This is a genomic window from Pseudonocardia alaniniphila (genome assembly GCF_022524485.1).
Taxonomy (GTDB): Bacteria; Actinomycetota; Actinomycetes; order Mycobacteriales; family Pseudonocardiaceae; genus Pseudonocardia; species Pseudonocardia alaniniphila.
Genome location: NZ_JAKXMK010000038.1, coordinates 57,672 through 113,941, shown reverse-complemented (window position 1 = coordinate 113,941; position 56,270 = coordinate 57,672). Strand labels below are relative to the sequence as shown.

51 protein-coding genes (1 of these 51 only partly in view) are annotated in these 56,270 nt (G+C 68.8%); 27 read left to right on the top strand and 24 right to left on the bottom strand.

Features of this window, described 5'->3' with window-relative positions; translation table 11 throughout:
• Positions 1 to 552: 552 nt before the first annotated feature.
• From MMF94_RS35440 to MMF94_RS35430, 3 genes are all read right to left on the bottom strand, one after another.
• Entirely contained in the window at positions 553 to 1,167 is a 615-nt protein-coding gene (locus tag MMF94_RS35440; protein WP_241041833.1) for a GNAT family N-acetyltransferase, read from the bottom strand.
• A gap of 95 nt (positions 1,168 to 1,262) precedes the next feature.
• Positions 1,263 to 2,072, bottom strand: a complete 810-nt coding sequence (locus MMF94_RS35435) for a mycofactocin-coupled SDR family oxidoreductase (protein ID WP_241041832.1) — start codon at positions 2,070 to 2,072, stop codon at positions 1,263 to 1,265.
• A 227-nt stretch (positions 2,073 to 2,299) separates the two neighbouring features.
• Entirely contained in the window at positions 2,300 to 3,271 is a 972-nt protein-coding gene (locus MMF94_RS35430; RefSeq protein WP_241041831.1) for a helix-turn-helix domain-containing protein, read from the bottom strand.
• A 598-nt stretch (positions 3,272 to 3,869) separates the two neighbouring features.
• On the opposite strand from MMF94_RS35430, the gene MMF94_RS35425 reads away from it, so the two are divergent.
• The 3 genes from MMF94_RS35425 to MMF94_RS35415 are packed head-to-tail and all read left to right on the top strand — an operon-like array spanning position 3,870 to position 7,108.
• A complete protein-coding gene (locus MMF94_RS35425; protein WP_241041830.1) occupies positions 3,870 to 4,844 on the top strand; it encodes an LLM class flavin-dependent oxidoreductase in 975 nt (324 codons plus the stop codon).
• A gap of 17 nt (positions 4,845 to 4,861) precedes the next feature.
• Positions 4,862 to 5,878: an SLAC1 family transporter gene (locus MMF94_RS35420; protein WP_241041836.1), complete on the top strand. Its 1,017-nt coding sequence runs from the start codon at positions 4,862 to 4,864 to the stop codon at positions 5,876 to 5,878.
• Positions 5,879 to 5,923: 45 nt separating this feature from the next.
• On the top strand, positions 5,924 to 7,108 hold the full coding sequence (locus MMF94_RS35415) for an alpha/beta hydrolase family protein (protein WP_241041829.1): 1,185 nt from the start codon (positions 5,924 to 5,926) through the stop codon (positions 7,106 to 7,108).
• Positions 7,109 to 7,458: 350 nt separating this feature from the next.
• On the opposite strand, the gene MMF94_RS35410 is transcribed toward MMF94_RS35415, so the two are convergent.
• Both MMF94_RS35410 and MMF94_RS35405 read right to left on the bottom strand, forming a co-directional pair.
• Entirely contained in the window at positions 7,459 to 7,929 is a 471-nt protein-coding gene (locus tag MMF94_RS35410; RefSeq protein ID WP_241041828.1) for a MarR family winged helix-turn-helix transcriptional regulator, read from the bottom strand.
• A gap of 188 nt (positions 7,930 to 8,117) precedes the next feature.
• Entirely contained in the window at positions 8,118 to 9,017 is a 900-nt protein-coding gene (locus tag MMF94_RS35405; RefSeq protein ID WP_241041827.1) for a cupin domain-containing protein, read from the bottom strand.
• Positions 9,018 to 9,087: 70 nt separating this feature from the next.
• Between MMF94_RS35405 and MMF94_RS35400 the strand changes: the two genes are divergently transcribed.
• From MMF94_RS35400 to MMF94_RS35365, 8 genes are all read left to right on the top strand, one after another.
• Positions 9,088 to 10,467 (top strand): FAD-dependent oxidoreductase, encoded by a 1,380-nt coding sequence (locus MMF94_RS35400; protein WP_241041826.1) that lies wholly within the window; start codon positions 9,088 to 9,090, stop codon positions 10,465 to 10,467.
• A gap of 242 nt (positions 10,468 to 10,709) precedes the next feature.
• Entirely contained in the window at positions 10,710 to 11,153 is a 444-nt protein-coding gene (locus MMF94_RS35395) for a DoxX family protein (RefSeq protein WP_241041825.1), read from the top strand.
• A 296-nt stretch (positions 11,154 to 11,449) separates the two neighbouring features.
• Positions 11,450 to 12,589 carry an acyl-CoA dehydrogenase family protein gene (locus tag MMF94_RS35390; protein ID WP_241041824.1) on the top strand — a complete coding sequence of 380 codons (1,140 nt, stop codon included), beginning with the start codon at positions 11,450 to 11,452 and terminating at the stop codon, positions 12,587 to 12,589.
• Positions 12,589 to 13,431, top strand: coding sequence for a phosphate/phosphite/phosphonate ABC transporter substrate-binding protein (locus tag MMF94_RS35385; RefSeq protein WP_241041823.1), 843 nt, complete (start codon positions 12,589 to 12,591; stop codon positions 13,429 to 13,431). Before MMF94_RS35390 ends, MMF94_RS35385 begins: the two co-directional genes overlap by 1 nt.
• On the top strand, positions 13,428 to 14,636 hold the full coding sequence (locus MMF94_RS35380; protein WP_241041822.1) for a ferritin-like domain-containing protein: 1,209 nt from the start codon (positions 13,428 to 13,430) through the stop codon (positions 14,634 to 14,636). Before MMF94_RS35385 ends, MMF94_RS35380 begins: the two co-directional genes overlap by 4 nt.
• Positions 14,637 to 14,720: 84 nt before the next feature.
• The gene (locus MMF94_RS35375) at positions 14,721 to 15,314 is read left to right on the top strand and encodes a TetR/AcrR family transcriptional regulator (RefSeq protein ID WP_241041821.1); all 594 of its coding nucleotides are present in this window, start codon (positions 14,721 to 14,723) and stop codon (positions 15,312 to 15,314) included.
• Between the two features lie 348 nt (positions 15,315 to 15,662).
• A complete protein-coding gene (locus MMF94_RS35370) occupies positions 15,663 to 16,415 on the top strand; it encodes an SDR family NAD(P)-dependent oxidoreductase (protein ID WP_241041820.1) in 753 nt (250 codons plus the stop codon).
• Positions 16,416 to 16,495: 80 nt separating this feature from the next.
• Entirely contained in the window at positions 16,496 to 17,089 is a 594-nt protein-coding gene (locus MMF94_RS35365; RefSeq protein ID WP_241041819.1) for an NADPH-dependent F420 reductase, read from the top strand.
• A gap of 41 nt (positions 17,090 to 17,130) precedes the next feature.
• On the opposite strand, the gene MMF94_RS35360 is transcribed toward MMF94_RS35365, so the two are convergent.
• From MMF94_RS35360 to MMF94_RS35340, 5 genes are all read right to left on the bottom strand, one after another.
• The gene (locus MMF94_RS35360) at positions 17,131 to 17,589 is read right to left on the bottom strand and encodes an acyl-CoA thioesterase (protein ID WP_241041818.1); all 459 of its coding nucleotides are present in this window, start codon (positions 17,587 to 17,589) and stop codon (positions 17,131 to 17,133) included.
• Positions 17,589 to 19,133, bottom strand: coding sequence for an AMP-binding protein (locus MMF94_RS35355; protein WP_241041817.1), 1,545 nt, complete (start codon positions 19,131 to 19,133; stop codon positions 17,589 to 17,591). Before MMF94_RS35355 ends, MMF94_RS35360 begins: the two co-directional genes overlap by 1 nt.
• Before the next feature lie 47 nt (positions 19,134 to 19,180).
• Positions 19,181 to 20,242, bottom strand: coding sequence for an LLM class flavin-dependent oxidoreductase (locus MMF94_RS35350; RefSeq protein ID WP_241041816.1), 1,062 nt, complete (start codon positions 20,240 to 20,242; stop codon positions 19,181 to 19,183).
• A gap of 224 nt (positions 20,243 to 20,466) precedes the next feature.
• Positions 20,467 to 21,303 carry an LLM class F420-dependent oxidoreductase gene (locus MMF94_RS35345; protein WP_241041815.1) on the bottom strand — a complete coding sequence of 279 codons (837 nt, stop codon included), beginning with the start codon at positions 21,301 to 21,303 and terminating at the stop codon, positions 20,467 to 20,469.
• Positions 21,304 to 21,803: 500 nt separating this feature from the next.
• Positions 21,804 to 23,015 carry an MFS transporter gene (locus MMF94_RS35340; protein WP_241041814.1) on the bottom strand — a complete coding sequence of 404 codons (1,212 nt, stop codon included), beginning with the start codon at positions 23,013 to 23,015 and terminating at the stop codon, positions 21,804 to 21,806.
• A 423-nt stretch (positions 23,016 to 23,438) separates the two neighbouring features.
• Between MMF94_RS35340 and MMF94_RS35335 the strand changes: the two genes are divergently transcribed.
• A complete protein-coding gene (locus MMF94_RS35335) occupies positions 23,439 to 24,146 on the top strand; it encodes a thiamine phosphate synthase (protein ID WP_241041813.1) in 708 nt (235 codons plus the stop codon).
• A gap of 15 nt (positions 24,147 to 24,161) precedes the next feature.
• Here MMF94_RS35335 and MMF94_RS35330 read toward each other — a convergent pair whose 3' ends face one another.
• The 3 genes from MMF94_RS35330 to MMF94_RS35320 all read right to left on the bottom strand — a co-directional run bounded on the left by MMF94_RS35330 (position 24,162) and on the right by MMF94_RS35320 (position 27,522).
• Positions 24,162 to 24,596: an alpha/beta fold hydrolase gene (locus tag MMF94_RS35330; RefSeq protein WP_241041812.1), complete on the bottom strand. Its 435-nt coding sequence runs from the start codon at positions 24,594 to 24,596 to the stop codon at positions 24,162 to 24,164.
• Between the two features lie 177 nt (positions 24,597 to 24,773).
• On the bottom strand, positions 24,774 to 25,808 hold the full coding sequence (locus MMF94_RS35325; RefSeq protein ID WP_241041811.1) for an alpha/beta fold hydrolase: 1,035 nt from the start codon (positions 25,806 to 25,808) through the stop codon (positions 24,774 to 24,776).
• Positions 25,809 to 26,115: 307 nt separating this feature from the next.
• On the bottom strand, positions 26,116 to 27,522 hold the full coding sequence (locus MMF94_RS35320) for an LLM class flavin-dependent oxidoreductase (RefSeq protein WP_241041810.1): 1,407 nt from the start codon (positions 27,520 to 27,522) through the stop codon (positions 26,116 to 26,118).
• Between the two features lie 210 nt (positions 27,523 to 27,732).
• On the opposite strand from MMF94_RS35320, the gene MMF94_RS35315 reads away from it, so the two are divergent.
• Positions 27,733 to 29,103, top strand: coding sequence for an APC family permease (locus MMF94_RS35315; RefSeq protein ID WP_241041809.1), 1,371 nt, complete (start codon positions 27,733 to 27,735; stop codon positions 29,101 to 29,103).
• 97 nt (positions 29,104 to 29,200) lie between these two features.
• Here MMF94_RS35315 and MMF94_RS35310 read toward each other — a convergent pair whose 3' ends face one another.
• From MMF94_RS35310 to MMF94_RS35295, 4 genes are all read right to left on the bottom strand, one after another.
• Positions 29,201 to 30,307 carry an LLM class flavin-dependent oxidoreductase gene (locus tag MMF94_RS35310; RefSeq protein WP_241041808.1) on the bottom strand — a complete coding sequence of 369 codons (1,107 nt, stop codon included), beginning with the start codon at positions 30,305 to 30,307 and terminating at the stop codon, positions 29,201 to 29,203.
• 195 nt (positions 30,308 to 30,502) lie between these two features.
• The gene (locus MMF94_RS35305; protein WP_241041807.1) at positions 30,503 to 30,940 is read right to left on the bottom strand and encodes a helix-turn-helix domain-containing protein; all 438 of its coding nucleotides are present in this window, start codon (positions 30,938 to 30,940) and stop codon (positions 30,503 to 30,505) included.
• 160 nt (positions 30,941 to 31,100) lie between these two features.
• Positions 31,101 to 31,298: a hypothetical protein gene (locus MMF94_RS35300; protein ID WP_241041806.1), complete on the bottom strand. Its 198-nt coding sequence runs from the start codon at positions 31,296 to 31,298 to the stop codon at positions 31,101 to 31,103.
• A gap of 95 nt (positions 31,299 to 31,393) precedes the next feature.
• Positions 31,394 to 32,035: a TetR/AcrR family transcriptional regulator gene (locus MMF94_RS35295; protein WP_241041805.1), complete on the bottom strand. Its 642-nt coding sequence runs from the start codon at positions 32,033 to 32,035 to the stop codon at positions 31,394 to 31,396.
• A 70-nt stretch (positions 32,036 to 32,105) separates the two neighbouring features.
• On the opposite strand from MMF94_RS35295, the gene MMF94_RS35290 reads away from it, so the two are divergent.
• From MMF94_RS35290 to MMF94_RS35280, 3 genes are all read left to right on the top strand, one after another.
• Complete coding sequence (locus MMF94_RS35290; protein ID WP_241041804.1) at positions 32,106 to 32,720, top strand: hemerythrin domain-containing protein; 615 nt, start codon at positions 32,106 to 32,108, stop codon at positions 32,718 to 32,720.
• Positions 32,721 to 32,784: 64 nt separating this feature from the next.
• Positions 32,785 to 33,687 (top strand): TIGR03619 family F420-dependent LLM class oxidoreductase, encoded by a 903-nt coding sequence (locus tag MMF94_RS35285; protein ID WP_241041803.1) that lies wholly within the window; start codon positions 32,785 to 32,787, stop codon positions 33,685 to 33,687.
• A gap of 16 nt (positions 33,688 to 33,703) precedes the next feature.
• Positions 33,704 to 34,480 carry an SDR family oxidoreductase gene (locus tag MMF94_RS35280; protein WP_241041802.1) on the top strand — a complete coding sequence of 259 codons (777 nt, stop codon included), beginning with the start codon at positions 33,704 to 33,706 and terminating at the stop codon, positions 34,478 to 34,480.
• A 21-nt stretch (positions 34,481 to 34,501) separates the two neighbouring features.
• Here MMF94_RS35280 and MMF94_RS35275 read toward each other — a convergent pair whose 3' ends face one another.
• Complete coding sequence (locus MMF94_RS35275) at positions 34,502 to 35,119, bottom strand: nitroreductase family protein (RefSeq protein WP_241041801.1); 618 nt, start codon at positions 35,117 to 35,119, stop codon at positions 34,502 to 34,504.
• A 180-nt stretch (positions 35,120 to 35,299) separates the two neighbouring features.
• On the opposite strand from MMF94_RS35275, the gene MMF94_RS35270 reads away from it, so the two are divergent.
• The 6 genes from MMF94_RS35270 (at position 35,300) to MMF94_RS35245 (ending at position 43,086) form a co-directional block, all read left to right on the top strand.
• Positions 35,300 to 36,898 carry an acyl-CoA carboxylase subunit beta gene (locus MMF94_RS35270; RefSeq protein WP_241041800.1) on the top strand — a complete coding sequence of 533 codons (1,599 nt, stop codon included), beginning with the start codon at positions 35,300 to 35,302 and terminating at the stop codon, positions 36,896 to 36,898.
• A gap of 4 nt (positions 36,899 to 36,902) precedes the next feature.
• Complete coding sequence (locus MMF94_RS35265; protein WP_241041799.1) at positions 36,903 to 38,876, top strand: ATP-binding protein; 1,974 nt, start codon at positions 36,903 to 36,905, stop codon at positions 38,874 to 38,876.
• 150 nt (positions 38,877 to 39,026) lie between these two features.
• The gene (locus MMF94_RS35260) at positions 39,027 to 39,785 is read left to right on the top strand and encodes an enoyl-CoA hydratase/isomerase family protein (RefSeq protein WP_241041798.1); all 759 of its coding nucleotides are present in this window, start codon (positions 39,027 to 39,029) and stop codon (positions 39,783 to 39,785) included.
• A gap of 2 nt (positions 39,786 to 39,787) precedes the next feature.
• Entirely contained in the window at positions 39,788 to 40,621 is an 834-nt protein-coding gene (locus tag MMF94_RS35255; RefSeq protein WP_241041797.1) for a TIGR03084 family metal-binding protein, read from the top strand.
• Entirely contained in the window at positions 40,618 to 42,333 is a 1,716-nt protein-coding gene (locus tag MMF94_RS35250; RefSeq protein ID WP_241041796.1) for an acyclic terpene utilization AtuA family protein, read from the top strand. The genes MMF94_RS35255 and MMF94_RS35250 overlap by 4 nt, the downstream gene beginning before the upstream one ends.
• Positions 42,334 to 42,549: 216 nt before the next feature.
• Complete coding sequence (locus MMF94_RS35245; RefSeq protein WP_241041795.1) at positions 42,550 to 43,086, top strand: YkgB family protein; 537 nt, start codon at positions 42,550 to 42,552, stop codon at positions 43,084 to 43,086.
• A gap of 59 nt (positions 43,087 to 43,145) precedes the next feature.
• Here the strand turns inward: MMF94_RS35245 and MMF94_RS35240 are convergent, their stop codons facing one another.
• Complete coding sequence (locus MMF94_RS35240) at positions 43,146 to 43,526, bottom strand: hypothetical protein (RefSeq protein WP_241041794.1); 381 nt, start codon at positions 43,524 to 43,526, stop codon at positions 43,146 to 43,148.
• 44 nt (positions 43,527 to 43,570) lie between these two features.
• Positions 43,571 to 44,488: an RNA polymerase sigma factor SigJ gene (gene sigJ, locus MMF94_RS35235; protein ID WP_241041793.1), complete on the bottom strand. Its 918-nt coding sequence runs from the start codon at positions 44,486 to 44,488 to the stop codon at positions 43,571 to 43,573.
• A gap of 184 nt (positions 44,489 to 44,672) precedes the next feature.
• Between sigJ and MMF94_RS35230 the strand changes: the two genes are divergently transcribed.
• A complete protein-coding gene (locus MMF94_RS35230) occupies positions 44,673 to 45,752 on the top strand; it encodes an NAD(P)/FAD-dependent oxidoreductase (RefSeq protein WP_241041792.1) in 1,080 nt (359 codons plus the stop codon).
• Between the two features lie 722 nt (positions 45,753 to 46,474).
• Here MMF94_RS35230 and MMF94_RS35225 read toward each other — a convergent pair.
• Together MMF94_RS35225 and MMF94_RS35220 are read right to left on the bottom strand one after the other, a co-directional pair.
• The gene (locus MMF94_RS35225; protein WP_241041791.1) at positions 46,475 to 47,152 is read right to left on the bottom strand and encodes an alpha/beta hydrolase; all 678 of its coding nucleotides are present in this window, start codon (positions 47,150 to 47,152) and stop codon (positions 46,475 to 46,477) included.
• A gap of 93 nt (positions 47,153 to 47,245) precedes the next feature.
• Positions 47,246 to 48,223 (bottom strand): DUF5937 family protein, encoded by a 978-nt coding sequence (locus tag MMF94_RS35220; protein ID WP_241041790.1) that lies wholly within the window; start codon positions 48,221 to 48,223, stop codon positions 47,246 to 47,248.
• A gap of 131 nt (positions 48,224 to 48,354) precedes the next feature.
• Between MMF94_RS35220 and MMF94_RS35215 the strand changes: the two genes are divergently transcribed.
• A complete protein-coding gene (locus MMF94_RS35215; protein WP_241041789.1) occupies positions 48,355 to 48,927 on the top strand; it encodes a dihydrofolate reductase family protein in 573 nt (190 codons plus the stop codon).
• 246 nt (positions 48,928 to 49,173) lie between these two features.
• Here the strand turns inward: MMF94_RS35215 and asnB are convergent, their stop codons facing one another.
• Positions 49,174 to 51,021 (bottom strand): asparagine synthase (glutamine-hydrolyzing), encoded by a 1,848-nt coding sequence (asnB, locus tag MMF94_RS35210; RefSeq protein ID WP_241041788.1) that lies wholly within the window; start codon positions 51,019 to 51,021, stop codon positions 49,174 to 49,176.
• Between the two features lie 364 nt (positions 51,022 to 51,385).
• Positions 51,386 to 52,126: a sensor histidine kinase gene (locus MMF94_RS35205; protein WP_241041787.1), complete on the bottom strand. Its 741-nt coding sequence runs from the start codon at positions 52,124 to 52,126 to the stop codon at positions 51,386 to 51,388.
• Between the two features lie 311 nt (positions 52,127 to 52,437).
• On the opposite strand from MMF94_RS35205, the gene MMF94_RS35200 reads away from it, so the two are divergent.
• From MMF94_RS35200 to MMF94_RS35190, 3 genes are all read left to right on the top strand, one after another.
• Positions 52,438 to 53,643, top strand: coding sequence for an NAD(P)/FAD-dependent oxidoreductase (locus MMF94_RS35200; protein WP_277398887.1), 1,206 nt, complete (start codon positions 52,438 to 52,440; stop codon positions 53,641 to 53,643).
• Positions 53,644 to 53,701: 58 nt separating this feature from the next.
• The gene (locus tag MMF94_RS35195) at positions 53,702 to 54,871 is read left to right on the top strand and encodes an acyl-CoA dehydrogenase family protein (RefSeq protein ID WP_241041786.1); all 1,170 of its coding nucleotides are present in this window, start codon (positions 53,702 to 53,704) and stop codon (positions 54,869 to 54,871) included.
• Positions 54,872 to 54,995: 124 nt separating this feature from the next.
• Positions 54,996 to 56,270, top strand: the 5' portion of a protein-coding gene (locus MMF94_RS35190) for a hypothetical protein (protein WP_241041785.1). Its footprint extends 84 nt past the window's final position; the window shows 1,275 of its 1,359 coding nt (coding positions 1-1,275); the start codon lies at positions 54,996 to 54,998; its stop codon lies beyond the right edge, outside the window.

The following is a 56,270-nucleotide window of genomic DNA, read 5'->3' as shown; positions in this document are numbered from 1 at the left end:
ACTCCGGCTCCATCAGACCAGCAACGAGCTCATGACAGGCCGAGGTGAAGACATGGGCGTGAATGTCCACGGTGCGGGCCGCGGGAGCGGGTCATACGTATGTCCTCTCTACGAACAGATCCCCGTGGGGACGGCTTTCAGTCGTGTTCCCCGTCGCCGACCAGTGCCCGACGTGCGACCGCCGTCGCCGGGATTCGGAGCCGGCCCAGGAATGTGCCGAAGTGGAATGGGGTCACATGAGCTTTCCATTCGTCGCCCGACGGTCATGCCGACCGTAAGGACTGCACACGTGCCCGCGACATACCTCTTGCGGGTCATATCCGCGGGGCCGGTGTGCGACGAGGAATGTTTCTGCGTATCCCGTCGAATGGTCGAGAGCGCCGGTTACGAACGGTGCGCATGAGATTGGGCCGGTGCGAGGAAGATGCCGACCGCCACCGAGAATCCCGCTTTGCCATGGCGTGCGATCGTCCGGTGATGATTATTACCACGGTCGGAAGGCCGCGGTCGACCTCGTCGACGAGCGCTGCGGCCGCCACCGCGTCCGCAATGTCAGCAACGTCGGGCCGTCCCCGACCCCGACCCCGAACCGCCGGAGGCGTCGTGCACCCTCGCTTCGAGATCAGGCGAGACGGGATTTCTCCACATGGGATACAGGCTGGGACCACCGGGAACGTCGATGGTGACGGCAAGGCGACGGTAGCCGAAGCGCTCGTAGAACTTCGCGCTCCGCTGGTTGCTGGCGGTCAGGTAGGCGGCCCTGCCGCGCTGGTCCAGCGCGGCGTGCCGATGATCGAGTAATGCCGCCCCGTGCCCGGTACCCTGCCATTCAGGGCGAACCGCGATCAATGGCAGATAGTCGTGGTTGATCGACATGGGATGAATTTCCGCGGATCGTGCTCCGAGAGCCCCGATTCGAGCAGCACTGCTCCGCCCCACGGAACCCTCGAACATCCTGGCGATGTCCGGGGTCCGGGTGCGGCAGGCCGATACGTCGACAGGGAGCCACAGTGCCGCCCCCGTTCGATCGTCGGTCAGGTAGACCTCTCCATGGGCGTAGGCCACCTCGACAAGTGGCCAGAAGAAAGGAGGATGCTGCGTCTCCCGCTGTGCTTCGTCGGGGAAGAACCAGCGGCATACCGGATCATCGAAGAAGGCGGTCGACATGATGTCGACGACCTCACCGACGTCCGACCTGTCCGATGGCACGACGCGGACCCTCGACAACGTGTCCGGTCTCCTGGCCGGGGTGGCCGGGCTGGTCACCGCTGGAGGAGCCCGGCGTCCACCGGCAGCGACACGCCCGTGACGTAGCGAGCTTCCTCGGAGGCGAGCCACACGATGGCATTCGAGACGTCCAGCGGCTCGATCATCTCCACCGGCAGCGCGTTCTGCAGGTTGACCGAGCCGTCCGCGCGGGACAGCACCTGCGCCATGAAGTCGTTGACGATCATCGGCGTGTTGACGCCCGTGGGGTGCACGGTGTTGACCCGGATGAAATGCGGGGCCAACTCGTTGGCCAGAGTGCGCATCAGACCGACCAGACCGTGCTTGGCGGCGACGTAGTGCGCCGCACCCGTCATCCCCTTGAGGCCCGCGGCCGAACTGGTGATCACGATCGAGCCGCCGTTGCCGGCCTGGATCATCGCCGGCACCGCCGCCTTCACGGTCTTCCACGCCCCCGTGAGGTCGACCGCGATCATCTCCTCCCACTCCTGATCGCTTATCGACCAGGTGTTCTCCGCAACACCGCCGATTCCCGCGTTCGCACACACCACGTCCAGGCGGCCGAACTCGGCCACGCCCTCATCGACCAGAGCCCGCACAGCCGCCGAGTCACGCACGTCCGCCTCACGCGCCATGATCCGGCAGTCGAGGTCTTCCACGAGCTTGACCGTCTGCTCGAGATCCTCCGGTGTCGCCATCGGGTAGGGCACCGTGTCGAGCCGGCGGCAGATGTCGAACGCGATGATGTCCGCACCCTCCTGCGCCAGCGACACCGCGTGCGACCGTCCCTGCCCTCGTGCCGCGCCGGAGATGAGAGCGACTTTGCCTTCGAGACGGCCTGCCATGCTGATCTCCTCCTCGTCCGTTGCCAGGGCGCCGAACAATCGCGGCCCCTGTCCTTTGCGGGTGCTCGCTCCGGAATCGGACGTGTCCGGAGGAGCACGTCCGATCTCACGATCGCTGGTCATGAACCGGCGACGGCTTGCAGGCGGTCGGCATGAACGTCTTTGGAGCCCACCAGGGTGACCCCAGTTGACCGCACCGGGCCATCTCGGGGGCGGGCGTTTTCTCGTCAGCGGGGAGGCATTTCCTCGTTGGGGATTGCGGGAACCGGCCCGGAGTGGCAATGCTCACTGCGCCAGTTGCCGGGCGTCATCCCGTACTGCCGCCGGAACGCCCGTTCGAACGTCCTGCGGTCGAGGAACCCTGCCGCAGCCGCGATGTCCGACGTCGCGAGGCGGGCGTGCCTCGGGTCCGACAGCATCATCTGTGCCGCGAGTAGCCGTTGCTCGCGGAGATAGGCAGCCGGCGTGGTCCCGATCCGTTCGAACAGGGTGTACACGTGACTGACCGACACGTGGTGCCGCCGCGCCAGCTCGTCCACCTGCAGGTGCGGGTCAGCCATGTGTTCGCGGACATGCGTGCGCATCATCTCCAGGAGCACCCTCGCGGAGCCGTCGCTGCCCGGTACCGAGGGGATGACGTCCCGCAGCGCCATCACGAGCAGGTCGAGCGCGGCTTGCCCCGCGTCCATCCGTTGCGGCGCGGTGAAGCTGTCGGCGATCTCGAACAACCGGCCGAGGTAGGTGGCGAGCATCTGCATGGCGGGGGATGTGAGGTTCATGCTGCGCGCACATCCCTCGTTGACCTCGGCGGCACGCAGCGGCAGCAGTTCGCGGGAGAAAGACAGGACCAGCTGCCGGATCTCGGTCTGGGAGACCCACGTGAAGGGAGTGCGCGCCTCGGTCACGACCCCCGTGCCGGCCGCCAGATCGGCCAGACGGTCGCGCTGGAGCATGTGGGCCCGGCCGGCGACCTGTACGGACAAGAGCATCCGGCTGCCTTCCGACGCCCCCGCTGCCATCCGGTCGGTCCGGACCGCCGACCTCGGCCCCCAGCGCGTCCGACAGAGCGCCAAGCCCTCGCCGAGGTCATGTAATGCCACCCGCCCGCGAAAGTCAGGTCCCTTCTGAGAGATCGCCGCGATGAAGAACTCATCGACGATGTCGTCGAACTCCTCGCCGGAGTACTCGAGGATCCGCACGGCCGCGAGGCTAGCTCCCAGAGTTGCCTGCCGCCAATATCCACATTCCGATTGGTGTAGATAGTGACGTGTCAAGACGCCGGCCGCCGACTATTGCGATCACGTGACCGGGCCGGTGAGGCAGGGATCGGGAAGGCAACCCCCCTTCGGCGAGATGTCCGGCGGTTCGTGCGTTCCGCCTGCGAGACGCGTCGACCACCCTTGACGTCGCCGCCGCGAGGACCCGGCCCGGCACCGTCCTGCTCGACGTCCTGCAGGACCGCCCGGACCTCGCTGGTGATGGCGGGAGAATCGTCCTGAATGTTCCTTTCAGGCCGCTGCTCGCGGCCGGTATCTGCCGGGACGTGCGGCGCCACGTACCGAAGCACCCGCTGCAGCTCCTCCGGTCCCCACGTCTCGAATCGGGACCGAGCGCCGAACTTCCGGTAAATATATGTCCCATACGTTGTTTGACCGAATTGATCACAATACTCGACTCGCTGGCGATCTCCATGTTCGCCAGCCCGCCCACGACGAGATCCAGTACCTCGATCTCGCAGGCAGCGCGAACGTCGTCGATACCGGGCGACGAACCGGGCAAGCCGAGAAGGAGAACCCCATGACAGAGCTGAGGTTCGGCGTCGCCGTGACCCCGACGCTCGATCTCGACACCACCCGTCGGCTGGCCGCGGTGGCCGAGCAGGCAGGACTGGAGTACATCGGCGTCCAGGACCATCCCTACGCCCCGCAGTACCTCGACGCGTTCGTCGTCATGGGCGATCTCCTCGCCCGCACCGAGCGGATCCAGCTGTTCCCCGACGTAGCGAATCTGCCGCTGCGCCCACCTGCCGTACTGGCTCGCACGGCGAGCGCGCTGAGCCAGGTGTCCAGGGGCCGCTTCCAGCTCGGGCTCGGGGCAGGCGGCTACCAGGATGCGATCGAGTCCATGGGAGCGCCCCGGCGGACCCCGCAAGAGGCGCTGCGGGCGCTCGATGAGGCAATCGCGATCATGCGCGGGCTGTGGCGTGCCGATGCCTCCGTCGACCACGACGGTGAGTTCTATCGAGTCCGCGGGATCGGCGGGCAACAACCGGGCCCTGGGGGCGTGGAGGTCTGGGTCGGCGCGCAGGGCCCGCGCAGTCTCGAGCTCACCGGACGCGTCGCCGACGGCTGGGCGGCGCCGATCCCCTCGTACCTGCCCTACGAGCGCTGGGCGGAGAGCAACGAGGTCCTGAGCCGGGCAGCGCGCGACGCCGGCCGTGATCCCGCCGGCATCCGGCGCGTCGCGCAGCTCGTCGGGACCGTCGAGGCGGGGGCCCCCGCGTCGAGGCCGCTCGCGCAGTCCGGCGCCGATCCGGTCCGCGCCGATGTCGCCGGCTGGGTCGAGCTGTTGACCCGGCTGGCCACCGAGCAGCCGTTCACGGCGTTCGTGCTCTGGCCGGAACAGGCCGACGAGCAGCAGATCCGGCTCTTCGCCGAGGAGGTCGCGCCCGGGGTCCGGGAGCGCATGGGTGAGCGGTCCGCGGCAAGCCGTTCTCCTGCGGAGCGTCTCTCGGCCGGTGATCGTCCGCGACCGCGGGCCGGTTCGGGATGAGCGCCCGAGCGGTGACGATGCCCCGCATTCCGCCGAACATCTTCGGCGCCGCGTTCGGGTGGGCCGGGCTGGCGGGCACCTGGTCGGCGGCGGGCGGCGCCGGGTTGGCCCCGCAGTGGATCGCGCAGGCGCTCCTGGCCATCGCCGCGGTCATCTGGGTGGCAGCGCTCGTCGCGTACCTCGCGTGTGCGCTCGGGCATGGTGTGCTTCGTGACGACGCGACCCATCCGGTCCTCGGGCCGTTCCTGTCGCTCGCCCTGATCTCGCCGATGATTCTGGCCTCTACCGGCATAGCCCCGCTCGCTCCGGCGACCGGTGCCGTGCTGACGGACCTGTTCATCGTCCTCACCGTGATTCACGGGTCGTGGTTCACCGGGCAGCTGATCTATGGCGACTATGCGCTCGACCAGCTTCACCCGGGCTACTTCCTGCCCACCGTGGCCGGCGGGCTGGTCGCGGCGATGACCGCCGGCGCGGTCGGCCAGCCCGTGCTCGGCCACGTGATGTTCGGCTACGGCGTGGTGTGCTGGTTCGTCCTCGGCTCGATCATCCTGGCCCGGCTCTTCTTCCGCCCGGCGCTCCCGGCCGCGCTCACGCCCACACTCGCGATCGAGGTCGCTCCCGCCGCCGTCGCCAGCCTGGCCTGGTTCGGCCTCAACGGCGGGAAAATCGACGGTGTCGCGCAGTTCCTGGCCGGTTACGGGATGCTGATCGTCCTCTCTCAGGTTCGGCTGCTGCCCATGTTCCTTCGGCTGAAATTCACGATCAGCTTCTGGGCCTTCACCTTCTCGTGGGCTGCCGTGGCCTCCGTAGCGCTGCACTGGCTCGTCATCACGAGGCCGTCCGGTTACATCGCGTTGGCGTGGATCGTCGTGGTAGCCATCACGGTCCTGATCGGTGCGATCACCGTGCGCTCGATCGTGGCGCTCGCGGCCGGCACGCTGTTCCCGCCGAGGCCTGCCGCAGCGCCCTCCGCTGCCGCACCTGCCCTACAACCTCAGGAGTCCGTCACTGGCGCCCGCGAGGCCCACTGACCGCGGCTCCGCAGCCCTCGGAACTCGGAGAATTGGAGCTGAGTAGTGTCCGTCATCGAACTCACGACGTTCGTCGTCGGAAACGATCGCGTTTCCGAAATGCTGAAGGCCCGCCACGCCATGATCGAGGCGTTTCGCGTGGACCGTCGCGGCTTCATCGCTGCCAAGCTGATCCGTCTGGACGAGCGGACGTGGCTCGACGCCGTCGAGTGGGCCGACGACGCCGCGTACGACGAGTCGTCGACCAAGGGGGGCAACCTGCCCGAGATCGCGGCGTTCTTCGCGACGATCGACTCGCTGGTCGAGGGACGCCGCGGGACGCGCTACGACGACGCCGAGGACGGGCCGCGCGCGGTGCGGACCGTCGCGTACGGGCCGCATCCGTCCCAGGTGGGTGAGCTGTACCTGCCCGAGGGCGCCGGGCCCTTCCCAGGAGTGGTGCTGGTCCACGGCGGGTACTGGACCGCGATGTGGGACCGCAGGCAGATCCTGCCGGTGGTCGAGGACCTGCTGTCCCTCGGGATCGCCGTCTACAACGTCGACTACCGACGGGTGGGCGAGGAAGGCGGAGGATGGCCGGGCACGTTCGCCGACGTCGCCGCTGCGGTCGACACGATGGTCGGCATCGATCCGGCTGTCGACGCGGAGCGGATCGTGCTCGTCGGGCACTCGGCCGGGGGTCATCTCGCGACGTGGGCCGGCTTGCGCGGGGCGCTGCCGGCGGGCGCGGTCGGTGCTGACCCGGTCGCGCGCCCGATTGGTGTCGTGTCGTTGTCCGGGGTGCTCGATCTGGTTGCTGCCGACGGCGAGAAGTTCGGCACCGCCCTCGAGGACATGGACGCCGAGCCCATCTGGGGCGCCCCGCCGCCCGCCCGGCCGGAGGCGTGGCCTGCGGTCGCCGCGGCGGTGACGGGCGGCATCATCCCGTTGCTCGTGGGAGTGCACGCCGACGAGGACTCCGAGCGCTTCGCCGTCACCTCGCCCGCGCAGATGCGCGCGAGCGGGGTGCCGGTGCTGGCCTTGCACGGCGACGCGGACGAGGCGGTCCCTGCCGCCTACAGCCGCGCCTTCGCCGAGTCGATCACGGCGCAGGGTGGCCAGGTGGAGTTCGTCGAATGCCCCGGGGGACGCCACTTCGACACCGTCGACCCGGCCAACCCCGAGATCTGGCCTGCGGTCCGTGCGTGGATCGCCGAGCGTCTCGGGATCACGCTGCCGAAGAACGGCTGACCCGGTGCGGACGGGGCCGGGCGCGTGAGGATCGCTCCCGGCCCCGAGGTGGACCCATGATCCGTCATCTCGCCGGTGGACACGGCGGATCTGCTCCCGTGATTCTCGAGGAGGAAATGCCTCCCGGCCGACGATGAAACGCCCGCCCCCGAGCCGGCCTCTGTGGTCGACTGGGGGTGACCGAGTTGGGCCCGAGAAAGATGCTCATGTCAGCCGCCTGCAAGCCGTCGCGACCGTTTCATGATCGGTGACCGTGAAACGGACGTGCCGGGACGGATGTACTCTGCCCACGTCGAACAGGAGAATTCATCCCGTGCTCGGGAGCGGTATTGCAGCATCCCGGGAACTGATCATTCGTCGGGTAGATGGCGAATGTAACCGCGCTGGTTCTCGGTGACCTGGAAAAAGACACGCTTGAACCGCTGGTACTCCTCGCGCCCCACGATCTGCGCGTGTCGCCGCTGCATGGCGGCCAGAATGAGATCGGCAGCGCGCATCTGGGCCAGCCCACGCTCGGTCGGAAAAACAAGCTTGGCCCGACCGTCGCTCGGGTCCGGCCGCCGCTCCACGTACCCCAGAGCTTCCAGCTCGTCGATAAGTGTGCCGATGTTCTGTTTGTACTGATGCGATAGACGGGACAGCTCGGATGGGCGCACTCCGTCGGCGTCGAGGTACGCCAAGACAGCTCCGTGTCTGTGCTTCAAATCGTCGAAACCCAGCTCCGCCAGTGCCGTGAACAGCTCGCGCTGCACCCCGAACAACAGCCGGCCCGCGAGCACCCCTAGATCTGGATCGGTTGAGTTCCGCTCCGCGCGGGTCACCACTGGCCGTGCTCCTATCGCTTGTCGGACACCACCCGTCACTCATTTAACAACCGTCGCGGCTGGTTACGATAGGCGGCCCTCACTCCGGGGGCCCCGAGATCACGTACCTCCTTGTCGAGATCGCCTCATCACAGCGATCCCCTCGGGCTCGTCGCCTCGCCGTGAGCAGGTGGTTGGCGGCTCGGTCATCGGCCCAGCGCGGCGTCCTTCCGGTAGCGCGATGGTGACGTTCCCAGCGCGGCGCGGAACGCCTGCGTGAAGGCGGACTCCGAGCGGTACCCCACCTCACCCGCCACCCGGCCCACCGAGTGGTCCGAATGCGCCAGCAGGTCAGCGGCCACCATCATCCGGATGGCCGTCACCAGCGTCGCAACGGTCGTACCGGTGCGGGCGGTGAAGCGGCGCAGGAACGTGGCCCGCGACATCGCCGCTCCGTCGGCCAGGCGCTCGATCGTCCACGCTTCGCCGGGGCGGGCGACGACCTCCGCGATCACCCGGCCCAGCGCGTCGTCGCCCATGGCGGTCCAGAGGCTGGGCGTGCCGAGGCGCTGATCGGGACGGCTACGCAGGGCCATCGCGAGCAGCGCGTCGCACAACGCGGCGACGACGGCCCCGGTGCCGGGGCCGTCGGCGCGGGCCTCGCCACGCAGGACCTCCGCCAAGGTGAACGCGGGGGCGTCGAGCGTGACGTGCACCAGTTGCGGCAGCAAGCGGAACAGCAGCGCGCCCGCACCGGACCCGGCGCGATAGTGGCCGCAGAACAGGTCCAGCTCGGGTTCGGCGCCGACGGTCCGCCGGGTCGGGAACGCCGCACCCGGCTCCTCCACGAACCGGCGCTGCGGCCCCGTGGTCGCCGCCACGCGGTGCGCGTCGCCGTGCGGAAGGAGCAGCAGGTCCCCGGGGCCCATCTCGACAGCCGACGCGCCCGAGATCACGCTGCAGCGGCCGTCGAGCAGCAGATGGAACGGGACCTCTCCTGGCCCGGCCGGCGCGTTGTCGATCGTGATGCGCCCGGCCAGCAGGCAGCGCACGTCGACCCTGCCCTCGAGCCGCGCCAGTCGGACGATGCGGCTCACGCCGTCCATGAGCCGATCCCGACGAAAAGTGAGGCGTCAGCGCGTGGTCGTCTCGCTTCTGGAGGTGGACCGTTCACACATGGAGACTACGCACTTCGATGTCCTGGTCATCGGGTTCGGCAAGGGCGGCAAGACGCTCGCCGCGACGATGGGGCGGCTCGGCAAGCGCGTCGCGATGGTCGAGCAGTCGTCCAAGATGTACGGCGGCACCTGCATCAACATCGGTTGCGTCCCGACGAAGTCACTCGTCCACCACGCCGAGCGCCGCGGCGCAAGCAGCCCTGGGGAATGGCACCGGACGGCTGTCGAACAGACGCGTGCGCTCACATCCGCCATGCGAGGCAAGAACTACGCCATGCTCGACATGCTCGACTCGGTCACCGTGATCACCGGCCGGGCGACGTTCCTCGACTCCAAGACCGTGCGCGTCACCGCCGGCCAGGTGGACATGCTCGACCTCAGCGCCGACATCATCGTGATCAACACCGGGGCCGTGCCGGTGCTCCCGCCCATCCCGGGCCTGCGGGAGAGTTCGCGCCTGCTCACCAGCACCGACCTGATCGATATCGACCACCTGCCGAAGCGCCTGGCGATCCTGGGGGCCGGCTACGTGGGTGTGGAGTTCGCGTCGATGTACGCCCAGTTCGGCAGCGCTGTCACGATGCTCGACCCGGCCGCGCGGATCATGGCGCGCGAGGACGAGGACATCACCGATGCGGCCACCGACATCCTGCGCGGAGCCGGTGTCGGGTTCATCCCCGGAGCTCACGTCACGCAAGTGCGCGATATCGACAACGGCGTCGAGATCACCTACGAAGCAGGGGGAGCGACGCACACGCTGGCAGCCGACGAGATTCTCGCGGCGACCGGTCGCAAGCCCGCAACCGAGGGCCTCGGCCTCGACCGCGCCGGCGTGCGCACCACTCCGTCGGGCGCCATCGAGGTGGACGAGGTGTTGCGCACGAGCCAGCCGCACATCTACGCGATCGGCGACGTCAACGGAGGCCCGCAGTTCACCTACATCTCCCTCGATGACAACCGCATCGTCGCCGACCAGCTCATCGGTCGCGGTGAACGATCCACCGCGGACCGGAAGTTCGTGCTGTACACGGTGTTCATGACCCCGGCCTTCGCCCGCGTCGGCCTCACCGAGCGCGAAGCGCGCGAACGCGGGCTGCGGGTGAAGGTGGTCGAGAAGGCGGTCGCGGACATCGCCACGATGCCGCGAGCCAAGATCGTCGGAGAGACGCGCGGGCTGATGAAGTTCGTGGTCGACAGCGAGACGGACCTCGTGCTGGGCGCCGCGCTGCTCAGCGTGGACGCGCAGGAGATGATCAACGTCGTCGCGCTCGCGATGCGCCACGGCGTGACCGCGAGCGAGCTGCGCGACACGATCTACACGCACCCGTCGTCCACCGAGGCGTTCAACGAGGTTCTCGGTAGTCCGTCCGTCCGCTGACCGTCGGCGGCCGGGCGACGGCGCGGTAGGGATTTCGGGTCGGTCGGCTCTCGAGACTCCGCACGGGTGAGTCGAGTGGGGCAATCGCGGCGACCGGCTGGTGCGAAACGCGGTTGGCGGCGTTGCGGCGTGCGTATCGGTGTGGCCTCTGGTGAATCTGCGGGTATCCCAGGAGCTGAAGTTCGCGCGTTTTATGACCTTGCCCGGAATGGTCAAGGTCATACAGCTGGGAGGTTCTGCTGATGATCCGCGCTCTACCCGGCCCGGCCCGAGATGTTGCGCTCCTGCTGGCTCGGCTGGCCCTCGGCATCGTCCTCATCGCTCATGGGTGGCAGAAGCTCATGACCAAGGGCATCGACGCCACCACCGAGGGCTTCATCGAAAACGGAATTCCCGCCGCTCCTGTCGCGGCGGTGTTCGTCATGGCGGTCGAACTTCTCGGCGGTCTCCTGATCCTCGCCGGCGCAGCGACAGCGGTGGTCGGTGTCCTCGTCGCACTGGTGATGCTCGGTGCGGTGGTGTTCGTGCACATCGGGTCGGGGGTGTTCGTCTCCAACGGTGGCTGGGAGTTGGCCGGGCTGGTGGGCGCGACCGCACTCGCGCTCGCCGCGGCCGGTTCCGGGCGGTTGAGCGTCGACCACGTGGTGTCGAGGCGGCGGCGACCGGCCATGGCCGCGGCCGACTAGGTCTTCGTCGTCGAGTGACGTAGTCCGAGCGAGCGCGGTCCGGTACGGGGTCCTTGCCCTTTCTCTCGGGGACACTCGATCATCTCTCGGGGACACTCGATCATGAGTGCGACCCGCTGCGCTCGCGCGGGTCGCACTCCCGGCGCCGGGGAGGTGGGGCTGTGTTCCGTCGACTTTGAGCCGTCGCTGTCAGCCGTCCGGTCGGGCGGTGCCCCTACGGTCGCGGCGGCGTACCTGGATCGAGCTGAGCTCTCCGCTCCGTCGTGACCGCCCTGCGGTCCATCGAGGAGCTTGTGTTGCCTACCGCTGTCATTTCACCCGCATCCGCGCTGGTCGAGGTGGTCGAACGGACGATCGCGCCGTCGGCCGCCGAGGTCGACCGCACCGGCACGTTCCCCCGCGCCGACATAGACGCGTTGGCCGGCGCCGGTGTCCTGGGCCTGCTGAGCGCCTCCGAGGTCGGCGGCGCCGGTGGCTCGCTCGCCGACGTGGCCGTGACCCTGGAGAAGATCGCCCGTGCGGACGCCTCGGTCGCGATGGTGGTGCTGATGCACTACGCCGCCGTGTCGGTGATCGAGAACCATGGCCCGGACGACGTCCGGCGGGCGATCGCCGCCGGTGAACACCTGAGCACGCTGGCGTTCTCCGAGCGTGGCTCACGCAGCCATTTCTGGGCGCCGGTGAGCACCGCGACCGCCACGGACGGCCAGGTGCGCCTCGACGCCGCGAAGAGTTGGGTGACCTCGGCCGGTGAGGCCGACAGTTACGTCTGGTCGAGCCGCCCGGTGAGCGCGGCGGGCCCGATGACGCTGTGGCTGGTGCCCGCGAGCACGCCGGGCGTCGGGGTCGCGGGCGAGTTCGACGGGTTCGGGCTCCGCGGCAACTCCTCACGCCCCATGGCCGCCGACGGTGCCCTCGTCGACACCTCGGCGCGGCTCGGCGACGACGGCGCCGGGCTGGACGTGGCGCTGGGTGCCGCGCTGCCCACCTTCCTGGTGGGCAACGCCGCGGTCTCGCTGGGGCTGATGCAGGCCCTCGTCGACGAGGCCGCCGCACACCTGAGGACTGCCCGGCTCGAGCACCTCGACCAGAGCCTGGCCGAGCAGCCTGCCAGCCGCCTCGCGTTCGCGGCCCTGCGTACCCGGGTCGACCTGACCCGCGCGTTCCTGACCGACACCCTCTCCGCTCTGGGCAGCGGCCGAGACGACGCGACCCTGCGGGTACTTCAGGTCAAGGCTGTCGCTGCCGAGGCCGCGGCCGAGGTCGGCGACGGGGTGATGCGGCTGTGCGGCGGCGCAGCGTTCCGCAAGGAGCTGGGCATCGAGCGCCGCTACCGGGACGCCCTCGCCGCGCGGGTGATGGCCCCGACCACCGAGGCGCTGCACGACTTCGTCGGTCGCGCCACGCTCGGGCTGCCGTTGTTCGGGGGTGCCTGATGACGCTGATCATGGGCGGGGTCGCCTACGACCCCAAGGTCGTCACCATCTGGGACGGGTTCCGGCAGTGGCTGCGCGGGCAGGGCCTGGATTTCGACTACGTCCTGTACTCCCACTACGAGCGGCAGGTCGAGGACCTCGCCGAGGGCCGGATCCACGCCGCGTGGAACTCGCCACTGGCGTGGCTGCGCTCCGAGCGGTTGGCCGCCGCGAAGGGACGTGCGGTCCGCTCGGCGGTCATGCGTGACACCGACCAGGACCTCACCTCGGTGGTCGTCGTCCGCGCAGACTCTCCCGCGTCCTCACTCGCCGATCTCGCGGGCCGCACCGTCGGCGTGGGAGCGGTCGACTCGCCGCAGTCGACCCTGATCCCGCTGTCGTTCCTGCGCCACGCCGGTGTCGCCGACCTGCGCGTCCGCCGCTTCGACGTCGGTGTGGGCCTGCACGGCGACCACATCGGCGGCGAACGCGACGCCGCCCGCGCGCTGGTCGCCGGTGAGGTCGACGCCGCATGCATGATCGACGGCAACCACCTGCTGTTCGGGCAGGAGGGCACGCTCCCGGGCGGGTCGACCCGAATTCTCGGTCAGACCGACGTCTACGACCACTGCACGATGGCGATCGTCGACACCGCACCCGCTGCCGAGGCCGACGAGTTCGTGCGCCTGCTGGAGTCGATGTCCTACGCCGACCCACAGGTCCGCCCGCTGCTCGACCTCGAAGGGCTCAGGCAGTGGGTGCCGGGCCGCACGAGCGGCTTCGGCCAGCTCGCCCGTGCCGTCGACGAGACCGGGTTCTACGACGTGACCGGCACGGTCACCGCCCGGGAGTACGACCCGTGACCCACGGGCATCGCCCGGGTGCCCCGCTCGATCTCGGCTTCCTGGGTTTCGAGCGGGGCGCCCATCTCCTCGTCCGCAGGTCGCTGCGCGAGGTGCCGATCGGCGGCCGGGTCACCGTCACCGGAGGCGATCCGGCCCTCGGGGTGCACCTGCGCGCCTGGGCCCGCCGCGAGGGCCACGGTTTCGCCATGGTCCCCGACCGCTCGGCCAGGTGGGAGCTCGTGCGCGGCTCCGCGGAGGCCGACCGGTGGGCGGGCGCGGAACGCGCCGGTGGCCCCGGACCGGACGGGATCGTCGCCCGCCCACCGGCCCGCTGGAGTCTCGCCGCCCGTGGCGCGCTGGTCGAGGCCGGCGGGCCCGAGGGGCGATTCGACCTCGACGACCGTGACGTCGTCTGGGCAGACCTCGCGCCACGGCTCTACGCGCACGCCGCCGCCGCGCAATGGGATCCGGCCACCGCCGTCGACTGGGACGCGAGCGCCGACGTGCCCGCTGACGTGGAGTCGGCCGTCGTGCAGGTCATGACCTACCTCGTGGAGAACGAGCAGGCCGCACTCGTCGTCCCGGCCGGGCTGCTCGCTCGCGTGCACCCACACTTCCGGGAGGTCCAGCAACTGCTCGCCGTGCAGGCAGCGGACGAGGCTCGCCACATGGACGTCTTCACCCGCCGGGCCCTGCTGCACGGCGGAGAGATGGGTACCTCGTCGGCCGGCGGCCGCTCGTCACTGGCCACATTGCTCGCCGAGCCGGACTTCTCGCTGGCGTCCTTCCTGCTCTCGGTGCTCGGGGAGGGCAGCTTCCTTGCGTTGCTGGCTTTCCTGGAGCGGCACGCACCGGACCCGGTCACCGCGCAGATCACTCGCCTCGCTCGGGTCGACGAAGCACGTCACGTCGCGTTCGGCGTCGCACACCTCGAACACCAGGGCAGACGCGACCCGTCACTGCGCGGCAAGCTGCGCACGGCGATCGAACGCCGACACGACGCCCTGGTCGACACCGCCGGTCTCAACGCCGATGTGTTCGACGCGCTCGTCGTGCTGGCCGCAGGCTCCTGGACCCCGGCTGCCATCGCCGGCGGCCATGACGCGGTACAGGAACTCCACCGTGTGATGGACGACGGTCGCCGGCAACGGCTGGCCCGGCTCGGCTTCCCACCCGACGAGGCCGCCGAACTCTCGGCCCTCCACACGCGCAATTTCATGTGAGCCATTGACGATCACGCGTCGCCCGATACCGGACCGGCGTCACGTCTTATATTGAACGCACACTTTGCAATTCGGAGGCGGGTCATGGCGAGGGGGCGTCCCCGCGAGTTCGACGTAGACGAGGTCCTGCAGGCGGCGCTGACCGTCTTCTGGGGCAAGGGCTACGAAGGCGCGACCATGGCCGACCTCCGCGAAGCGACCGGCCTCCAGCCGGGCAGTATCTACGCCGCCTTCGGCTCGAAGGCCGGACTCTTCAAGCAGGTCGTCGACCGATACGTCGCCACCTCTTTCTCCTACGGCGCGCACAGCCTCGAGGCCGACAGCGTCCGGGAGGTGGTTCGCCGCTGGCTCACCGGGGCCACGGAGAGCTCCACGGGAGAGGCCACTCCTGCCGGCTGCCTCCTGGTGCAGGGTGCGCTCGTCACCGGCGACGCGGCCCGCGAGGTCGGGCAGGACCTGTGTGATCGCCGCAAGGCCGCCCAGGTGATGCTCACCGAGCGCTTCGCCCAGGCCCAGGAGAGCGGCGACCTCCCCTCGGACGTCGAACCGCGGGATGCCGCACGGTACGTGGTCGCCCTCGCGGAAGGCATCGTCGTCGAGGCGGCGTCCGGCGCCGGCCGCGACACGCTGCTGAGCCTCGTCGATCTGACCATGCGACGCCTGCCCTGGGAGGCCTGAACCTCAGGGTGGCGATCCCGCACCCTCAACTGCCTGTTTGACAGGACCGGTCGTCGGCCCTATATATTGATCGCACGATCAAGAAATAGTGGGGAAGCCCGCGAACGGTTGCCGCAACCTGCGACTTCTCCCACGCCGTGCCGACCGTCGAGGACGACGGTGGGGAGGATCCGCGCTATCGGCCGCGCTGTCATCGGCCGGAGACCGCGGTGCTCCACGCGCGGGCCCTCCGTCTCGTCGGGACAGGCCTTTCTCTCCCTCCGGGTAGGCGTGCGGCATTGCCGCAAAGAGGACCACGAACATTCATTCCAATAACTGGCCGGATGCGCGGCCGGAACCGGAGGACTCATGGCCGAGAAGGCGCTGGCCGGCAAGGCCGCCCTCGTCACGGGTGGATCCCGTGGCATAGGCGCGGCGACGGCAGTTCGGCTCGCCCGCGATGGCGCTGACGTCGCCATCGGCTGTCGGTCGTCGGCCGAGCAGGCCGAGGATGTGGTGAAGGCGATCGAGAAGTTCGGGGTACGCGGCGCAGCTTTCGTCGCGGACCAGTCCGATTCGGAACAGGCCGCGGGCCTCGTCGACTCGGTGATGGATGCGTTCGGCCGGCTCGACATCCTCATCAACAACGCCGCCGTGTTCGTGACCGGAACGATCGACGCGGAGGACGCCGATATCGCCTCGTTCGACCGTCAACTCGCCGCCAATATCCGCGGTGTCGCCGCCACCACCCGTGCCGCGGTACGGGTGATGGGCGAAGGCGGTCGGATCGTCTCGATGAGCTCGACGGCTGCCGACCGGACGCCGTTCCGCGGACTCGGCGACTACGCGGCGACGAAGGCCGCGGTGGACGCATACACCCGCGGCTGGGCCCGGGACCTCGGACCTCGCGGCATCCTCGTCAACTCCGTGCAGGTCAGCTCCATCAGTACCGACATGAACCCCGACCTCGGGGCGTTCGCAGACACCCAACGCTCGATGAACACGTTGAGTCGTTTCGGTCGGCCCGAGGAGGTCGCGGGGGCGATCTCCTTTCTCGTCGGCCCGGACGCGACTTTCGTGACGGGAGCGACCCTCCTCGTCGACGGAGGCTTCATGGCGTGACGGCCGGCCGGCAATCATTCGTACGGCGAAGGTGCCACTGCGCGGCGTCTGACCCCTACTGCAACGGAGAGAACCCACGCATGAACTACGGCTTCATCGGAGCGGGTGCGATCGCGCAGGCACTCGTACGACGACTGACCGCTGTCGGCGAGTCGGACATCGTTCTCAGTAACAGCCGCGAGCCGGCGACCCTTGCCCCACTGGCTCGGCATTTCGGGGTGCGGGCGGGCACGACAGCGGACGCCGCGGCGGCCGAGGTCGTTGTGCTGGCGGTGCAGTGGAGCCGGATTCCGGCCGCTCTGAACGGGCTGGACCTCGAGGGCCGGGTCCTGATCGATACCACCAACCCTCTCGAGGCCCCGACGTTCCAGCCGTTCGACCTCGGCGGACTCACCTCGAGCGAAGTGGTCGCCGGTCACGCGCACGGGGCCAGGGTGGTCAAGGCGTTCAACACGCACAGCCCCGAGAAACTCGGATCGTATCCGGAGGTCGACGGCGGTAAGCGGGTCATCTTCTACTCCGGCGACGAGGCCGGCGCACTGACGACCGTCGGCCTCATGATCCAGCGTCTGGGTTTCGCCGGCGTGCCACTGGGTGACCTGGCGACAGGTGGGCGGCTCCACCAATTCCCCGGCGGTCCGATGCCTGCGCGTGACTTCATCGAGCACCGTTGAGGCAGCCGTTTCACGTCAGGGAGTCAAGGCCCCGGCTCCCGTCAGTCGATGGTCTCCGGTCGCTGACGGCCACCGGTGGTGAGCGCACGCCGTATCTCCGGGGGCAGCGGGATGGCGCCGGGACTGTCACGAGCTGCCATGGCCATCACCAGGTTGCCGGTGGCAGCCACTGTGCCCCCGCCGCGCACCACGAAGGCGTAGCGCACCGACTTCGTGCCGACCCGCTGCACGGCCAGTTCGATCTCCACGACCTGGCCGTAGTACAGCCGGTGGAGGTAGTCGACCTCGTAGTGCACCCGTGGGATGCGGCCGTACAACGCCGTCGCGTCGCGCCGGTGCAACAGCACCGACTCCGCCGACTCGACCCACCGCAGCACCGCCCCGTGATGGTGGTGGCCCGCCGCATCCGTGTCGTGCCACTCCACCCTGCGCTGCACGACCACGCTCGGCAGCTCATCGTGATCCCGGTCGGTGCGCTCCACCTGCTCGGCGGTGGCCATCAGCCTGCCGCCGTCATCCGGGCTCGCACGTCGGTCTTGAGCACCTTGTTCATCAGGGAACGGGGCAGGTCCGACCACACCACGATCTCCTTGGGTGCCTTCACACTTCCGATCCGCCGCTTCATGTACTCGATCATCTCCGCGGTGGTCGCCTCGGTGCCGGGCTGCAGCACCACCACCGCGGTGACGCGCTCGCCCCACTTGTCGTCGGGCATCCCCACGACCGCGCAGTCGCGGACGGCCGGGTGCGTCATCAGGGCCTGCTCGACCTCGACCGAGTACACGTTGAAACCGCCCGTGATGATCATGTCCTTGGCGCGGTCCACGATGAACAGGAAGCCCTCCTCGTCGAGGTAGCCGATGTCACCGGTGTGGTGCCAGCCGAACCGTGACGCCTCTGCCGTGGCCTCCGGGCTCTTGTAGTAGCCGGGCGACACGCCCGGGCCGCGCACGACGATCTCGCCCCGCTCACCTCGGTCCAGAAGCCGACCCTGGCCGTCCATGATCGCCAGCGTGGTCAGCGGACCGGGCCTGCCGGCCGACGTCAGGCGCGACCGGGCCACGGTGCCGTCGGTGTCGAAGTGATCGCGCGGCGACAGCATCGTCATGTTCGGTGACTCGGATTGCCCGTAGACCTGCCCCATCACGGGGCCGATGGTGGTCAGCGCCTCCTCGAGCCGGGTGGTGGAGATCGGAGCAGAGCCGTAGATGATGCACTGCAACGAGGACAGGTCCGCGGCCGCGAGGCCCTCGTGCTGCAGCAGCATGTAGATCAACGTCGGGGGCAGGAAGGAATGCGTCACGCGGTGACGCTCGATCAGCCTCAGGAACACGGTCAGGTCCGCTTTCGGCATCACGACGATCTGCGCCCCGAGCGACAGCATCGGCAGGCAGAACATGCCCGTCGCGTGTGTGAGCGGGGAAATCGCCAGGAACACCGGGCGCCCCTCGAACGGATAGCCCCACAGCGTCATCGCTGAGCGCACCTCGAAGTTGCGCGCCGTCAGCATGACGCCCTTGGGCCGCCCGGTCGTGCCGCTGGTGCCCATGATCACCGCGATGTCGTCGGGTGGCGCGGCGAGTGCCGGACCGATCGGGTCCGCCGCGGCGGCGGCCAGCCAGTTCTCGAACGACACCGCTATGTCGAGTTCGGCGTCCAGGCACACCAGCAACGTCAGTGTGGGCAGCGCGGCAACGATGCGCTCCACCAAGGGCGCGAACCTGCTCTGGAAGATCAGGCAGGAACAGTCCATCAGGTCGAGCAGATCCCGGTTCTCGTCCGCCTCGTTGCGCGGGTTGATCGGGCACCACACCGCGCCGCGGCGGGCGATCCCGAACACGCATACGTAGGCGACCGCGTCGTTGGCCGAGAGGATCCCGACCTTGTCACCCGGCTGCACACCCGAGCGGTGCAGGGCTCGGGCCACTGCACAGCTCAGATCCAGCGCCTCGCCATAGGTGAGGCTCGTGTCGTCGAGCGTCAGGCAGGGCTCGTCACGACCGAGCGACGCGCCTTTGTCCAGATGGTCCGCCAGTGAAGTCATCACGCGGCAGATCCCTTTCATGAAGTTGTGAAATGGGCGGGAGATGGTCAACGCAGCAACGGAATCACGTGTTCGCCGATGCGCCGCATCTGTTCGCGCTGGTCCGGTGAGGCGCACATGAGCTGGAAGATGTTGACGCCGCGGTGCTGGTAGTCCGCCAGCTTCTCGGCGACCTCCTCCGCGGGGCCGGTCACGATCCACCGGTCCGCGACCTCGTCGGTGATCATCGTGTGCCACTGGTTCAAATAGCCGATGGCCGCGTCGCGTGCCTTTTCCCGGTTGTCGTCCACGTGGACGAAACAGTTGTAGGCCGCCGCGAGGGCCTTGCCGGGGTGCTTCTCCGCGGCGTAGGCCGCGATCTTCGCCCAGCCCTCGTCGAACTCCTCCGGCGTGGTGTGGTTCGCGATCCACCCGTCGCTGTGGTTCACCACGCGCTTGTACCTGCCGAGCATGAACTTCCCGGCATTCTCCTTCTTCCACATGTGCGAGGCCGGGCCACCCCATTCCTTCGGTACGTAGATGCCCGACCCCATCAATGTCGGCGGCGGGGTCTGTGGCCGTGCCTCGCCGAGGGTCACCTCGTCGAAGTGGTAGAACTCGCCGTGATACGAGAACTTGTCCTCGCGCCACAGCCGGTTCATCACGTCCATGCACTCGGTGAAGAGCCTGCCGCGTTCGGCGTAGAGCGCCTCGGGATCGAGATCGGTCTTGTGACGGAGAGCCGCGAGCGCCGAGTACTCGCGCTTGACGAGCGTGCCCTTGCCCGCCCCCGTGCCGACCCCCATCACCAGCCGTCCCTCGGAGATCCCGTGGATGGTGGCCCAGGTGAGCGCCAGTGCCACGGGGTTGCGCAGATGGGGCTGCAGGATGCCCGTGCAGAGCTTCAAGGTCCGTGTCCTGGCTGCGACCGCTGCGAGGATCGACGGACTGTCGAAGGACGCCATGGTCCGGCGGCCCAACGGCGCGTCGTGCACCCAGACGCCGTCGAAACCGAGGGCTTCGGCCTCTGATGCCGCGTCCAGCATGTCGCCGAGTCCATAACGGTGGCCGGTGATCCCGGTCAGATTGTTGATCGACACCCCGATCATGCGATCGTCGGAAAACGCCACTTCAGATCCTCCACGGTCCGGGTAGTGCGATCGGCCGCCTTCCGTGGCCGGTGACGAGCCTTCGGGTATCGGGGCGGCTCAGACAGCTTGGACCACACCACGCGATGAACCAAGGATCGCTTTCGTTCAACGAAAGACCAGAGCGTTATGGAGCCGTAGAGCTGTGAGACCGCGCTCCTGACACCACTATGGCTCCATAGTGTCTCTACCGGTCGCGAGTGTCTCTACCGGTCGCGGATCGCTTCGGCGAGCGGCTCTAGCACCGTGGCGTTTAGTGGTGGTCGCAGGTAGATGATCGCCAGGTCCAGACCTTCTTCGCCGAAGGCAGCCGCCTCATCCATCACCCTTCGACAGTCGCGCTCGGAGTTGAGCCAGATGTGTGCCGACAGCGTGATCTCTTTGGGGTCACGGCCGATGTCCGCGCAGTGGCCGGCGAGTACGTCGCGTTTTCGTGCGAACTCTTCCGGGGTGCCGATGACGAAGTTCCAGTGGTCGGCGTACTTCGCGGTGATCCGCAGCGTGCGCTTCTCACCGCTGCCGCCCATACATATCGGCGGGTGCGGTCGCTGTGGCCCCTTTGGTTCGTTGCGCGCCGATTGCAGTCGGTAGAACCGACCGTCGAAATCGGTGGTCTCCTGGCTCAGGAGCCCGATCAGAACCTGGCACGCCTCCTCGAGGCGATCCATGCGTTCCGTCACGGTGCCGAGCTCGATTCCGTACGCGCGGGATTCCGGTTCGTTCCAGCCGGCGCCGATGCCCAACTCGAGGCGACCGTTGGAGATGATGTCGAGGGCCGACGCCATGTTGGCGAGCACGGCGGGGTGGCGGTAGTGGATCCCGGTGACCAGGGTGCCCAGCCGCAGTCGATTCGTGGCCTGGGCCAGTGCGGTCAGCGTGGTCCAGCCTTCCATGCACGGCCCTGACGGATCACCTTCGATGGGATAGAAATGGTCGAAGGTCCATCCCGATTCGTACACGTCGATGTCGTCGGCTGCCCGCCACATCGACAGCATGTCGGGCCACGTCCTGTGCTGCGGTGAGGTCTTGAAAGCGAATCGCATGGTCTTCCTTGTGTCTCGCTGTGAATCAGCTCTTCAGGTCGGCGGTGGGAGTCGGTGGGCCGACCCCGTGCCGAGAGCGCGTCAGCCGTTGAGTTGCGGCTCCATGTTTACGAGCGTAGACCGCGCTGGCAGAGGAAGTCTACGGCTGTATATGTGAGTCGCGACGTCATCGACGCGGGGTCGGCCCCGCGGCTTTCACCGGCGCGATGCCGCCGCCCGCGCGCCAACCTGCGGCTCACCGTGAGTGAGACCGGGCTGGTCTGCGGTAGGGGTGAAGCCGAAAGGCGCGTGGATGGGTCCGGTGGCTCTGCGGCTGCACTGCGGTGTGATCCCGGCGGGTTCAGGGCCGTCCTGCGCAGACGCCCTCCGCGAGCGCGCGAGCGTGCCGGCCGCGCCCTTGGATCACCAAGACGTACGCGGGCGGCAACCCGGTCAGGCCGGTGGCGCGCGCCGGTGCTGCGTACGCGGGACCTCGGTGCGCCGTCGCCGGCCCGATCGCTTCAGGGGGTGCAGTTCTCCGACTGTGCCGGAGTCGCGGCTGCCGGTGCGGTCTCGGCTCGCGCGCCCACCTCGGTGGCGGGCCACATCCTGACCATCGCGGCGACGAGGACGAGGCTGATCACCGCGAGCCCGGCCGCGAGGAACCCGACCCCCGGGAGCCCGGCGCCGTCGAGCGCGATGCCGCCGAGCCCGGCTCCCACGACGATCCCGATGTTGAAGCCGGACACCACGAACGAGACCACGAGGTCCCCGGCCTGTCCGCCGGCGCTGTAGAGGGCGGCCTGTGCCCCGGGAACGAACGACCACGCCGCGAGCTGCCAGACCGCGACCAGCACGATGGCACCTACGGGCGTTCTGAAGGCGGGCAGCAGGGCGAACAGGGATGCCGTCGTGATCGCGGCGGTGACGAGCACTGTCGCCCGCGGCCATCGGTCGGCGCCCCGTCCGCCGAGCACGTTGCCACACACGGCGCCGAGTCCGGCGATGAACAGCACCACGGTGACCAGGCTTCCGTGGACATCAGCGCGGTTCTCCAGCATCGGGACGAGGTACGTGTAGGCGGTGAACGACGCCGCCCAGAACAGCGCGACCGCCGCGAGCCCCACCAGGACGGGGCGGGCGAGCAGTGCGGTCGAGCGCTCGCGGAGCGGCGGGCCGTTGTCTGCTCCCAGGGTGGGCACCGTGAACAGGACGAGTACCAGTCCGACAACGGCCAGCGCCGCGATCGCGGCCAACGGCACGCGCCATCCGGCGTGTTGACCGAGCAGGGTGCTCGCGGGCACGCCGAGGGCGGTCGCAGTGGTCACTCCCGAGACGACGGTGGCCATCGCCGCGGCCCGGTTGGCGGGTCCGGCCAGGCGCGCGGCGACTGCCAGTGCGGTGGCGATGTAGAGCCCGAACGATGCGCCCGTGAGGACCCGTGACGCCAGGAGGACCGTGAAGTCGGGCGCGGTCGCGGCCATGAGGTGAGCGGCCACGAAGACGGCGAGCGAACCGATCAGGACGCGCCGCCGATCAACGCGCGCGAAGGCGGCGGCCAGGATCGGGGCGCCGATGGCGAACGCCACCGCGTTGACGCTCACAAGCTGCCCGGCGGCGGCCTCCGTGACCCCGGTGTCGGCCGCGATCTGGGGCAGCAGGCCCACCACGATGAACTCGGTGCTCCCCACCGCGAACGCACCGACGAATAGGGCGAGCTTCCACCATCTCACGCGCGGCTCCAAGTCGACTCGGGAGTTCGGTGCAGAAACGTACGAATGCGGCATTCTCGATCGCGTGAGGCCGAGACAGCTCGAGGTGATCGTAGGGCGATCGTTCCGCCGTCGATTTCCGACACTTTGTCGGCACGCGGCAGTGCGTTGTCGGACTGGACGGATTGTCTGATTTCGCTTCGTTCACGGCGCTGCGACGCGGCGCTGAGTTCGCGAATGCCTTATACGTGTAAGGACTGACCTCACGCTACGCTCGGCGCTCTCACGGGACAAAGACATGTGTAGTGGTTCATAGATCGGGGTCCACGCCGCCCGTGGCCGGTCTCCCTGCCGCCAGCCGCCGAATCCGGGAGACGGGTCGTCGGCGAGCCGGGATCGATGTCCGAGATCACCGCAGGTGGGCCGATATGAGTGCGTGCGTGCGTGCGCCTGCTCACCTCGACATGTGACGGGGCTGGCCACCGCGGCCGTCGCGGCGCAGCGTGGGCGGCGGAGGTGCCGGAAGTGGTGGATCAGCGATCGGACAGCCTCGACGCTCTCTGCGGAACGGCGGCGCGACTTCGCCCATGGGCCGGGACGAGCGACCCGCTACCTCGCCTGCTGTTCTTCACCGATCCTGTGCGCACGCCCCAGCCGGAGGCCGTCGCCGAGCGCCTGCCGACGGGGGCGGGGATCGTCTATCGGCCGTTCGGCACATCCGACGCCGTTGCGCGCGGTCTCCGTCTCGCCGAGATCGCCCGCCGCCGCGGGCTCCTCCTGCTGGCAGGCGCCGATCCTGCCCTCGCCGAAACGATCGAGGCCGATGGACTGCACCTGCCCCAACGCCTGGTCGAGACCGGCCCGACCCTCCGCGCGGCCCATCCGGCCTGGCGTCTCACCGCCGCCGCACACGACGCGACGGCCGTCCACGTGGCAGAGCGCTGCGGTGTCGAGGCGGTGGTGGTCTCGCCGGTGTTTCCCAGCAACAGCCCCTCGGCCGCAAACCCGCTGGGTGTTGCCGCTGCGGGCGAAATCGCGAAGGGAAGCGTTCTGCCCGTCTACGCCCTCGGTGGCGTCAACGCGGAAACCGCCGACGCCTTGATCGGCGCGGGCGTCTATGGCCTGGCGGCGATCGAAGCCTTCGTCGCCTGAGCGACGCCGGAAAGCTCAGCCCTGGCCGTGCAGGTCGATGAGTCGGGCGAACTGCGCTGGTGCCTCGAGAGGGGTGAAGTGGCCGATGCCGTCAACGGGGTGCATGTGGACGTCGGCGAAGAACCCGTCGAGCCGCTCGGACCAGGCACGAGGAAACAGTGCGTCGAACTCCGGCCACACCACATGGGTGGGCGGGCTGATGCGATTGGCGTGCTCGGGCGGTGTCTCGGCCAGACTGCGCGCCACGTGGCCCGGCCCGACGCGGTACCAGATCGTCGACGCCTCGAAGGCGCCGGGGCGCGCGTAGTCGTCGACGAGTCGCTCGAACTCGGGCCCGTCGACGACGAGGCCAGGCGCCGACCAGTGCCCCCAGCAGTAGTGCAGGTAGGCGTGCGCCTTGTCGCGCAGGCGGCCGAGATCCTCGGCGCCCCGGCGGTGATCCCGATCCATCTGGAGGCTTGGCAGCACCTCACGCAGGAGTCGAGTGCGATCCCTCCGGCTTTCGCGCGGCGCGGGCTGAGCGACCGGCTGCTCATGCTCGAGGCAGGCGAAACCGTCACGGTGGCCGGCAAGCCGCGACCGCCCGCTGACGTGTGACGGCCCGGACCGGAAGGCCGTTCTCCTCCGTCAGGACGACCGCGCGGCACGTTCTGCCTCTGTCGGAGGCTCGCAACCGGTAGGGCTCGATGACTGCAAGCGGCGGCGCAGCGACTGCAGGTCCGAGTGCGCTGCATGTGTGGTGATGAGGAAGTGGGCGAGCAGATCGGCGAATCGGCGCGGTTGCTCGGTATGCGGAAAATGCCCCGCTCCGTCGAAGATCTCCAGACGGCTGCCGGGCAGCAAATCGTGAGCGCTCACCGTGTGCTGGAACGGAATGACCGAGTCTCTGTTGCCGCCGATCAGTAGCACCGGAACGTCGGCCAGGAGGTAGAGCCGTTCGAGGCCTCCCAGGCGCTGGCCCGACCAATCCAATGCGCCGCGCACGGTTTGGGCGAAGGCGCCGCGTGCTCCGTCGTCGGTGAAGGAGGCGAATGCGCTGGCCAGGCCGTCGAGATCCGGTCCGTTGAGCGTCGGCAGGGCGTGCATGGCCCAGTGGACGGCCTTGGCGAGCCAGGGTGGGGTGATGGCGGAGAGCGCGCGCAGGAGCAGCGGGGTGCCGGGGAGCGTTGCGGCGCGCAGGGCGATCGTGACGCCTTGGCCGAGGCCACCGCTCGCCTCGAGGACCAGGCGTTCGGTCATCTCGGGGAACTGGTGGGCGAACTGCATCGCGACGCCGCCGCCGAACGAGTGCCCGACGATGGTGGCCTGGTCCAGGCCCAGCGTGAGCAGCAGGTCACGCAGTTCGGTCGCGTAGGCGCCCAGCGAGTAGTCCCCGGTGCGGGGTTTCGCGGACTGGCCGTGACCGAGCAGATCCGGGGCGATGACGTGGGCGTGACGGCCCAGGAGCGGCAGAACGGATGACCAGGTCCGAGAGCTGCTGGCCAGTCCGTGCAGCAACACGACTACCGGCCCGTCGCAGTCGGCGCCCGCCTCCAGGAACGTCACCCGCTGGCCGTGCAGCACGATCTCCCGCTGCGTCACGGGAACGGCGAACGCCCGCCGGCCTGGGGCGCCCCGTTGTCGACGTGGGTACAGCGCGCAGGGTGCCGAGATCGTCGACATGGTGGCTCCCGTTCGGGGTTCGGCAGCGGCTGCCGGGGTCGCCCTCGCAAGGGAGCCCTCGAATCTGCTGCGGCGGGTTTCCGCAACCGGCCGGCGTGGTGACTACGGGCCTGGTTCGCGGGTTCAGCTCGTTCTCGGTGCCCGCCGCGACCGGTCGGTGGTGGCTGGCTTCATTGCCGATCACGAATACCCGGTCGCGACGCACAGGAGTCGCGATCTCGGAGTGATCCCACCGACATTGCTTCGATCAGGCCCAAACGCGGGGCGATTCCGTCGGCACATTCGCATTTGTTCGTTCCGGCCACCGTCATCGAGCGGCGTCGCGGAACGCTCCGCGGTGGGCAGCGGCCGGGTGGCGCGCGTCGAGCCTGCCGTCGCCGGGCGGTCTGCCGGGTGCGTCGGCGAACAGCTTCTCGCGGAAGGTTCCGGCGCGGTACTCGGTCTGTGCCAGCCCGCGCTTCTGCAGCTCGGGGAGCAGCCCTTCGATCACCTCGGTATAGCTGCCCGGGATGACGTGGTTGATGACGTTGATGCCGTCGATTCCCGCGTCCTGCCAGCGTTCGAGCTCGTCGGCGATCTGCTCCGGCGTGCCGACCAGCCGCATCCGCTCGGCGCGATAACGCACCATGTCCTCGATCGTCGGGTTGCCGCCCGGCACCGAGTCGATGATGGCCTGCAGCACTCCCCGGGCGCCCTCGACCTCCAAATCCTTCAACGGCGTGTCGAGCGGGGCATCCCCGAGATCGACGCCCATGCCGCCGAGCATGTGCGCGGCGAGCCCGTCGGGCGACATGTAGGAGTCGTAGTCGGCCTTCCGCCTGCGGGCCTCGTCCTCCGTGCTGCCGACCACGAACGACAGCCCGGCGAAGAACCGCAGGTCGGATGCCGCGCGGCCGTGCTGCACCGCGAGCCTGCGCACCGTCGTGGCCACCTTCTCCGCGTTGCCGAGCGAGCCGGCGAACATGAAGACGGCCTCGGCATTGCGGGCGGCGAAGGCCATCCCGGCCGGCGAGGTGCCGGCCTGGAACAGCACCGGCGTTCGCTGAGGTGATGGGGCCACCAGGTGCGGCCCCTCGACGGAGTACCGCTCGCCCTGATAGTGGATCTTGTGAATCCGCCTGGGGTCGGCGTGGCGGCTTCCCGCCTTGTCGCGCAGCAGTGCGCCGTCGTCCCAGCTGCCTTCCCACAGCCGGTAGACGACATCCACGTACTCGTCCGCCCACTTGTACCTGTCGTCGTGCGGAGTGAGCCCTGGCATCCCGAAGTTGCGGTGGGAGTTCTCCAGTGCCGACGTGACGATGTTCCAGCCGATGCGGCCCTTCGTCAGGTGGTCGAGGGTGCTCGCCCTGCGTGCGAACGTGAACGGGTGCTCCTGGATCACGGAGCTCGTCCACGCCAGGCCGAGGTGCTCGGTCACCGCCCCGAGAGCCGAGATCATCACCGACGGATCGTGGGACGGAATCTGCAGGCCCTCGGTGACGAAGGTGTCCCAGCTACCGCGGTAGTTGCCGTACAGCCCCACGACGTCGGCGAAGAACATCGCGTCGAACCGGGCTTCTTCCAGCTGCTGTGCGAGGTCGGTCCACAGTGACAGCTCGTCGAAGCGGTGCTGCTGGGCGTCGGGATGGCGCCACTGGCCTTCGAGGATGTGTGACGTGGTGGCCATGACGAACGCGCTGAGCAGCAGCCGGGGCCGACCCGTTGCCGCGCTCACAGCCGCTCGTCCAGCCGTCGGACGGTGAGTGTGCCCGCGAGCTGCACCAGAGCGATCATCACCGGCACGATCATGACAGCTGTCTCGTAGCGGTGACAGCGACCGAGCTGGCGGCGCTCGTGCTCTCCTCATCGGTCTCGATCACAGCTATGCTGCCTCGATTGACCGGATTGGGGGATTGGTCCGGTTGTGGCGGTGGGGGGAATCCGCATGGAGCACGCCGATGTCACGGGTGCCACGGTCGAGGAGCAGCCTAACGGCCGGCTGCGCCGATCACTGAGCCAGCGCCAGCTCGTCCTCATCTGTCTGGGCAACGTGGTGGGCGCAGGCATCTACGGGCTGGTCGGCCAGATGTCGGCGCACGTCGGCGGCGCGATCTGGATCCCCTTCCTGGTGGCGTTGGCGCTCGCGATCCTCACCGTGTTCAGCTACGCGGAACTGTCCAGCAAGTACCCCAGGGCAGGCGGCGCCGCCACGTACGTGCACCAGGCGTTCCGCGCGCCGTTCGTGACGTTCATGGTGATGTTCGCGATGGTCGCCTCCGCGGTGAACTCCGCATCGACGCTGTCGTTGGCCGCCGGTGGGTACATCGAAGAGGTGCTCTCCGTCCCGACGCTGGTCACCGCGGTCTTCGTGATCATCGTGCTCGGGACGATCATCGTGCTGGGGGTGTCACTCTCGGCGCGCTTCAACAGCGTGCTCACCGTCATCGAGCTCGGCGGGCTCGCACTCGTCATTCTGGCTGCGATCGCGGCGATCATGGTCGGCACCGGCGCAGTGGGCAACCTCACCGACTTCGCCGCCACCGGCGGCGGAGCCGAGGCCGGCGCGGCCGACGCCTCAGTGATTGCGGCCGTCGTGGCGGCCACGAGCCTCGCCTTCTTCGCGTTCGTCGGGTTCGAGGACGCCGCCAACATGGCGGAGGAAACCAGAAACCCCGCCAGGGCGTGCGCCCGCGCGCTGGTGATCGCCCTGCTGACGGCTGCGGCGCTGTACCTGACCATCGCGGTGCTGGCGTCGGTCGTCGTCGGCGGCGACCAGCTCGCCACGTCATCCGCGCCGCTGCTCGAGGTCCTGCGGCAGAGCCCGCTGGCCGTGCCGGCGGCGCTGTTCACCGTGATCGCCGCACTCGCCGTCGGCAATGGCGTATTGATCAACCTTCTCTCGGCATCGCGGATGCTCTACGGCATGGCGGACCAGAAGGTCCTGCACGGAAGCCTGGCTACGGTGCACCCCACCCGGCACACGCCGTGGATCGCCGCGGTCGCGGTCACCGCGGTCGCCATGATCTTCGTGTTCACCGGCAGGCTGGCCGTGCTCGCGACGACGACTGTTGCGCTGCTGCTGATCGTGTTCGCGATGGTGAACGTCTCGGTGCTGGTGCTGCGCCGGGAGCAGGTGGACCACAAGCATTTCCGCGCCCCGACCGCACTGCCTGTTCTGGGAGCAGTGGTCTGCGTCGCTCTGCTGACCCAGCAGGAGGCCGAGGTCCTGCTGCGAGTCGTCGTGGTGCTGCTCGTGGGCGTCGCGCTGTGGGCGGTCAACCGCGTGGCGATTCGCCGCACAGCGGCGCTGCGCTAGCCGTCGACGGCACACACCTCCTGGCCACCGCACACATGGCAGAACGCTCCTGCGGTGGCCATCAGTCGTGTGCGGTGGATGTTCCCCTTGCTCGGGGTCATCCGGGTGCAGGTTCTGGGAACTTCTGTACGACCGGCAGAACTTTCTCTGCGAACAGCCGCATGTTTCGTTCCGCGCTCTCGTAGGACATGCTGCCGTACCGGAAGAACGAGGCGATCTCGCCGGCGGACGCCGCCTGTTGGAGTGCCTCGATCTTCTCGATCACCTGATCGGGGGTGCCCCATAAAACCTTCGCCACTTCGTCGCGCCGCGTCTGTTCGGCGCCGAGCGCTTCGCCCTTTGCGACGTAGAAGTCGTAGCCGCCGATCTTCTTGTACCGTGCGGCGTCTATCCAGTTGTAATGCAGGGCGACGCTTTCCAGGTACTCCGCGTAGTGGAGTGCTCGCTCGTAGGCCTCCTGTTCGCTGTCGGCGCAAGCGACGGCGTTGATGACGATCGGAGCTGACGGACCGAGGCCCACTCCAGCGCGCGCCGCATTGAAGGCGGCGGTCTCCTTCGGATAGTCCGCCAGCTCCCGGGAGACGGCGAACATCGCACCCAGTCCCTGCATCGCCGCGATCTCGAGCGTCTCCGGGCTCATCCATGCGCAGTACATTCGCTCGGTGAGATCCCTGCGGGGACTGGGCCGAATCTCTATTTCTGGAATGTGGTAGTACTCGCCCTCGAAGGAGAACCTGGTCTCACTGAGACCCCGGCGGACGATCTCCAAACATTCGGCGAATCGTGCTCGTGACTCGCTCATGGGAACCCGTAGCCCGTCGAACTCGTCCGCCGAGGCGCCCCGGCCGAAGCCGAGGAAACACGTGCGGTCACCCAGCATGATGTCCATCATCGCGATCTCTTCGGCCAACCGCACCGGATCGTGCCACGGGGGGACGATCACAGCGGACCCGACGTCGGCGTTCTTGGTGCGGCCGGCCAGGTAGCTCAGCAGCTGGATCGGCGACGGCGTCATGAGGTACGGACTGAAGTGATGCTCCGTGCTCCACAGCGTGTCGAAGCCGAGGTCATCGGCGAGCACTGCGAGCTCCACCGCTTCGGACGTCAATCGGTGGTCGGGGTAGTCAAGGGGTTCGTCGACGCCCGAGTTGAAGCGCTTCCAGTCCCAGTAGTTCTGGGTGCAAATGGCGTGGCCGATCCGCACGTGAAATCCTCCGGCATCTCATGTGGAGCTGAATGTGGTGTTGCTTCAGGCGCATGGGCTGATCGATCGATGATGTCGGCGATCTCGATGGCGAGCGCTTTCTCGTCGCCGGGGGTACTTTTCCTCGTCAACGGCTGCGGCAGCAGATCTGGAATGGAAATGCTCACGTCGCCAGCAGTCGGGAGTCATCCCGTACTACCGCCGGAACGCCCGCAGGAACGTCCCGCGTTCGACGAAGCCCAAGGCTGCCGCGATGTCCGCCATCGCGAGGCAGGCGTACCGCGGGTCGGCCAGGTGTTGGCGGACGTGCATGAGCATCATCTCCAGCAGCACCTTCGGAGCCGTCGCTTCCGGGTACCGCGGGACGGCGCTCCGCAGCGCCACGGCGAGCAGGTCGATCGCGGCGTGTCCGGCGTCGAGTCGCTGCGGTGCGGTGAGGCAGTCGCCGCCATTCGATCGGTCCGGACCGCCGATCTCGGCCCCCCAGCGCGTCAGCGAGAGAGTCAGGTCCTTGTCCAGCTCGTGCAACGCCACCCGCCCGCGAAAATCTGGACCGCTGTGAACGATCACCGGTATGAAGAAGTCACTGACGGCGTCTTCGAACTCCTTGCTGGAGAACTCGTGAATCTGCACGACCGTGAGGCTGACCTGCAGAATCGTATGCAGCAATTGCCTAATTCCGATTTGTGTCGATAATGACATCTCGAGGCGCTATTTGCGCTCCGTCTTGGACTGCATTGTGCGCACTTTGCCTGTGTTCGGACTCGGCGGGCAGACGTCGAAGTCGGCGCGATCAGGTGACGTACCGGATATTGCCGTCTTCGATCACTGCACGTCCGCAAAGTGCACGTCCTGCTGTGCCCCGGCTCCACGACACGTCATTCATGGTTTCGAGCATCGCCACTCCGTATCTGCTGTGGCAATGCTCGAGGAGGAAATGTCTTCCGGTGCCGAGAAAATGCCACGCCCCGATATCGCCCTGTGTGGTCATGGGACCACGCCGTGCAGGTCATGGGTGTCGACGGTGATGATGTTGTCAGGCGCAATCCCATCGACCGGAACATCGTCTTCCTCGATGGGTGGGGGTCACGACAATCCTTGTCCTGGTGATGTGGGGAGCGTGTGCAGCAGGGCGTGCTGGGCCGCGTCGGCCAGCCATGTCTCGGCCCGGTCGAAGTCCCAGCCCCGCTCGCCGACGAGGGTGTACCAGGCCGGCCGGCCGAGGTAGAACCACAGCAGGTCGACCACGGCGGTGCGGTCCAGTTCCGGCTTCAGCGCGTTCAGGGCGGCGAGCCGGTCGGCCACGGCCGTGAGGGCGCTGAGGTAGGCCGCCTTGTTCGCGTCCAGGACGGGCGCCGCGGACGGCTCGGTCAGATTGCGGTAGAGCAGGTTCCAGACGAGTTCCCAGTGCCGCTCGTGTGTCTGCCGGGTGCCCGCCGCGGTGATCGCGATGACCGTACGCGGGTCATCGGTCGCCGCGATCCCGGTGAGGGTTTGCTCGACCGCGGGGTCTGCGGCCGCCGGTGCCAGCAGGGCTTCGAGAATCGCTGCCTTGCCGCCGGTGCTGCCGTACACCGTCGGGACGGCCACTCGCGCGTCCTTGGCGATGTCCGCGACCGTCACCTGCGCGAAGCCGTTGGCGAGGAACAGCCTCCGTCCGCTCTCGAGGATCGCCTCGCGCGTGGCGAGCGCGGCGTCCCGTCGTCGCGGTGAGTTGTACGAGCGCATCGCCGGATAGTACTGGCGGCAACAGTGTCGAATATTGACCATAGGGGCCTATGCTCATACGGTGGCGGGGGTGAAGGCCTCCACGATGACCGCGGTCGTCCATACCCGCCTCGTGCACGACACCCATCGCAGGGCCAGCACCGTCCTGGCAGAAGCCGCAGCGAACCCGGCGGCCTCCGGGACCGCCCTGGCCGAGCTGCGCGACTTCCTCGTCGCGCATCTGGACAGCCACCACAAATCGGAAGACGACGTTCTCTGGCCGATGATCGAAGAGCTGGCGCCTGGGATCGCTGAGCCGCTGACCCGCCTCAGCGCTGAGCACGACCAACTGGAGGCGGCCCTGGAGGCGCTCGCCGCGGCCTCGGTCGATGCACCCGGTCGCACTGCACTCGTCGACGCGGCAGTCGCCGTCCGCGACCTGGTCCATGCCCATCTGGAAAACGAGGAGCCCGTCCTGCTCCCGGCGCTGAGCCAGCACGTCTCCGACGAGGCGTGGGACGACTTCGCCCGGCAGGTCCGGGCGACGACGCCCGGCGTGGGGGCACACCTTCTGGTCGGCTTCCTCGAACAGGTGGGCACCCCGGAAGACGTGGAGATCATTCTCCGGGACATGCCCGCGCCGCTGCGGGCGGAACTGCGCGATCAGGCACAGGAAACGCTCGGCCGGCTCACGGCGGCTGGCTGACCCCCCAGGTGCCGCGAATCCCGAGTGTCGTCGTGGCCCGATGAGATGGACGAGGAGTCCGAGTATGCAGATCGGCTTCAACCTGCCGCAGTTCGGCAGCCATGCCCACCGCCCGGAAGGCGTCGCGATGTTCGCCCGCCAGGCCGAAGAGATGGGGGCGGACAGCCTCTGGGTGGGGGACCGGCTGTTGGCCCCACTCGAGCCGGAGATCAACTATCCGGGCACCACGGCGTTTCCGACGGAGTTCCGGGCAGGGCTGGACCCGTTCGCGACGCTCACCGTCGCCGCCGTCGTGACCACTCGGCCGCTCCTCGGCAGCAGCGTGCTCATCACACCCTGGTACGCCCCGGCGCTGCTCGCCCGTTCGCTCGCCACAATCGACCAGCTCAGCGGTGGCCGGGTGATCGCCGGTCTCGGTGCCGGATGGGCTCCCGAGGAATTCCGATCCGTCGGCATTCCGATCGCGGAACGAGGGCGTCGCCTCGATGAGTGCCTCGACGCGCTCGCAGCGTTCTGGAGCACGAACCCCGTTGACCACAAGGGCGCGTTCTGGACCACTGCCGCAAGCTACGTCGACATCAAGCCCGTGCAGCGCCCAGGCCCGCCCGTCTACATGCCCGCGTCCACATCGACCAGCATCAACCGAGTGGCACGGCGCGCCAACGGTTTCCTCCCAGCGGTGGCTCCTGGCCCCTTCGAGCCGACCACCATCACGACCCCCATGGCCCGCATCCGGGATGCGGCTGCCCGCGCGGGCCGGGATCCGGACGAGCTGGACGTCATCCTCCGCGTCAACACGAAAGCCGGTGACTCGGTGGACAGCATCGCCGAGACCATCCTGCGGGCTCGCGACGAAGCCGCGGTGAACCACGCCTTCGTCGACCTCACCTTCCGTGACCGAGCCACGAGCGTCGAACACGCCGTGGATCTGGCCGGTCGCGTGCTGGGCCTTGTCCGTGCGCAGTAGGTCACGCGAGGTCGGGGTGGCTGCCGACCGGGTCGCGCTGGTGACCGGGAGCTCACGAGGGATCGGCCGGGCCACCGCACTGCGCTTGGCCGCTGACGGCGCGGCTGTCGTCGTCAACTACCGCACTCATGCCGCCGAGGCCGAGCACGTGGTCGCCACCATCGCGAGCCAGGGTGGACGGGCCACATCGGAGCGTGCGGACGCGGCTGACCCCGCGGAGCTTCTCTCCCTCTTCGACTCGGCCGAGCGCCATTACGGCGGTCTTGACGTGCTGGTACTCAACGCGGCCGGCTTCGTGACGGGCCCCTTGGCCACGGCCACTGATCACGATTACGCGCACACCTTCGCGCTCAACGCCCAGGCCACCTTTCTCGCATTTCGCGAGGCCGCGCGCAGGATGCGTGACGGAGGCCGGATCGTGTTCATCTCGTCGACGGCCACCCGCACGGGCCCGCCCGAGAAAGCCTTGTACGCGGCCAGCAAGGCCGCCGGTGAGCAACTCGTCCGCGTTTTCGCCCACGAGGTGGGCCCACGGTGCATCACCGTCAACAGCGTCCTACCAGGACCGACCTCCACCGAGGGATTTCCCGCGTCCTCGGTGCCGGTGGAAGCCTTGGTCGCCCGCACCCCGCTGGGTCGGCTGGGCCATCCCTCCGACATCGCCGACGTCGTCGGTTTCCTCGCATCCGATGCCGGTCGGTGGATAACCGGCCAGAGCATCGCTGTCGATGGCGGCCTGTCCACGTCGAACGGCCGGACGCACCTGGAGTCTGCCGAACGCGGCGCACACTGACCTCGACGTGACGGACGCCCGTCAGCGCAGTGGCGTGCCCCAGTGGTCCGCGTAGGCGACCTCGCTGACAGGTAAGCGTGGCGCGGGCTTGAAGTCCGTCACCGTGGTGTAGGCGACGGGTATGAGGCTGGTTTGGGTGACGTCGTCCGGAAGGCGAAGGATCTTCGCCGCTTCGGCCGCTCGCCGCAGGTGGTACGTGGTGAAGGTCGATCCGAGGCCCCGCGAGCGTAGGGCGAGCTGGAAACTCCAGGTCGCCTGGAAGATCCCGCCGTAGAACACCGACAGGTCGAAGGGGTTGTTGTCCGCTGGTGGGCGGCCGAGCAGGCACGGCACGACCAGCACGGGGACCCGCTCGATGACGTCGATGAGGTGCCGGCCGGAGCGGAGCGCATGCTCGGGCGCGCCCGCGGCCTCCTCCGCTATGTAGGCGGTGCCTTCTTCGCGGAAGAGCGCACCGAGCTCGTTCTTGACGCCTTGGTCGCGGATCACGAGCCAGCGCCAGTTCTGCATGTTCGCCGGAGTGGGGGCCTGCAACGCGAGGCGCAGGCAGTCGTCGATGACCTCGTGCTCGACGGGCCGGTCGAGGTCGAGCTTCAAGCGGACGGAGCGAGTGGTGCTGAGCATCGTGTCGCTGTCCATCGGGGCCTTTCGGTGGATGGCGTGCAGGCGCGGCCTTGATCAGGCTACGTCGCGCGGACGCACGTGCGTTTCGGAGCCGTAGTGCTGCGAGGGCATGGCCCCTGACAGCAGTACGGTTCCGAAACGCGAGAAGAAGAACGTGGTCCGGGAGCTGCACGCCGGGCATTACGGGGAAGTGTGATGACCGTCCTGAGGTCGCAGCTCGACGTGTCCTCCGAGACCTACGCGAGCAACCGCAAGGCCCAGCTCGAGGTGCTGGCCCAGTTGGACGAGCAGCTGGAGCTGGTCGTCGCGGGCGGCGGGGAGCGCTACATGCAGCGCCACCGCGACCGCGGGAAGCTCCCCGTCCGCGAGCGCCTGGAGCTGCTCCTCGACCCGGACAGCCCGTTCCTGGAGCTCTCGGCGCTCGCGGCGTGGGGCACCGAGTTCACGGTCGGCGCGTCCGTGCTCACCGGCATCGGCGTGGTGTGCGGCGTGGAGTGCATGGTGATCGGCCACGACGCCACCGTGCGCGGCGGCGCGATGAACCCCTACTCGCTGCGCAAGACGCTGCGCGCACTGGAGATCGCGCGGGTCAACCGGCTCCCGGTGGTCAACCTCGTGGAGTCCGGTGGCGCCGACCTGCCCACCCAGGCCGATCTCTTCGTCCCCGCCGGGCGGATCTTCCACGAGCTGACCGAGCTGTCGTCGCTGGGAATCCCGACGGTCGCGATCGTCTTCGGCAACTCGACGGCGGGCGGCGCGTACGTGCCGGGCATGTGCGACTACGCCGTGCTGGTCGATCGTCAGGCCAAGGTGTTCCTCGGTGGTCCGCCGCTGGTGAAGATGGCCACCGGCGAGGAGTCCGACGACGAGTCGCTCGGCGGCGCGGAGATGCACTCCCGCGTCTCCGGGCTGTCGGACTACTTCGCCGCCGACGAGCACGACGCCATCCGGCTCGGCCGTCAGATCATGTCCCGCATCAACTGGCGCAAGCTCGGTCCGCCCGCGGCGCAGAACCCCGAGCCACCGCGCTACGACCCCGAGGAGATCCTCGGGATCATCTCCCCGGACCCGAAGGTGCCCTTCGATCCCCGCGAGGTGCTGGCGCGCACCGTCGACGGTTCGGACTTCGACGAGTACAAGCCGCTCTACGGCACCTCGCTCGTCACGGGATGGGCGAGCATCCACGGCTATCCGGTGGGCGTGCTCGCCAACCACCGTGGCGTGCTCTTCAGCGAGGAGGCCAAGAAGGCCAGCGAGTTCATCCTGCTCGCCAACCAGACCGACACCCCGCTCGTGTTCCTGCAGAACACCACCGGGTACATGGTCGGCGCCCAGTACGAGCAGGGCGGGATCATCAAGGACGGCGCCAAGATGATCAACGCCGTCACCAACAGCACCGTGCCGCACCTGACCATCAACATGGCGTCGTCGTTCGGGGCGGGCAACTACGGCATGTCCGGCCGCGCGTACGACCCGCGGCTGATGTTCGCCTGGCCGGGTGCCAAGCTCGCCGTGATGGGTGCGGCGCAGCTCGCCGGTGTGATGTCGATCGTCGGCCGGGCGTCGGCCGCGTCGCAGGGCAGGCCGTTCGACGAGGAGGCCGACCGGAGCCGGACCGCGGCGATCGAGGCCCAGATCGAGGCCGAGTCACATGCCTTCTTCGTCACCGCCCGGCTCTACGACGACGGCATCGTCGACCCCCGCGACACCCGGACCGTGCTCGGCATGTCGCTGTCCACCGTCCACTCGAACACCGTCGCCGGCCGTCGTGGCTTCGGCGTCTTCCGGATGTGAAGGCATGATCTCGAAGCTCCTGGTCGCCAACCGCGGGGAGATCGCCGCGCGGGTCATGCGCACCGCCCACGCCGTGGGCATCGCCACCGTCGCGGTCTACTCCGACCCGGATGCCGACGCTCCGTTCGTCCGGCTGGCCGACGAGGCGGTGCGCCTGCCCGGGGCCATTCCGGCGGAGACCTATCTGCGCGGTGACCTCGTCGTCGCCGCGGCGACGACCACCGGCGCCGACGCCGTGCATCCCGGGTACGGCTTCCTGTCGGAGAACGCGGACTTCGCCAGGGCGTGCGCCGAGGCGGGGCTGATCTTCGTGGGCCCGTCGCCGGACGCGATCGCGTCGATGGGGTCGAAGATCGAGGCCAAGTCCCTCATGGAGAAGGCCGGGGTGCCGGTCCTGCCCGGCGCCACTGTCACCGAGCACAGCGACCTCGCCGCGGTCGCGGCCGACATCGGGTTCCCGGTGCTGGTCAAGGCCGCGTTCGGGGGCGGCGGGCGCGGCATGCGCGTCGTCGGTGACCCCGCCGAGCTCGCCGCGGCCGTCGAGGGTGCGCGGCGGGAGGCCGCGTCGGCGTTCGGGGACGGCACGGTGTTCCTGGAGCGGTTCGTGGTCGACCCCCGCCACATCGAGGTGCAGATCCTCGGCGATGCCCACGGCGAGGTCGTGCACCTGTTCGAGCGTGAGTGCTCCATCCAGCGCCGCTACCAGAAGATCGTCGAGGAGAGCCCGTCGCCGGTCGTCGACGACGCGCTGCGCGCCGAGCTCGGCGCCGCGGCCGTGGCTGCCGGAAAGGCGATCGGCTACACCGGCGCAGGCACCGTGGAGTTCGTGCTGGACCGCGACGGGCGGTTCTTCTTCCTGGAGGTCAACACCCGGCTGCAGGTGGAGCACCCGGTCACCGAGCTGGTCACGGGGCTGGACCTGGTGGAGCTGCAGCTGCGGGTGGCCGAGGGCGAGCAGCTGCCCCCGGAGGTCACCGGCGCCGCGATCACCGGGCACGCGATCGAGGTCAGGCTCTACGCCGAGGACGTCCCCGCGGGCTTCCTGCCCGCCACCGGCACGCTGCACCGCTTCCGCGTCCCCGCGCTGCCCGGCGTGCGCGTCGACTCCGGCGTCGTCGACGGCTCGGTCGTCGGCACCCACTACGACCCGATGCTGGCCAAGGTGATCGCTCACGGCCGCACCCGTACCGATGCCGCACGCACGCTGGCTCGGGCGCTGCAGCGGGCCGAGATCCACGGCGTGACGACCAACCGCGATCTGCTCGTCGGGATTCTCCGTGAGCGGGAGTTCCTCGCCGGCCGGACCGACACCGGCTACCTGACCAGGAACGATCCCGCTGTGCTCAGCTCGGGCGCCGCAGGTGGAGCGGTGCACGCCGCGGCCGCCGCCCTCGCCGCCCAGGCCACGAACCGGGCGGCGGCGCGGGTGGTGGGCGGGCTCCCGTCGGGCTGGCGCAACGTCGGCGGGATGCCACAGCGCGTCGCCTACACCCTCGGCGAGCAGACCCTCGAGGTCACCTACGCCTTCCGCCGGACCGGGCTGGAGCTGGCCGTGAACGGCGATCCACTTCCCGTCCGGCTCCTGTGGGCTACGCCGGACGCCGTGGAACTGATGGTCGGCGGCGTGCGACGCGCCTACGCAGTGCACCGCGTCCTGGGATGGTCCTATGTGGACGGTCCCGACGGATCCGCCGCGCTGGCCGAGGTACCGCGCTTCGCCGACCCGAACGCCGTCGCCCACGCCGGATCGCTGCTCGCGCCCATGCCCGGTGGCGTCGTGCGGGTGCTCGCCACCCGCGGCGCCGCGGTCACGGCGGGGCAGCCGCTGCTGGTGCTGGAGGCGATGAAGATGGAGCACACCGTCGCGGCGCCGGTCGACGGGATCGTCGCCGAGATCGCGGTCGCGCCCGGCGACCAGGTGAGCACCGGGCAGGTGCTGGCCGTGGTGGAGGAGCCCGGGCCGGAGACGTCCGGGTGAACCGGTCGGCCGTCGAGAGGGCCGAGGCCTTCCGGAGGGGAGTTCGACGATGAGCATCGCCACTCTGCTGCGCCGCGCCACGGCTGACCATGCCGGTCGGGTCGCGCTGCGGCTCGACGACACCGAGATCGGCTACGCGCAGGGAGTGCGATGAGCACGACGTACGAGGTGGTGAACGGCGTCGCCTGGCTGACCATCGACCGTCCCGAGGCCCGCAACGCGATGAGCAAGGACGTGCGGGACGGGCTGTGGGAGGGCACCCGCCGGTTCGTCGCCGACGACTCCGCCGCCGTGCTCGTCCTGACCGGGGCCGGGGAGAAGGCGTTCTGCGCAGGCGGTGATCTCAAGGAGATGGCCGAGACCGGTCTGGGGGTCCCGCCACCGGACTTCCTCCCGCAGTTCCGGCGCAACGTGGCCGTGGACAAGCCGACGATCGCGGCGGTCAACGGCGTCGCGTACGCGGGCGGTTTCCTGCTGGCCCAGCAGTGCGATCTGGTCGTCGCCGCGGAGCATGCGCGGTTCGCCGTCAGCGAGGTCAAGGTGGGGCGCGGATCGCCGTGGGCGGCGCCGCTGTCGTGGCTCGTACCTCCACGGGTGGCGCTCGAGATCCTGCTGACCGGCGATCCGCTCGATGCCCATCGGGCCCGCGAGGTCGGGCTCGTCAACCATGTGGTGCCGGCCGGGGAGCTGCGCGAACGTACCCAGGCACTGGCCGAGCGGATCGCGGCGAACGCCCCGCTGTCGGTGCGGGCGGCGAAGCGCACCGCGTACCTGTCGGCCGAGCACACCCGCGCGGAGGCCTACGACCGCGCGGAGGAGATCTGGGCGCCGGTGTACCGGTCGGCCGACGCGCAGGAGGGGCCCGCGGCGTTCCGCGACAAGCGGGCCCCCGTCTGGCAGGGGAGGTAACCGTGCCCGTCTCGATGACAGCGCTCGCCGACGACCTCACGGCCGAGTCCGCCGAGCTGCGCGGGCTGCTTGCCGGCCTCGACGAGAGCGGGTGGCGGCGTGACACGCCCGCCGAGGGCTGGACGATCGCCGACCAGGTCTCGCACCTGGCGTACTTCGACGACGTCGCCGTGCAGTCGGCCGTCGACCCCGACGCCTTCCGCGCCGAGCTGGAGCGGATACGGGCCGCAGGCGGGGTGAACCCCGACGCCGTCGCCGCGCGGTACCGCGACCTGCCCGGGGCCGAGTTGCTGCGCTGGTTCGACCGGTCGCGGGAGCACCTGGTCGAGACGTTCCGCGGGCTCGAGCCGGGGTTGCGGGTTCCCTGGTTCGGGCCGGCGATGAGCGCGGCGTCGTCGCTCACGGCGCGGATCATGGAGACCTGGGCGCACGGTCAGGACGTCGCCGACGCGCTCGGGGTGGCGCGCGTGCCGAGCGTGCGGCTGCGGCACGTCGCCCACATCGGGGTCGGGGCGCGTGCGTTCAGCTACGCGGTCCACGGCCGTGCCATGCCGGACGTCCCGGTCCGGGTCGAGCTCGACGCGCCCGACGGGTCGCGGTGGACGTGGGGTCCGCAGGACGCGGCCGACCGGATCACCGGACCGGCGCTGGACTTCGCCCTCCTCATCACCCAACGGCGCCACAGCGACGACCTCGCGCTGACGGCCACCGGGCCGGCCGCGCTGGAGTGGGCCGAGATCGGGCAGGCCTTCGCGGGGACGGCGGGCAAGGGCCGCGAGCCAGGACAGTTCGGGGGAGCGGCGCGGCCGACGAGCGCAAGCGAGGAGTCGGGATGAGCAGGCGCGCTGTCCGGATCGGTAACTGCTCGGGCTTCTACGGCGACCGGATCGAGGCCGCCCGCGAGATGGTCGAGGGCGGACCGATCGACGTGCTGTGCGGCGACTACCTCGCCGAGCTGACCATGCTCATCCTGGCGAAGGCGCAGGCCAAGGATCCCTCCGCCGGATACGCGCGGACGTTCCTCACGCAGGTCGAGGCCGTACTCGCAACGTGCCTGGACAAGGGGATCCGCATCGTCGCGAACGCCGGCGGGCTCAACCCTGCCGGGCTGGCCGCGGCCATCCGGAAGGTCGCCGCCGAGCTCGGGCTGGATGTGAAGGTCGCGCACGTCGAGGGCGACGATCTGCGTGGCTCGCTGGGAGCGATCACCCCGCCCGTCGGGGGCAAGCCCGTGTCCGCCAACGCCTACCTCGGTGGCTGGGGGATCGCCGAGGCCCTTGCGGCCGGAGCCGACGTCGTCGTGACGGGGCGGGTCACCGACGCCTCCCTCGTCGTCGGGCCCGCGGCCTGGTGGCACGGCTGGGGGCACGGCGACTGGGACGCCCTTGCCGGCGCGGTTGCCGCCGGGCACGTGATCGAGTGCGGGCCGCAGGCGACGGGCGGCAACTACGCCTTTCTCGACGAGATCACCGATCGTCGTTACCCCGGGTTCCCGATCGCCGAGGTCGCTGCGGACGGATCGTCGGTGATCACCAAGCACCCGGGCACCGGCGGGCTGGTCTCGGTTGGCACCGTCACCGCCCAGCTGCTCTACGAGATAGCCGAGCCCTCCTACCTCGGCCCGGACTGCACCACGCACTTCGACACGATCCGCCTCGCCCAGGAGGGCGAGCACCGGGTGCGGATCTCCGGGGTGCGCGGCAGCGCGCCGCCGCCGACGCTGAAGGTCGCGCTCAACGACGCGGGTGGCTTCCGCAACACCATGACACTCGTGCTGACCGGGCTGGACATCGAGGCGAAGGCCGCGCACGCCGAGGCCCTCCTGTTCGACGTGCTGGGCGGCAAGGACCGGTTCGCCGAGGTCGACGTCCGGCTGTTGCGCTTCGACACCCCGGACGCGCCGTCGAACGACCGCGCCACCGCCCACCTGCGGATCACGGTCAAGGATCCGGACCCGCGCAAGGTCGGGCGCTCGTTCTCGGGCGCCACCATGGAGCTGGCGCTGGGCGGGTACGCGGGGTTCCACACCACCACCCCACCCACCCCGGAGTCCACGTACGGGATCTACCGGCCCGCGACCGTCGCGCGCTCGGCTGTGCAGCACGCGGTCGTCCTGCCCGACGGGCAGCGACGAGTGATCGTCGACCCGGAGGTCGGCGAGGTGCCTCCGGCGCCGCGGATCTCCGTCCCCGCTGCCGTTTCCGACGGGCCGCGTGTGCGGGTTCCGCTCGGTGCGGTGTGTGGGGCGCGGTCCGGGGACAAGGGCGGCAACGCCAACGTCGGGCTGTGGACACGCACGGATGCCGAGTACGCCTGGCTGCGCAGCTTCTTCACGGCCGACAAGGCCCGCGAGCTGCTCGGGCCCGAGGCCGCCGACCTGCCGATCGACGTGTGGCCGCTACCCAACCTGCGGGCGCTGAACGTCGTGGTGCACGGGATCCTCGGCGCGGGCGTCGCCTCGTCCACCCGACCGGACCCGCAGGCGAAGGGCCTGGGGGAGTACCTGCGCAGCCGGCTCGTGGACGTGCCGGAGGAGCTTCTCGGCTGACGGGCGCCCTGGCCGACCCCAGCCCGGCCCTTCCTCCACGATCCAGTGCACGTCGTAGCAGGCGCTCAGCCCGGAGAAGCACAGCGTGCCGGAGAAGCGGGTCAACAAACGCGGGCTGGACATTTACGGCAACCGGGGAATCGTCATGGGCCTGTAAGGCGCGATCGCTGCCGATGAATACCGCGGACTTCGGCGTCCGTCGTACTGTCGGGTTGCGTGTCGTACGCAGAGGAGGAGTACAAAGTGGTGGCCACTGCGATCGAATTGATGCATGCGATCGAAGGGCGGGTATCGACCGCAGGAATGATCATCCTGCGGTATGGCCTCGCCGTCGTAATCGCCTGGATCGGGGCGCTGAAGTACACGGGATCAGAGGCGGTTCGCATTCAGCAGTACATATCACATAGCCCACTGATGAGCTGGATGGACAGCGTTCTCACCGTTCGAACGCTCTCCGACGTGCTGGGAACCGTCGAGATCGCCGCAGCCGTGCTGATCTGTCTGAAGCTCGTGTTGCCCCGGTCTTCTGTCGTTGGTTCCGTTCTTGCGACACTCGTGTTCCTCAGTACCTTGAGCTTCCTGTTCACGACCCCGGGGGTCGGCGATGCCTCCGCCGGAGGTTTCCCTGCGCTGTCACCGGTCGGTCAATTCCTGATCAAGGATCTCGTACTGCTGGGCGCCTCGGTCTGGACCCTGGGCGACTCGTTGCTTGCCGGCCGGCGGCCGAGGACCCCCGCCAGTTCAGTGACATAACGGGGTCCGGGCGGTCCGACCGGCTCATGCGGCGAACGAATTCACGGTCCGTCCGCTGCTCAGGAGGACGACGTGCTCCGATCGGCTGTGTCCGCCCGTTGCGGTTGGCCTGCGAGCTGACGCCCACGCAACCAGACGCCGACACCGCTGATGACGGCCTGCCCGGCGATCAGGTACGGGTCGCTGGGGTTGCCCCCGATGTCGAGGTCGATCACGTGGTTGATCGCGTGCAATACGCAGATCACTGTGAAGCCGAGCAGCACCGCGTATATCGCGTCTCGCCGGAACAGGGCAACGAGCATTCCGGTGGCCAGCCCGATGTGGAAGACGCCCATGTCGTGCAGAAAGTGAACATGTATGGGGAAGTTGACGTAGGCGGAGAAGCTTGCCGGCCATCCCCACATCCATACGCCGAGTCCGATGAGAACACCGGCGCTCACCACGGTGACGGTAGTGACGGCAACCGACGGAAAGCTTCGCTCGTTCATGTGTGTGTTTCTCCGGTTCCAGCGCTGGATTCATCCTCTGGCAGTGTGGCGAGTTTGTCGGGTGCCCGAACCATGTCGACCCGGGTGATGCGAGCGTCTTCGACCGTCAGGGAGATCACGAAGTCGTACTCGCCGCCTTTCAGGATCGCGAACCCAGGCGCGCCGTTGACCATCACCGACATCGGATGGTTGTTGCTGTCCAACTGACTCGCGAGCCCTATGAGTAGCCGCGCAACCCGGTCCGCTCCATGTACGGGTCGCAGGGCCGCACGGACCTTTCCGCCGCCGTCGCTGGTGAGAGTCGCGTCCGGATCGAGCACCGTCATCAGGCCGGGTAGGTCACCGTCGATCGTGGCTCGCCTGAACGCGGCGACGACTGCCTCGTGTGTGGCGTGGTCGACCCTGACACGCGGCGTGCCGGCAGCCACGTGCTTGCGTGCCCGCGCGGCGAGCTGTCGCACCGCGGCCGGTGTCCGTCCGACAACCTGAGCGACCTCGGAGAACTCCATGCCGAACAGGTCGTGGAGGACCCATGCGGTGCGCTCGGCGGGACTCAGCGTCTCGAGCACCACCATGAGCGCGAAGCTGACGGAGTCGTCGAGTGCCACCCGCTCGGCGGGATCTGATGCCGGAGGTGCCTCGAGCCACGGCTCGGGAAGCCACGGCCCGACGTAGGTCTCCCGGCGTACGCGAGCGGAGCGCAGGGTGTCGAGGGCGCGGCGGGCGACGACGACAGTCGCCCAGGCCTCGACGTTCTGCACGGGTTCGCTCGCGTGTGCGGCGATCAGCCGTAGCCAACTGTCGGATACGACGTCCTCGGCTTCGGCGTAGCTACCCGTCATGGCGTAGGCGATCCGCTCGAGTCGGGGCCGTGCCCGCGTGTAGGCGGTGGCCAGGGACCGTTCGTCGTTCATGACCGGCCCCTGGCTACGGCATACACCGCTCCCTGCATATCTCCGGACCCTCTCGCTGCCTGGCTACGCGGTTTCGCCCGCACCCGTGATCTGGACGACGCAGCATGCGGGCGTGTGACACCGGGACAACCCCAGGTGGCGAGACCCCATGTCACACGGGCCGACCCTGATCCGTCGTGGTGCCATGACGAACAAGAGGAAAACGGCCGGCGATCGTGTTCTCGTGCTCGGTGCCGGCTACGGCGGGCTGATGGCCGCACTGCGGGCCGCTGATGAGGCGGACGTCACGGTGATCGATCCTGCGGCCCACTTCAGCGAACGGGTCCGGGAACACGAGGTGGCTGCCGGACGCGACGACATCTCTCATCCGCTGTCGTCATTCCTGGAGAAGAAGCGCATCAGGCATGTGGCAGCCCGCGTGACGGACATCGACCCTGTTCGCAAGGAGGTGGTCACCGACGACCGCAGGCGTCACCCCTACGACCTCCTCGTCTACGCACTCGGCAGCCGGACGCAGACCTTCGGGGATGGTTCCACTGAGGACGGACGCCTGTTCACCTCCGAAACTGCGCGTTATCTACGCAAGCGTCTCGACGACGGCCCGGGCACGTTGACGGTCGTCGGTGGTGGGGCGACAGGCGTGGAGATGGCGAGCGAGCTGGCCGAGGCAGAGCGGGCCTGGAAGATCAGCATGGTCACCGCGGGCGAGGTCGGCCCCGCGTTGTCGGAGAAGGGCCGGACCCACGTGCGCTCGACGTTCCGCGATCTGGGTATCAGCCTCGAGGAGGGACGCCCGGCGGCACCGGAAGATCTCGATGCCGACGTGATCGTATGGACGGCGTCCCTGCGGGCCAACGCCGAGATCGCACGATCCGCAGGCCTGGCGTTGACCGTGGACGGGCGGATCCAGGTCGACGCGATGTTGCGATCGGTCTCCCACCCCGACATCTACGTGGTCGGAGACGCGGCCGCGGCGCGCACCGCGGCTGCCGGAGAACTGCGGATGGCGTGCGCGACTGCTCTGCCGCTCGGGTCGCGCGCCGGGAGGAACATCGTCGCCGAGCTGCGTGGAAAGCGACCGAAGCCGTTGTCCTTCCGGTACTACGCGCAAGTCATGAGCCTGGGGCGGCGCAATGGGCTGGTTCAGTTCGTCGGCGCGGACGACAAACCCAAGGATCTGATCGTGACCGGTCGGAAAGCCGCCCTTCTCAAGGAACAGGTGGTCCGCTCGACCGTGCGCTCGTTGCGTCTCGCTGCACGCTGACCGCTCGACGAGTCCTGCCACCAACCAGCACCTCGCCAACCTCGACGCGGGTCTGCTGCCCGACCTCGCGACGTCGCCGCTGGTATCGGCCTGGGGGCGTTCGAGCGTCTGACCACTCGCGATCGTGATGTCGTACGCGAGGGAGCGAGCGGCACCTCCGCCCGATAAGTCCGGGTGAGCGGCCCGCTCGTTTCGTGGCCTGGCGGGCCCGCGTTTCATGATCACCAGTTGGGGGTCTGCAACTGCTGATGGCACGGCTGCGGGTCCCCAATTGCTGATCATGAGGTTGGCCGGGGTGCCCGCCAGGCCCGCGGACTCGTGAGCTGAAGGAGCGTGACTCTCGTCCGGTAGGTCGGGGCGGGCGGGCCGCTCGTTCGTCCGCCCGCCGGATCTCGCGGTTTCATGATCGTCGTTTGGGGGCCTGAAGCTGTGGCTGGCCCAGTTGCGGGTCCCCAATTGCTGATCAGCCGAGGTGCTCGCCGGGCCGGCCATCCGGCCGGGGTGGGGGGCGGCCGTTCGTTCGTCTGCCGGTCCGGCGGTTTCATGATCACCAGTTGGGGGTCTGCAGCTGCTGATGGCACGGCAGCGCGTCCCCAAATGCTGATCATGAGGTGCGGCCGGGCCCTGCGACGCCGTTACGCCACGGTCCGTGACAGCAGGCGCGAGCTGAGGGCAGGCACCGGGCCACACGGGTCTCGCCCGCGGCGCCGTCGGCCTCGCGGTCAGCCCGTGACGATCTCGTCGAGGAGCGCCGCCAGCTCGGCCGGGCGGGACAGGAACGGCGAGTGGCTGGTCGGGATCCGGTGAACAGTCTTGGCGCGGGAGGACATCTGCTCCTGCAGCTGCACCGGGAGCGAGACGTCCTGCTCGGCGACGATGTAGGCCGACGGGACGGTGTGCCACGCGGCGCGGGTCACGTGGTCGGCGAACGGCTGGTGGAGTTGGTCGACGAGCCGGCTGACGGCCAGGTCGGCCACGGCCTCGGGGACGTCGGCGTAGAGCTGGGCCCGCGGGTCCGAGCCGATCGGGAACACGCCCTCCGCCGAATCGGGGTCAGGCATGCCGTGCAGGGTGTACATCGACTCGTCGACGTCCGGGACGTAGGCGGCCAGGTAGATCAGGCGCTGCACGTTGGGCAGGCCTGCCGCGCCCTCGGTGGCCGGGATGCCGCCGTACGAGTGGGCGACGACGGCGACCGGGCCGCCGATCGCCTCGATCGCCGCGCGGATCGCCTCGGCGTCCTCCCGCAGACCGCCTCGTGGATCAGGGCCGGTGGTCGACAGCTTCACCGCGCGGCTCGCGTAGCCGAGGGCGTCGAGTTCCCCGCGCAGCAGATCCCAGGTGGACGGAAGGTGCCAGGCTCCGGGAACCAGGACGAATGTGGGCCGCTGAACCGTCATCACGCTTCCCCCCGATTATCGGACAGTATGTCCGGACACAGCGTACGTGGTCGGCCAGACCGCCTCGGCGCATGATCACTGATCGCGAGGCGGCTATTCGGTGATGACGTCGCCCCGTGCGGTTCTGCGGTAGAGCACCGTTCTGGTGGTCCGGGTCCGAGATACGAGTCCACTGGCGTGCAGAACGGACAAGTGCTGGCTGATGGCTCCGGGAGTGAGCCCCATCCGGCGGGCGAGCTCGGTGGTGGTGGCCGGCTCGGCGAGGGTGGTCAGGATGGCGGCGCGGGTCCGGCCGATCAGGGCGGCGAGTGCGTTGGGCGGCGGTGGAGCGGCCTCCCACAAGGTCGCGACGCCCCGGACCGGATAGGCGATCATCGGCTGGTACGGCTCGCCCGCGAACCCCGGCTTCCGGCGACCGGTCAACTTGCGCACCCACGGCCACCCCATCGCGTGTGGCACGAGGGTGAGACCTGCTCCCGACAGCTGTCCGGTGTACTCGAAAGGATCGGCGGCGGTCAGCCGGTCGCCGTCGAGGGTGACCGTCTCGTGCAGGTCGTCGAACAGCGCGTGCAAGCCGCCGCCGGCGAGCCGTTGTGACCGCCACAGCACGTCGGCGTCGAGGAGGCTCAGGATGCGGGGCCAGTGCTCGGCCATCGCCGCGTTCCAGTACCTCTCGAGCGTGTCGACGATGCGGATGAGGGCGGCCTCGGGGTCCGCGCGGATCCGGCGGGCCACCTCCTCGGGCACGTTCGGAACGTCGGCGATGTCGCTGATCACTCGCTGCGGTTCGGTACGCAGGACCGCGTCGAGCTCGGTGGCGATGTCGGGCTGCGGTTGGGATGGAGCCGGGGTGATGAAGTCGGCGATCCACCCGTGCACCGGAGTGATCGCGAACACCTCGGCGAGGTCGAGGTCGGCCACCGAGGCACGGGTCGCACGCACCCAGGGCAGGTGCAACGAGTGCTCGCCCGGCGCGCGTAGCACCACCAGACTCAACACGAGCTCGAACAGCGGCGAGAACGCGAACCTGATCCGCGCGACGTCCTCCGGCAGCAGCCGCCACACGATCATCGAGCCTCCACGCTGGTTCCGCCCGCGGTGCAGCCTTTAGTCCTGGCTAAAAGTATCGGGAGATCCCGACGAACCGGCCAAGGTCGGCAGCGGCGCCGGACGGCGGCGCCGGCGGATCGAGGAGGCTCGCGATGAGCAAGATCGTGCTGGATGTGTCGATGTCCGTGGACGGGTTCACGACCGGTCCGAACGTCCGCGACGAGGAGCCCATGGGCGACGGTGGCGAGCGGCTGCACGAGTGGCACGCCGGCAAGGGGCCGGATGGCGATGTCGACCTGGCCGTCTCGAGGGAGCTGAATGCGACGGTGGGCGCCGCCGTCATCGGACGGCACACCTTCGACCTCGGCCTGCGCCCGTGGGGCGGCACGCCCTGGCCTGGCGTCTCCACCTTCGTGGTCACCCACCGGACCAGGGAGAACCTCCTCGGTGACAACGGCGGGACGTTCACCTTCGAGGGGCTGCAGGCCGCGGCCCGGCACGCCAAGGAGGCCGCGGGGGACAAGGACGTCCGGGTGCTGGGTGCAGAGGTCGCTCGGGAGTTGCTCAGGGCGGGCCTGCTCGACGAGGTGTTCATCCACCTCGTCCCGCTGCTGCTGGGGGAGGGCACCCGGCTGTTCGCCGGGGAACGTGCCGAGTTGATCCCGGTGGCGGACCCTGCCGCGGGGTCCGTGACCCACCTGCGCTACCGCGTCTCGAAGCCCTGACGCCATTCCGACGAGGGAGGGCGAGGAAAGCGACTCACCGCCGTCCCTCGTCGTGGACGCGGGATGGAGCTGTGATCAATGACCGATCATCGTGCGGCGGCGAATCGCGGGCACGGCGAGATCGGTGGTGGCCTCGCGCTGCAGTCGGTGAACGCCCACCCGCAGTACAACGCCATGCTCGCGGCCCGGCGGAACCTCGCGGTATCGCTCGTCGCGGACTCAAGGATCCGGCGTCACATCCCCGTCTCAGAGAGCGAGCGTGGCGCCGTAGCGGGTCAGCACGGCATCGAGCGACAGCATCTGCTCCAGCCCCGCCCTGCTGATCTCCCACCTGCTGGGATCTCCGAGGGCGCCGTCGTCGGCGTCGAGGAGGGGCGCCACCGCGGAGTCGGGCCGTTTGATCAGCATGGCGACCTTGGTGCGCAGCATCTCGTCGTAGGCCGCGTCCTGGGTGGCCGGATACGGGCTTTTGACCCGCTGCACCACCGACTGCGGCAGCAGGTCCGCGGTCGCGGCGCGCAGCAGACTCTTCTCCCGCCCGTCGAAGGTCTTCTGTGCCCACGGGGTGCCGAACACGTATTCGACGAGGCGGTGGTCGCAGAAGGGCACGCGGACCTCGAGACCCACGGCCATGCTCAGCCGGTCCTTGCGGTCGAGCAAGTTCGGGAGGAACCGGGTGAGGTAGAGGTAACAGAGCTCGCGCATGCGTCGCTCGTGCGGGTTCGCCGCTATCGGGCCGGTCAGCTCGGGCACCTCCGCGAGCGCCCTGCGGTACTGGTCGTCGAGATAGCCGGAGAGGTCCAGCTTCTGGAGCAGTCCGCGGTCCAGGAACTGGCCTATGTCGAGGGCGCGAAATGAAGGACCGAGCAACCACGGGAACGTGTCCGCCGCGACCATCTTGGGATCGTGGAACCCCACGTAGCCACCGAACACCTCGTCTGCAGACTCCCCGGACAGCGCCACCGTCGAGCCCTGCCGAACTGCGCGGAACAGCAGGAAGAGAGAGGTGTCGCCGTCGCCCATCGTGGTCGGCACGTCGCGGGCATGCCATACGGTCGCCCGCACCTCCGGGTCCATGAGCTCGGCGGAGCTCAGGGTGATGTCGGTGTGGTCGGTACCGACGAACTTCGCGACCTCCTGCACGTAGGGGCCGTCGGGTGTGCCGCGGAGCGCGGTGGGCTTGAAGTTGTCGGTGTAGCCGACGAAGTCGACGGCGAAGGACCGGATCCGCTCCTCGCTGAAGCGGGCGGCCAGCGCGGTCAGGGCCGAGGAGTCGAGTCCGCCCGACAGCAGCGTGCACAGCGGCACGTCGGAGATGAGCTGCCGCTGGACCGTGTCCTCGAGCAGCTCACGAACGTGCCGGACCGTCGTGGGCACATCGTCGCTGTGCCCGGTGTCGGTCAGCTCCCAGTAGCGCAGCTGCTCGATGCCCTCTCGAGTGATCCGGATGATGTGGCCGGGCGGCACCTCGCGCATGCCGCGGAACACGGCGTTGCTGGGGTCGGCGACGAACCCGAGCACCCGGCGCAACCCGTCGACGTCGATGACCCGCTCCGCGCGGGGGTTGGCGAGAATCGCCTTGGGCTCGGACCCGAACAGCACCCCTTGCTCGGTGGGGTAGTAGTAGAGGGGCTTGATGCCGAGCCGGTCACGCACGAGCAACAGCTCCCGGGAAGCGGGATCCCAGAGCGCGTAGGCGAACATCCCGTTGAGCTCACGCACGGCATCGCGCGGGTCGCGACGGCCCCACTCACGGTGGGCCTGCAGCACCACCTCGGTGTCGCTGCTGGTCTCGAACCGGCGGCCCGCCCCGGCCAGCCGCTCGCGCAACTCGCGGTAGTTGTAGGCCTCGCCGCTGTAGACGAGCACGGAGGTGGTGCGGCCGCCCTCCTGCAGCGTCATCGGTTGCCGGCCGCCCTCGATGTCGATGACGGCGAGTCTGCGGTGCCCGAGGCCCACCGGGCCGTCCACCCACGTTCCCACGTCGTCCGGCCCGCGAGGGGCCATCGTCGCCGTCATGTCCGCTAACGCCTGCCGCGCGTCGGGCGCCGTCAGGTCGCGCTCGTAATCCACCCACCCGCAGATTCCGCACATGTTTCGACCTCCCCATAATTGCTTCGGGGCAACGGTGCGACGCAACATTGCTTCGCGCAACGTGGTACGTGCGGTTTGTGGCAGGTAGATCAGTTCTGCTGCTGTGGCGTCTGTCTCCGGATCATCGGCCCGTATGCAGGCTTCCGGAAACTGCGGCAAAACTTCCGTATTGCTGTGGTAAGACTTCCGTGGACGTCGCGTCGGAGAACATGGTCGACAACCGCGATCCTCGCAAGACCCCTCGACCTGCGAGAACCGCGTCCGGACCACCCCCGACTCGGCCGCTCGGAGTAGATCGAAGAATCCTTCGACGACCGCCTGGTGACAAAGCGTGGGTCGATGTTCTCGTGTGAGAAATCGTTGGTCATCGTCTCGACGGCAACCGAGAAGCCGGGAGACCGACAGGCAGTTCGACGTGGATCGAGGTGCCGACGGCCACGGGGCTCACAACTGTCATCGTCCCGCCGAGCGCCTCGACGCGATCCGTGAGACCCATCAGTCCCGAGCCCCTGGCCGGGTCGGCCCCGCCGATACCGTTGTCGCGGATCACGAGGTCCAGATCGCCGTTCCGAGCTCGGACATCGAGCTCGACGACTGACGCGTCGGCGTGCTTGGCGGCGTTGGCGAGCGCCTCGGAGACGACGTAGTAGGCCGCGACCTCGATGCCCTCCTCGAATCGGCCGTCGATATCCACCTCGAGCTCGACGGGCACCGCCGAGCGGCGGGCGAGCACCTGCAGGGCCGGTTCGAGGCCGCCCTCGGAGAGGATCGCGGGATGGAGGCCGCGGGAGAGCTCCCGCAGGTCCTCGAGCGCGCCGGCAAGCCCTTTGCCGATCCGGGAAAGCTGTTCCCGCAGCTCCTCGTGACCCTCCGGGGTCATTGCCTCCGCATTCTGCAACTCCAGCGCCAGCAGGACGATCCGCTGCTGCGCGCCGTCGTGGAGGTCACGCTCGAATCGCCTTCGTGCCTCGTCAGCGGCCACCACGATCCGGGCCCGCGACGCCGCCAGTTCATTGCGGCTGTCCGCATTGGTGAGCGCCGTGGAGAGAAGGCCGGTGGGGCCGCGAACTGTGACCTGCCGGGAGATCAGCCTGCTCTTGTTCATGGGCATAGGACGAGAGGGACCGGCTGTCTGTGACAAGCGGGAGATGCTCGCGTTGTCATCGTCACAGCACCGATCGTTGTTCACGATCGGGGGCGAAGGGTCACAGCGTGGCCGCCTCGGACGGGCGGTTCGCCCTGTGACGCACATCTACCGAGCGCGAAACCTGTCACACCGCCGACGTTCGATCTCGTCCTCACGCCGTAAGCAGGCCTTCGCGGCGAGCACCCACGGCCCGGCTTCGACTGGACGCTCTCGTACACCGCGCTGACGACCTGCTCATCACTGACATCGCCGAGGATCGAGGAGACCTGGTGTCCGAAGTTCTGATTATTGGTGGCGGGTTCGCGGGCGTGTGGTCCGCGGTAGCTGCGGTGGGGCAGCGCCGGGCGGCAGGAGTGCCCGAGTCGGACATGCGCGTCACGCTCGTCAGCGCGGGGGACGACCTCGTGATCCGACCCCGCCTCTACGAAGCTGACCCGGAACGCATGCGCCTTTCGCTCGACCGGGTTCTCGGTCCGATCGGCGTCGAGCGAGTTGCAGCGACGATCACGGGAATCGACACCCAGAATCGGGAGGTCAGCGGGGTCGGGCGGGACGGAACCTCGATGGCGCTGCCCTACCATCGGCTTGTTCTGGCTACCGGCAGTCACGTTGTCCGTCCTTCGTTGCCAGGTGCCGAGCACCTGTTCGACATCGACACGCTGGCCGGAGCGGCGGCTATGGAGGCCCATCTTCGGCGGCTTCCGAGTAGGCCCGCTTCCGACGGGCGCTTCACGGTCGTTGTGGTGGGCGCGGGTTTCACCGGCATCGAGATCGCGACCGAGCTGGGCTGGCGACTGCGGGCCATCGCTGGGGAGACCGAGCCTGTTCGGGTGGTGCTCGTCGACCGCAACGAGAATGTCGGGCACGAACTCGGCGAGGGTCCGCGACCGCAGATTCTCGAAGCGCTGAACGAGCTGGGGGTCGAACGGCGACTCGGAGTGAGCCTGCAGTCTGCGACACCTGAGGGAGCCCGGCTCTCCGATGGATCCGAGATCGCGGCAGCGACCGTCATCTGGACGGCCGGAATGGTCGCAAGCCCGTTGACCGCGCAGGTTCCGGCGCCTCGGGACAACCTGGGGCGGCTGGCAGTCGACGACTTCCTCCAGGTCGTGGGGGTGCCCGGTGTCTATGCGGCAGGAGATACCGCGGCCCCGCGAGTGGAGGAGGGGCAGACGGTGACGCAGAGCTGCCAGTACGCCATACCGCAGGGCCACTTCGCCGGCGTCAACGCGGCCGCCGACCTGCTCGGCACGAAGCAAGCGGTCTTCGCGCCTCCCGCGTATGTGACGTGCCTCGATCTCGGTCCGGCCGGTGCGGTCCTGACCACCGGGTGGAACCGAAAGGTCGTTGCGACCCGCGGGGATGCCAAGAACGTCAAGCAGATGATCAACGCTGAGCTGATCTATCCGCCGATTGACGACGCCGAGGCGATTCTGGCGTGGGCGCTGGAAGCCCCCAGTCTGCCGTTCATGTGATCTGACCGTGCAGCGCTGTCGCAGCCACGCCATTCGACGGAATTGAGGTCCAAGCACAGTGCAGGCTGATAACGGGTCGGCGTTGGATGGTGGGGCTGTCCTCGCCAATGTCGAGAAGATCAGGCCGTTGCTGCGGGAGCACGCTGCCGAGGGGGAAGCCGCTCGCCGCCTGACGGAGCCGGTTGTCGACGCACTCCGGTCCACCGGCGTGTTTCGCATGGCCATGCCTGCGGCGTGGGGAGGGCCCGAGGTCGACATCTGCCGGCAGATCGAGATCATCGAAACGCTGTCCCGTGCTGATGCCTCAGCCGGCTGGTGCGCGATGATCGGTTCCGACAGCGGCTTCTACAGCGGCTATCTCGACGATGCCGCCGCCCGGTCGCTCTACCCCCATCTGGACGCGGTGACTGCCGGGTGGGTCTCTCCGGTCGGCACCCTCGATGTGTCTGACGGCGGCTATCGACTGTCCGGTCGATGGTCGTTCGGCAGTGGGGTGACTCATGCGGACGTCATCGTGGGCGGTGCCCGTGTCACTGAGAACGGGTCGCCCCGGCTCCTCGCCGACGGCACGCCGGAGGCGCGGATAGCAATGTTGCCGGCGGCACAGTGGCAGGTACTCGACACGTGGAGCCCCCTGGGCATGGCCGGAAGCGGGAGCCACGACTACGCGATCAACGATGCATTCGTACCGGCAGAGAACACCTGGGTCTACGGCCAGAGCTACCGGTCCGGACCGCTCTACCGCTGGCGCGGAATGTTCGTGGTCAATTTCTTCGGCGTGCCCGTGGGCGTCGCGCTCGATGCCTGCGAAGTGGCGGCGTCGATTCTCGACGGCAAGCTGTTGATGCCGGAGATGACCCCTGCCCGCAATGAACCGTATGTCCGGGCCGATATCGCCCGGGCCCGAGCGATGGTCGGCGCGGCTCGCAGCTACGTGTACGACACCGTCGGCACCATCTGGAGCACGGTCGTGGCAGGCGACGAGCCCTCCCTGGAGCAGCGGGCTCAGCTCGTCGGCCTCTTCGCCCATACGGTTTCGGAGTGTCGCACTGCTGTCCGGCTGCTTGTCGACACGGTCGGCACCGTTGCTATCCAGGATGGTTGCCCATTGGGGCGACAGATGCGGGATCTGGATACCATCGCCCAGCACGTGGTGGCGAAGAGGAAAATGTGGGAATGGGCCGGCGGGATGTATTTCGGCCAGGACCCGCCTCTGCCATTCCTGTGACGTGTCTTCCTTCAGCCGGGCGGGACGGCCCGGATCGCAACGTCATGTGCGCCCTCATCGAGACGAGGAACATACTTGGACAACATGCCGGCCCGTTGCCGGCCACGAACCGCTCCCTCCCCTGGTGCGTGATTCGTGGGAGGCGCTGCCCGAAGAACTGCGCCACGAGTTCCTCGCTCGTCGTACGGTGTCGACAGGGTGGGATCTCTACCGAGCTCAGGGCGTCGACGGCGTGGGCTGGGAGCCTCTGCGGCCGCTGATCGTCGTCGAACAGTCCTACCGGCATCTCGAAGCTGTGGCGGCGCGGTTGTTGCACCTGGGGGTGCAGGCGTGTCGTCGCCGTGCCTCGACCGTGGGAGAGCTGTACGCGGTGCTGCGGTTTCCCCGTGATCTTCCGCTGATGGATCCGGACCGGCCGCTGGTCGCCACAGAACTCACCCGCTACGCCCGCCCCGACTTTCTGATCGAACAGGGCCGACCGCAGCTCCTGGAGCTCAACACCAGCAATCGCCTTGCCGGCACCCGACAGTCCTCGCAACTGGCGGAATGCTATGCCCGGCTGTGCCCCGGCAGCGGCCTGTCCCCGCCGCCGTCCGCGGTGACGGCACGATTCGCGGCCCTGGCCCGAACACCACCCACCGACCACAGCCAGGGCATAACGCGGCGAGCGCTGATTCCCTCCTACTGGGCGAGCGACCACCACCACACGATCCGACACCACACACCGGGCCGCTCCACTCTGGGTGCGGTGCGCCGGGCGGGCCTGGAACCGGTGGTGGCCGATCTCGCCGACCTACGCCTCGACCCCGCCGCTCGACTGCTGGCCGGTGACGTCCCGATCGACGTGGTGCTGCTGGAATGGGGCGGGCACCGCATCAGATACGACCGCGGCGCCCTCGCCGCGCTCCGAGCCGCCGACCGCACCGCAACCCTCGGACTGTTCCCACGCACCGAGTCGTACCTGATCTCCTCCAAAGCAGTGCTCGCCTGGATCCATGCGGACGCGGCCGCCGGCCTGCTTACCGCACCCGACGAGGACCTCGTCCACACCCACGTCCCCTGGACCGCATGCCTGGGCCTCACCACCGACCCCACCACCCAACCGGACCTGCTGCGCACCGCCGCCACCCGACGCACCCGGTTGATCGCCAAACCCGTCTTCGGCAGAGCCGGCACCGGCATGCTCTTCGGCAGCCGGATCTCCGATGCGAACTGGCTACCCACGCTCATCCGCGCCGCCCGCAGATCTCCGCTGGTCCTGCAACGCCGCGTCGACCCCGACCTCGTCGCCATGCCCTACCGCGATCAGAACTCCGGCCGGCAGGTCGTCGCACGGGTCCCGTTCGTACTCAGCCCCTTCACCATCGACGGCGCAGCGGCCAGTATCTGGGTACGTCAC

Excerpts from the sequence above, each read along its gene's own strand:
- MMF94_RS35440 (WP_241041833.1), bottom strand. The coding sequence starts at position 1,167 with ATGTCGACCGCCTTCTTCGATGATCCGGTATGCCGCTGGTTCTTCCCC.
- MMF94_RS35435 (WP_241041832.1), bottom strand. The coding sequence starts at position 2,072 with ATGGCAGGCCGTCTCGAAGGCAAAGTCGCTCTCATCTCCGGCGCGGCA.
- MMF94_RS35425 (WP_241041830.1), top strand. The coding sequence starts at position 3,870 with ATGACAGAGCTGAGGTTCGGCGTCGCCGTGACCCCGACGCTCGATCTC.
- MMF94_RS35420 (WP_241041836.1), top strand. The coding sequence starts at position 4,862 with ATGCCCCGCATTCCGCCGAACATCTTCGGCGCCGCGTTCGGGTGGGCC.
- MMF94_RS35405 (WP_241041827.1), bottom strand. The coding sequence starts at position 9,017 with ATGGACGGCGTGAGCCGCATCGTCCGACTGGCGCGGCTCGAGGGCAGG.
- MMF94_RS35400 (WP_241041826.1), top strand. The coding sequence starts at position 9,088 with ATGGAGACTACGCACTTCGATGTCCTGGTCATCGGGTTCGGCAAGGGC.
- MMF94_RS35395 (WP_241041825.1), top strand. The coding sequence starts at position 10,710 with ATGATCCGCGCTCTACCCGGCCCGGCCCGAGATGTTGCGCTCCTGCTG.
- MMF94_RS35385 (WP_241041823.1), top strand. The coding sequence starts at position 12,589 with ATGACGCTGATCATGGGCGGGGTCGCCTACGACCCCAAGGTCGTCACC.
- MMF94_RS35375 (WP_241041821.1), top strand. The coding sequence starts at position 14,721 with ATGGCGAGGGGGCGTCCCCGCGAGTTCGACGTAGACGAGGTCCTGCAG.
- MMF94_RS35370 (WP_241041820.1), top strand. The coding sequence starts at position 15,663 with ATGGCCGAGAAGGCGCTGGCCGGCAAGGCCGCCCTCGTCACGGGTGGA.
- MMF94_RS35365 (WP_241041819.1), top strand. The coding sequence starts at position 16,496 with ATGAACTACGGCTTCATCGGAGCGGGTGCGATCGCGCAGGCACTCGTA.
- MMF94_RS35360 (WP_241041818.1), bottom strand. The coding sequence starts at position 17,589 with ATGGCCACCGCCGAGCAGGTGGAGCGCACCGACCGGGATCACGATGAG.
- MMF94_RS35355 (WP_241041817.1), bottom strand. The coding sequence starts at position 19,133 with ATGACTTCACTGGCGGACCATCTGGACAAAGGCGCGTCGCTCGGTCGT.
- MMF94_RS35345 (WP_241041815.1), bottom strand. The coding sequence starts at position 21,303 with ATGCGATTCGCTTTCAAGACCTCACCGCAGCACAGGACGTGGCCCGAC.
- MMF94_RS35330 (WP_241041812.1), bottom strand. The coding sequence starts at position 24,596 with ATGGATCGGGATCACCGCCGGGGCGCCGAGGATCTCGGCCGCCTGCGC.
- MMF94_RS35325 (WP_241041811.1), bottom strand. The coding sequence starts at position 25,808 with ATGTCGACGATCTCGGCACCCTGCGCGCTGTACCCACGTCGACAACGG.
- MMF94_RS35315 (WP_241041809.1), top strand. The coding sequence starts at position 27,733 with ATGGAGCACGCCGATGTCACGGGTGCCACGGTCGAGGAGCAGCCTAAC.
- MMF94_RS35300 (WP_241041806.1), bottom strand. The coding sequence starts at position 31,298 with ATGACCACACAGGGCGATATCGGGGCGTGGCATTTTCTCGGCACCGGA.
- MMF94_RS35295 (WP_241041805.1), bottom strand. The coding sequence starts at position 32,035 with ATGCGCTCGTACAACTCACCGCGACGACGGGACGCCGCGCTCGCCACG.
- MMF94_RS35285 (WP_241041803.1), top strand. The coding sequence starts at position 32,785 with ATGCAGATCGGCTTCAACCTGCCGCAGTTCGGCAGCCATGCCCACCGC.
- MMF94_RS35275 (WP_241041801.1), bottom strand. The coding sequence starts at position 35,119 with ATGGACAGCGACACGATGCTCAGCACCACTCGCTCCGTCCGCTTGAAG.
- MMF94_RS35270 (WP_241041800.1), top strand. The coding sequence starts at position 35,300 with ATGACCGTCCTGAGGTCGCAGCTCGACGTGTCCTCCGAGACCTACGCG.
- MMF94_RS35265 (WP_241041799.1), top strand. The coding sequence starts at position 36,903 with ATGATCTCGAAGCTCCTGGTCGCCAACCGCGGGGAGATCGCCGCGCGG.
- MMF94_RS35260 (WP_241041798.1), top strand. The coding sequence starts at position 39,027 with ATGAGCACGACGTACGAGGTGGTGAACGGCGTCGCCTGGCTGACCATC.
- MMF94_RS35250 (WP_241041796.1), top strand. The coding sequence starts at position 40,618 with ATGAGCAGGCGCGCTGTCCGGATCGGTAACTGCTCGGGCTTCTACGGC.
- sigJ (WP_241041793.1), bottom strand. The coding sequence starts at position 44,488 with ATGAACGACGAACGGTCCCTGGCCACCGCCTACACGCGGGCACGGCCC.
- MMF94_RS35230 (WP_241041792.1), top strand. The coding sequence starts at position 44,673 with ATGACGAACAAGAGGAAAACGGCCGGCGATCGTGTTCTCGTGCTCGGT.
- MMF94_RS35225 (WP_241041791.1), bottom strand. The coding sequence starts at position 47,152 with ATGACGGTTCAGCGGCCCACATTCGTCCTGGTTCCCGGAGCCTGGCAC.
- MMF94_RS35220 (WP_241041790.1), bottom strand. The coding sequence starts at position 48,223 with ATGATCGTGTGGCGGCTGCTGCCGGAGGACGTCGCGCGGATCAGGTTC.
- MMF94_RS35215 (WP_241041789.1), top strand. The coding sequence starts at position 48,355 with ATGAGCAAGATCGTGCTGGATGTGTCGATGTCCGTGGACGGGTTCACG.
- asnB (WP_241041788.1), bottom strand. The coding sequence starts at position 51,021 with ATGTGCGGAATCTGCGGGTGGGTGGATTACGAGCGCGACCTGACGGCG.
- MMF94_RS35205 (WP_241041787.1), bottom strand. The coding sequence starts at position 52,126 with ATGAACAAGAGCAGGCTGATCTCCCGGCAGGTCACAGTTCGCGGCCCC.